40 protein-coding genes (1 of these 40 running past the window's edge) are annotated in these 42,991 nt (G+C 34.5%); 27 read left to right on the plus strand and 13 right to left on the minus strand.

Features of this window, described 5'->3' with window-relative positions; all coding sequences use genetic code 11:
* The 18 genes from QO182_RS09570 to QO182_RS09655 all read left to right on the plus strand — a co-directional run.
* A protein-coding gene (locus QO182_RS09570; RefSeq protein WP_371561229.1) for a TraG family conjugative transposon ATPase crosses the window boundary here: on the plus strand, window positions 1–13 show its end. Its footprint begins 2,492 nt before the window's first position; 13 of the gene's 2,505 nt are visible here — the last part of the coding sequence; its start codon lies beyond the left edge, outside the window; it ends in the stop codon at window positions 11–13.
* 24 nt (window positions 14–37) lie between these two features.
* Window positions 38–670, plus strand: coding sequence for a DUF4141 domain-containing protein (locus tag QO182_RS09575; protein ID WP_371561231.1), 633 nt, complete (start codon window positions 38–40; stop codon window positions 668–670).
* A gap of 2 nt (window positions 671–672) precedes the next feature.
* Window positions 673–1,668, plus strand: coding sequence for a conjugative transposon protein TraJ (gene traJ, locus QO182_RS09580; protein ID WP_371541035.1), 996 nt, complete (start codon window positions 673–675; stop codon window positions 1,666–1,668).
* 17 nt (window positions 1,669–1,685) lie between these two features.
* Window positions 1,686–2,309: a conjugative transposon protein TraK gene (gene traK, locus QO182_RS09585; RefSeq protein ID WP_007139561.1), complete on the plus strand. Its 624-nt coding sequence runs from the start codon at window positions 1,686–1,688 to the stop codon at window positions 2,307–2,309.
* A gap of 11 nt (window positions 2,310–2,320) precedes the next feature.
* Window positions 2,321–2,476 carry a hypothetical protein gene (locus QO182_RS09590; protein WP_371541034.1) on the plus strand — a complete coding sequence of 52 codons (156 nt, stop codon included), beginning with the start codon at window positions 2,321–2,323 and terminating at the stop codon, window positions 2,474–2,476.
* Between the two features lie 59 nt (window positions 2,477–2,535).
* Entirely contained in the window at window positions 2,536–3,795 is a 1,260-nt protein-coding gene (traM, locus tag QO182_RS09595; RefSeq protein ID WP_371541033.1) for a conjugative transposon protein TraM, read from the plus strand.
* Between the two features lie 25 nt (window positions 3,796–3,820).
* A complete protein-coding gene (gene traN, locus QO182_RS09600; protein WP_371541032.1) occupies window positions 3,821–4,756 on the plus strand; it encodes a conjugative transposon protein TraN in 936 nt (311 codons plus the stop codon).
* Between the two features lie 179 nt (window positions 4,757–4,935).
* Window positions 4,936–5,220 (plus strand): molybdenum ABC transporter permease, encoded by a 285-nt coding sequence (locus tag QO182_RS09605; protein ID WP_371541031.1) that lies wholly within the window; start codon window positions 4,936–4,938, stop codon window positions 5,218–5,220.
* 92 nt (window positions 5,221–5,312) lie between these two features.
* A complete protein-coding gene (locus tag QO182_RS09610; protein ID WP_371541030.1) occupies window positions 5,313–6,653 on the plus strand; it encodes a sigma-54-dependent transcriptional regulator in 1,341 nt (446 codons plus the stop codon).
* Between the two features lie 162 nt (window positions 6,654–6,815).
* Window positions 6,816–7,100 carry a hypothetical protein gene (locus QO182_RS09615; RefSeq protein ID WP_187018380.1) on the plus strand — a complete coding sequence of 95 codons (285 nt, stop codon included), beginning with the start codon at window positions 6,816–6,818 and terminating at the stop codon, window positions 7,098–7,100.
* A gap of 97 nt (window positions 7,101–7,197) precedes the next feature.
* Window positions 7,198–7,275 carry a K(+)-transporting ATPase subunit F gene (gene kdpF, locus QO182_RS09620; RefSeq protein ID WP_157510391.1) on the plus strand — a complete coding sequence of 26 codons (78 nt, stop codon included), beginning with the start codon at window positions 7,198–7,200 and terminating at the stop codon, window positions 7,273–7,275.
* Window positions 7,276–7,395: 120 nt separating this feature from the next.
* A complete protein-coding gene (kdpA, locus tag QO182_RS09625) occupies window positions 7,396–9,084 on the plus strand; it encodes a potassium-transporting ATPase subunit KdpA (RefSeq protein WP_371561234.1) in 1,689 nt (562 codons plus the stop codon).
* Window positions 9,085–9,097: 13 nt separating this feature from the next.
* On the plus strand, window positions 9,098–11,107 hold the full coding sequence (gene kdpB / locus QO182_RS09630; protein WP_371561236.1) for a potassium-transporting ATPase subunit KdpB: 2,010 nt from the start codon (window positions 9,098–9,100) through the stop codon (window positions 11,105–11,107).
* Between the two features lie 13 nt (window positions 11,108–11,120).
* Complete coding sequence (locus tag QO182_RS09635) at window positions 11,121–11,681, plus strand: K(+)-transporting ATPase subunit C (protein ID WP_026707083.1); 561 nt, start codon at window positions 11,121–11,123, stop codon at window positions 11,679–11,681.
* 66 nt (window positions 11,682–11,747) lie between these two features.
* A complete protein-coding gene (locus tag QO182_RS09640; RefSeq protein ID WP_371561238.1) occupies window positions 11,748–12,830 on the plus strand; it encodes a porin in 1,083 nt (360 codons plus the stop codon).
* 112 nt (window positions 12,831–12,942) lie between these two features.
* Window positions 12,943–13,506: a potassium-transporting ATPase subunit C gene (locus QO182_RS09645; RefSeq protein WP_371541024.1), complete on the plus strand. Its 564-nt coding sequence runs from the start codon at window positions 12,943–12,945 to the stop codon at window positions 13,504–13,506.
* A 134-nt stretch (window positions 13,507–13,640) separates the two neighbouring features.
* Complete coding sequence (locus tag QO182_RS09650) at window positions 13,641–14,768, plus strand: histidine kinase (RefSeq protein WP_026707080.1); 1,128 nt, start codon at window positions 13,641–13,643, stop codon at window positions 14,766–14,768.
* Window positions 14,768–16,483: an ATP-binding protein gene (locus QO182_RS09655; RefSeq protein WP_371561240.1), complete on the plus strand. Its 1,716-nt coding sequence runs from the start codon at window positions 14,768–14,770 to the stop codon at window positions 16,481–16,483. The genes QO182_RS09650 and QO182_RS09655 overlap by 1 nt, the downstream gene beginning before the upstream one ends.
* A 353-nt stretch (window positions 16,484–16,836) precedes the next feature.
* Here QO182_RS09655 and QO182_RS09660 read toward each other — a convergent pair whose 3' ends face one another.
* The 5 genes from QO182_RS09660 to mnmE form a co-directional block, all read right to left on the minus strand.
* Window positions 16,837–17,904 (minus strand): DUF932 domain-containing protein, encoded by a 1,068-nt coding sequence (locus QO182_RS09660; RefSeq protein ID WP_371561241.1) that lies wholly within the window; start codon window positions 17,902–17,904, stop codon window positions 16,837–16,839.
* Window positions 17,905–17,949: 45 nt separating this feature from the next.
* Window positions 17,950–18,342: a single-stranded DNA-binding protein gene (locus tag QO182_RS09665; RefSeq protein ID WP_371561243.1), complete on the minus strand. Its 393-nt coding sequence runs from the start codon at window positions 18,340–18,342 to the stop codon at window positions 17,950–17,952.
* Window positions 18,343–19,110: 768 nt separating this feature from the next.
* Window positions 19,111–20,253, minus strand: a complete 1,143-nt coding sequence (locus QO182_RS09670) for a tyrosine-type recombinase/integrase (protein WP_371561245.1) — start codon at window positions 20,251–20,253, stop codon at window positions 19,111–19,113.
* Entirely contained in the window at window positions 20,250–20,813 is a 564-nt protein-coding gene (locus QO182_RS09675; protein ID WP_371561247.1) for a helix-turn-helix domain-containing protein, read from the minus strand. Before QO182_RS09675 ends, QO182_RS09670 begins: the two co-directional genes overlap by 4 nt.
* Before the next feature lie 232 nt (window positions 20,814–21,045).
* A complete protein-coding gene (gene mnmE, locus QO182_RS09680; RefSeq protein ID WP_371541018.1) occupies window positions 21,046–22,446 on the minus strand; it encodes a tRNA uridine-5-carboxymethylaminomethyl(34) synthesis GTPase MnmE in 1,401 nt (466 codons plus the stop codon).
* 277 nt (window positions 22,447–22,723) lie between these two features.
* Here mnmE and QO182_RS09685 point away from each other — a divergent pair, with 277 nt between their 5' ends.
* From QO182_RS09685 to QO182_RS09695, 3 genes are all read left to right on the plus strand, one after another.
* A complete protein-coding gene (locus tag QO182_RS09685) occupies window positions 22,724–23,557 on the plus strand; it encodes a universal stress protein (protein ID WP_371541017.1) in 834 nt (277 codons plus the stop codon).
* Between the two features lie 214 nt (window positions 23,558–23,771).
* Window positions 23,772–24,608 (plus strand): universal stress protein, encoded by an 837-nt coding sequence (locus QO182_RS09690; protein WP_371561248.1) that lies wholly within the window; start codon window positions 23,772–23,774, stop codon window positions 24,606–24,608.
* 85 nt (window positions 24,609–24,693) lie between these two features.
* Window positions 24,694–26,466 (plus strand): DNA mismatch repair protein, encoded by a 1,773-nt coding sequence (locus QO182_RS09695; protein ID WP_371561250.1) that lies wholly within the window; start codon window positions 24,694–24,696, stop codon window positions 26,464–26,466.
* A gap of 422 nt (window positions 26,467–26,888) precedes the next feature.
* Here QO182_RS09695 and dnaN read toward each other — a convergent pair whose 3' ends face one another.
* The 5 genes from dnaN to QO182_RS09720 all read right to left on the minus strand — a co-directional run bounded on the left by dnaN (window position 26,889) and on the right by QO182_RS09720 (window position 31,738).
* Window positions 26,889–28,007, minus strand: coding sequence for a DNA polymerase III subunit beta (gene dnaN / locus QO182_RS09700; protein ID WP_091093412.1), 1,119 nt, complete (start codon window positions 28,005–28,007; stop codon window positions 26,889–26,891).
* Between the two features lie 109 nt (window positions 28,008–28,116).
* Entirely contained in the window at window positions 28,117–29,802 is a 1,686-nt protein-coding gene (gene gldG, locus QO182_RS09705) for a gliding motility-associated ABC transporter substrate-binding protein GldG (protein WP_371561252.1), read from the minus strand.
* Window positions 29,802–30,527, minus strand: a complete 726-nt coding sequence (gene gldF / locus QO182_RS09710; RefSeq protein WP_371541013.1) for a gliding motility-associated ABC transporter permease subunit GldF — start codon at window positions 30,525–30,527, stop codon at window positions 29,802–29,804. Before gldF ends, gldG begins: the two co-directional genes overlap by 1 nt.
* Window positions 30,528–30,584: 57 nt before the next feature.
* Window positions 30,585–30,881: a putative quinol monooxygenase gene (locus QO182_RS09715; protein WP_371561254.1), complete on the minus strand. Its 297-nt coding sequence runs from the start codon at window positions 30,879–30,881 to the stop codon at window positions 30,585–30,587.
* Window positions 30,882–30,907: 26 nt separating this feature from the next.
* Complete coding sequence (locus QO182_RS09720; protein ID WP_371541011.1) at window positions 30,908–31,738, minus strand: S-adenosyl-l-methionine hydroxide adenosyltransferase family protein; 831 nt, start codon at window positions 31,736–31,738, stop codon at window positions 30,908–30,910.
* Between the two features lie 195 nt (window positions 31,739–31,933).
* On the opposite strand from QO182_RS09720, the gene QO182_RS09725 reads away from it, so the two are divergent.
* Complete coding sequence (locus tag QO182_RS09725; RefSeq protein WP_371541010.1) at window positions 31,934–32,884, plus strand: PhoH family protein; 951 nt, start codon at window positions 31,934–31,936, stop codon at window positions 32,882–32,884.
* 150 nt (window positions 32,885–33,034) lie between these two features.
* On the plus strand, window positions 33,035–33,850 hold the full coding sequence (locus QO182_RS09730) for an SDR family NAD(P)-dependent oxidoreductase (protein ID WP_371541009.1): 816 nt from the start codon (window positions 33,035–33,037) through the stop codon (window positions 33,848–33,850).
* A gap of 79 nt (window positions 33,851–33,929) precedes the next feature.
* On the opposite strand, the gene QO182_RS09735 is transcribed toward QO182_RS09730, so the two are convergent.
* Entirely contained in the window at window positions 33,930–34,379 is a 450-nt protein-coding gene (locus tag QO182_RS09735) for an Rrf2 family transcriptional regulator (protein ID WP_371561256.1), read from the minus strand.
* 9 nt (window positions 34,380–34,388) lie between these two features.
* Window positions 34,389–35,588, minus strand: coding sequence for an NO-inducible flavohemoprotein (hmpA, locus tag QO182_RS09740; RefSeq protein WP_371541007.1), 1,200 nt, complete (start codon window positions 35,586–35,588; stop codon window positions 34,389–34,391).
* Between the two features lie 241 nt (window positions 35,589–35,829).
* Between hmpA and QO182_RS09745 the strand changes: the two genes are divergently transcribed.
* The 3 genes from QO182_RS09745 to QO182_RS09755 all read left to right on the plus strand — a co-directional run bounded on the left by QO182_RS09745 (window position 35,830) and on the right by QO182_RS09755 (window position 40,148).
* On the plus strand, window positions 35,830–36,690 hold the full coding sequence (locus QO182_RS09745) for a Cof-type HAD-IIB family hydrolase (RefSeq protein ID WP_371541006.1): 861 nt from the start codon (window positions 35,830–35,832) through the stop codon (window positions 36,688–36,690).
* A 63-nt stretch (window positions 36,691–36,753) separates the two neighbouring features.
* Window positions 36,754–39,102: a prolyl oligopeptidase family serine peptidase gene (locus QO182_RS09750; RefSeq protein WP_371561258.1), complete on the plus strand. Its 2,349-nt coding sequence runs from the start codon at window positions 36,754–36,756 to the stop codon at window positions 39,100–39,102.
* Window positions 39,103–39,194: 92 nt separating this feature from the next.
* The gene (locus tag QO182_RS09755) at window positions 39,195–40,148 is read left to right on the plus strand and encodes a phosphoribosylaminoimidazolesuccinocarboxamide synthase (RefSeq protein ID WP_371561267.1); all 954 of its coding nucleotides are present in this window, start codon (window positions 39,195–39,197) and stop codon (window positions 40,146–40,148) included.
* A gap of 149 nt (window positions 40,149–40,297) precedes the next feature.
* Here the strand turns inward: QO182_RS09755 and QO182_RS09760 are convergent, their stop codons facing one another.
* Window positions 40,298–41,386: a M42 family metallopeptidase gene (locus tag QO182_RS09760; RefSeq protein ID WP_371561259.1), complete on the minus strand. Its 1,089-nt coding sequence runs from the start codon at window positions 41,384–41,386 to the stop codon at window positions 40,298–40,300.
* Window positions 41,387–41,467: 81 nt separating this feature from the next.
* Here QO182_RS09760 and QO182_RS09765 point away from each other — a divergent pair, with 81 nt between their 5' ends.
* Window positions 41,468–42,145 carry a DUF4294 domain-containing protein gene (locus QO182_RS09765; protein ID WP_371561261.1) on the plus strand — a complete coding sequence of 226 codons (678 nt, stop codon included), beginning with the start codon at window positions 41,468–41,470 and terminating at the stop codon, window positions 42,143–42,145.
* Window positions 42,146–42,991: the final 846 nt, after the last annotated feature.

Below are 42,991 nucleotides of genomic sequence, written 5' to 3' on the forward strand. Positions count from 1 at the left end.
AGAAAACAATTAGTAAACATTTTAAAAACAACTAGAAATGAAAAATTTAAAAATTATGGTATGTATGGTGATACTATTTGCTGTCATGCCGACTGCTAAAGCACAGTGGGTGGTAACAGATCCTACAAATTTAGCTCAAGGAATAGTCAATTCAGCAAGACAGATTATACAGACTTCGACCACAGCGACCAACATGATTAACAACTTTAAAGAAGTCCAAAAAGTGTATAATCAAGGTAAAGAATATTATGATAAACTAAAGGCGGTAAACAATTTAGTTAAAGATGCTCGAAAAGTGCAACAGACTGTCTTACTTGTTGGTGATGTTTCTGAAATGTATGTAAACAATTTTGGGAAAATGTTGAACGATCCCAATTTCAATGAGCAGGAATTAACAGCAATTGCTAATGGGTATTCAATATTACTCAACGAAAGCACAGAACTTTTGAAAGAGTTAAAACAAATTGTAAACTCTTCCAGCTTGTCACTCAATGATAAAGAACGAATGGACATTATTGACCAAGTGTATGTAAAAGTAAAAGAGTACCACAATTTGGTTCGTTATTTTACGAATAAAAATATTTCAGTTAGTTATCTGCGAGCCAAGAAAGCCAATAACAGCCAAAGAGTATTGGATCTTTACGGAACCGCTAACCAGAAATACTGGTAATCATGGAATTTAGTAACCTTCATGAAGTACTGCGCTCGCTTTATGACGAGATGATGCCGTTATCAGCAGATATGGCAGCGGTTGCTAAGGGTTTGGCTGGATTGGGTGCATTGTTTTATGTAGCATTAAAAGTCTGGCAAGCCCTAAGTAGTGCCGAACCGATAGATGTCTTCCCCTTACTAAGACCTTTTGCTTTGGGTATTTGTATTACATTTTTCCCAACGATTGTTTTAGGAACACTTAACGGTGTATTGAGTCCAGTGGTGCAGGGAACGCACAGCATATTAGAAAGTCAAGTTTTAGATTTGAATGCTTTACAACAGCAGAAAGACCTATTGGAGAGAGAAGCGATGCTTCGTAATCCTGAAACTGCCTATTTAGCATCGGATGAAGAATTTGATAAAAAATTGGAGGAACTCGGATGGACCCCTTCCGACTTGGTCACCATGTCAAGCATGTTCGCGGAAAGGCAGATCTACAGTCTAAAGAAAATGTTTCGAGATGGATTTCGTGAATTTGTAGAAGTTATTTTTCAAGCGGCTGCATTAGTCATAGATACGATACGAACCTTCTTCTTAATAGTGCTTTCAATATTGGGCCCTATAGCATTTGCGATTTCAGTCTGGGATGGATTTCAGTCTACTTTAACGCAATGGCTGACTCGGTACATTAGTGTGTATCTCTGGTTACCCGTTTCAGATCTTTTTAGTGCGATGTTGTCCAAGATTCAATCCTTAATACTCCAAAAGGATATCGACAGTTTAACTGATCCCAATTTTATTCCCGATTCATCGAGTACTGTTTATATCATTTTTATGATTATTGGCATCATAGGGTATTTTACCATACCTACGGTGACTGGATGGATCATTCAGGCTGGTGGCGCAGGGAATTTTGTTCGAAATATAAATCAAACAAGTTCTAAAACAGGAAACATCGTGGGGGCAGGTACTAGCACTATTGCAAGAACCATTGGCGGTAAACTAATGAAGAAATAATTTTAAACTAAGATGAAATGGAATTTAAAACTTTAAGAAACATCGAAAACAGTTTTAGTCAAATTAGGCTTTATGCTCTTGTATTTGCAGTACTGTGTGTGGGTATATCTGGTTATGCTGTTTGGGAATCTTACCGGTTCGCTGAACTGCAACGTCAGAAGGTCTATGTATTAGATAATGGAAAATCACTTATGTTGGCTCTTGCTCAAGATGCTTCTATTAATCGCCCTGTAGAGGCTCGTGAGCATGTACGTCGATTTCACGAACTTTTCTTTACACTAGCTCCGGATAAAAACGCCATTGAGAATAATATGAAAAGAGCATTTAATCTTGCTGATAAAAGTGCTTTTGATTATTACAAAGACTTAGCAGAAAAAGGATATTACAATAGGATCATTTCAGGTAATGTTCAGCAACGACTTGAAGTTGATAGTGTGGTATGTGATTTTGAAACCTATCCGTATGCTGTGAAAACGTACTCTAAGCAGTTCATCATTCGATCCAGTAATGTGACAAAAAGAAATCTAGTCACTTCTTGCTACCTGGTTAATTCCGTTCGTTCAGATAACAATCCACAAGGCTTCAATATGGAGAAGTTTACGGTTTTGGAAAATAAGGATTTAGAAATTATAGAACGCTAAAAATTGTAACGATGAAACAGATTCGAACAAATATTGATCTATGGATCAATGAAGTTGAGGTGAAATGGAGGATGCTTCCATTACAAGTCCAGTATACATACATCATGGTTTGTTTTACCGCCTATCTAATAATCAGCATAGTTGGTATTCTTATCAGTTTGTTTTAATTCCTGTAGTGAGCAATCGCTAGAGGGATCATTAGTCCTAATTATAAAAAAGAAAAGACATGAAAGAAAATGAAAACAAGAAAAATGCGGTCTATGTTACAGATGGCAGTATAAATACAGCTTCTGATGGACTGGAAGTGAGTAGGGAGGGTAAAGCCGAAAAAATTAAAAAGGCAATAATCTTATCATTGATGGCGATCGTATTTTTGGGCTGCTTGTATTTGATCTTTAAACCAGTAGAAAATGTAAAAAATATTGAGATTATGGGGCTTAATGATTCTGTTCCTCAAGCGACAACTATTGATTTAGAGAATGACAAACAAAAAGCCTATGAACAGGAATTAGTAGAACAGAAAAATCTAGAAAAACAAAATGCCTTGACATCGCTATCTGATTACTGGAATGAAGGGAGTACAGCAGAATCGTTGCAAGATGTTCCTGAAAATGAAGCGAATACTAACGCTTCATTAAGTAGTTATCGTAATGCCCAAAACACATTGGGCAGTTTTTACAATAATGATAATTCTGAAACGCAGGAATTACGCAAACAATTGGAGGAACTAAAAAAAGAACTGGCAAAAAAGGAAGAACCACCAACTAATGTTGTTGATCATCAATTGGAGTTAATGGAGAAATCGTATCAGATGGCGGCTAAATATTTGCCGATCAATTTAGCTTCGCCTGAAAGCAAAGTAACTGGACCTTCTTCACCATCAAAGGAAATATTTGTTTCCATTATTCCAGAAAGACACAATGTTGTTTCTAACCTACAGCAAAGAGTTGAGGAACATCCATTAGTAGCGGCTAGCAATAGCACAGTCACCAGTACTAATCAACAACAACAAGCAAAGAATAGTATCCGTGCTGTTGTTCAAGAAACACAACTCGTCTCCGAAGAAAGTAGTGTTAGCTTGCGTTTATTGGAACCCGCAAGGATACAGTACAAAACGATTCCTGTCGGAACTGTAGTAACTGCAAATTCGAAGTTTCAACAAGGTAGGTTACAACTAAAAATTAGCTCCATTGAGTTGGAGGGAAATATTCTGCCCATTGAGCTCACTATTTATGGTTTGGACGGGCAACAAGGATTGGCAGTTCCATATTCTCCAGAACGTACCGCTATGACCGACATGGCAGCCAATATGGGACAAACTTCTGGTAGTAGTATCATGTTGTCAACTTCTGCAGGACAACAGATCGCAGGGGATTTAAGCCGAGGATTAGTCCAAGGTGTATCAAATTATTTCTCAAAAAAAATTAAGACTCCGAAAGTTACCCTAAAAGCAGGACTGCAAGTGCTGCTAGTATCAAAAAAATAATTGTTCAAAAAATAAATGGTAAAAAATGAAAACAGCTGTAAAAAATACTTTGGTGATCCTTATTTTAATGTTAGGATACACATCAATTACGCACGGGCAAGCGGCCTTGTGCACGAATGCAAAGAAAAATCTAACGATAATAGAGCCATACGATATAGAAGTAACATTCGATAAAACTTCGCATCTATTATTTCCCTCTGGTATACGTTACGTAGATTTAGGTAGTACTAACTTAGTTGCCAGTAAGGCTGATGATGCTGGCAATGTTTTACGTGTTAAAGCTTCAGTTCGTGATTTTGAAGAAGAAACCAATTTTTCAGTAATCACAGAAGACGGAACTTTTTATAGTTTTAATGTCTCCTACAATTCATGTCCTAGGGTTACTAATTACAGTTTAACTAAAACCCTCAAAAGTGATCGTGAATGGAATTCGAAACCAATTTTGTTTAAAGAACTTGGAACGAATTCGCCCAACATGGTCGACGAATTAATGGAGGAGATTTATAAGCAAGACAAGCACTTTATAAAACAAATTGGCACCAGAAAATTTGGAATAGAATTTCTACTGAAAGGCATTTATATTAACGATAATAAATTTTATTTTCATACACAAATTAGGAATTCAAGCTTCGTTTCATTTCCAATTGATTTCATCAATTTTAAAGTGATAGATAAAAAGAAAGCGAAACGCACGGTTGTACAAGAAGTAATTAAACATCCAATACGAGTTTATAAATCTATCGATGAGGTACAAGGAAAAACGGTTTCTAGAAATGTTTTTGTTTTGGATCAATTTACGATCGCTGATGACAAAGTACTTCGCATAGAACTCCATGAAAAAAATGGTAGCCGATTACAGATATTAGAAATTAAGAACTCAGATTTACTTAAATCTAAACTAATCCAGCAGGAGGATGTTAGGAAAGATAAAGAGAGATACATCGAAAGAGATGTCAAATAAAAAAACTGTATAGGATCAAAACGGTTTGATGAAGTGATTGTTTTACTATTTATAGTTTAACAATCACTTTCATTTTAGTTGATTAAAAATTTAATTTAACTACTTAAAAATGAGTCGTTTATTTTTTAAATATTAGTTTTTTTGTACATTTATATTGTTGAATTTTTAAATATTTGCATATGAATCCTGCATTGTTTTTAAGTATAGTTTCTCTCTTTATAGGTTTAAGCCTTCGGTACTGGATCAACAGACGAAAGTTTTACAGACGGAGTCCGATGGGAGTAGAGGGGTTTTCGAGTTATGAAAAAGCAGTAGTAATAACATTCTTTGAAAGAGTGACCAAATGGATTTCTATTGGATTTATTATTTTTGGACTACTTATGTTATGGAGTTATTCGAAAAATAATAAGGATAGAAAAGAGCAAACTGAAAAAAAAGGTAAAATCATAAATTCAGTACGATAAATTGTTTTGATCCAGACACTCTATTGCTTCACTATTATTTTTTATTGTAATTAAATAATAACTAGTTTTACATAAATAAAATTGCACATCTTTTGAAAAATATTTTAATAATTGATGACGAAGAAAAACTTCGTGGTTTACTCGCAAGGATAATAAAATCAGAGGGATTTGAAGTAGTTGAAGCTCCAGATTTGAAGTTGGGATTCAAAAAATTAGAGCAGAATGATATTGATGTTGTGCTATGTGATGTCAAACTTCCTGACGGTAATGGAGTAGATTTTCTTCAAAAGATAAAAACTAATTTCCCATTAACAGAAGTGATTTTGCTAACCGCTTATGGAAACATATCTGACGGCGTTCAAGCAATGAAAAATGGCGCTTTTGATTATATTGTCAAAGGGGATGACAATGATAAAATCATTCCGCTTTTATACAAGGCTTTAGAAAAAGTCCAACTTCAGAAGAAAGTGAAGCAGTTGGAAAAGCGCATTATGAATAAATATTCTTTTGACGCTATTATAGGAAAGTCTAAAGCTTTGTTACAAGTTATTGAATTGGCAAAAAAAGTCGCCATAACTGATTCCACCGTTTTATTAACTGGAGAGACAGGAACGGGTAAAGAAGTTTTTGCTCAAGCCATTCATGAAAATAGTACTCGTGTAGGAAAATCATTTGTGGCTCTGAACTGCAGTACTTTTAGTAAAGAATTATTAGAGAGCGAACTGTTTGGACACCGTCAAGGTGCTTTTACAGGAGCTGTAAAAGACAAAAAGGGTTTTATTGAAGAAGCAAACGGTGGTACTTTATTCTTGGACGAAATAGGAGAAATGCCTCTTGATTTGCAAGCAAAATTACTAAGAGTATTAGAAACCAATGAATATATCACCGTTGGTGATAGTACCCCTAAAAAATCCAATTTTAGATTAATTGCAGCTACTAATCGGAATTTAAAAACCGAAAGTGAGGCTCATCGTTTCCGTTCTGATTTATATTATAGGTTGAATATTTTCGAAATAAATTTGCCGCCTTTGCGTGCGCGTGTCAAGGACATACGTGCTCTTACTGTTTTTTTTGTTGAAAAATTTTCAGTTGCGACAAACAAGAAGGCACTAGAAATTGAGGACGATTTTTTGGAGCACTTAGAAAAATACTCTTGGTCAGGAAATGTGCGTGAGCTTAAAAACGTAATTGAAAGAGCAGTGATTTTAGCTTCTTCGAATTCTTTAACTGCCGCCGATTTACCCTATGAAATTGTAAATTATAAAGAGAATAGTGGTGATACTGTACTATCCGCTTTTGCTATCAATAGCATGGAAAAACTACACATCCAAAAAGTTTTAAATTACACCAATGGCAATAAAGCAGAAGCTGCAAGGTTGTTAGAAATTGGAATTGCTACTTTGTATCGAAAGGTAGAAGAGTATAGAATTTAATAAAACCTATCATTTTAATAAAAAGCCTATCATTTTGATAGGCTTTTTTTGTGCTCTAAAATTACGTTTTTGTGTTAATATGTTGATATGTAGTTGATTAATTAGTTTGTTCCTTTTTTGGAATGTCTTTTGGCATTGCACTAGAAAATAAATAACATTCAAATGAAAAATCAAATTACTAATGTATTCAAAAATGCAGAACGATTTGCTGAGATTACTAAAAAAGCACTAATCGCTGGCAATGTGCTAAGGGCAAAAAAATGCCTCAATATAGCTGAAAAACTATTTGTTACAGGTAGCACAGAAACAAGAGGTATTATTGCCAATGTGTATCTCTATTCTATTGCTTCCTTCTTAAAAGTGAAGCATTGCACCATTTCAAATTTATTTCCCGAAGTATTGAAAACAGAATATGCAAAGCAAATTCACCAACCAAATTACAATTAAATTATGATGACTGAAACAATTTTATTGCTCGGACTAGCCATTTTATTATTTGGCATTTGTTTTTTAACCATTGACTTTTTTGAAAAAATCTAAAATTATGATCGCACTTTTTATTGTCGCAATAGCCGTTTTTGGCTATATGGTTTACGTATTACTTAAGCCAGAAAAATTCTAAAATGATCAAGGTAAAAAATAGGCAAGTGCTGATAATTGTATCATAGTGGATTTTCGCTAGTACAGTTTTAGTTCTTACCTCTTTAAAAACCAAAATTTATTTAACCCTTAATACATAAAAATGAATACAGAAATATTTGGAATTATAGCGATGTTTTTGCTCACATTAGCACTCGCTATTCCATTAGGAAAATATATTTCCAAGGTTTACGGACTCGAGAAAACGTGGCTGGATTTTATATTCAATCCGGTTGAAAAAGTGCTTTTCAAATTGAGTGGTGTTAATCCCGAGCAAGAAATGAACTGGAAACAGCACATGAAAGCTTTACTAACGATTAATGTAGTATGGTTTTTCATAGGAATGATCATCATGATGACCATGGGAAGCTTACCCATGAATCCAGATGGAAATCCAAGTATGTCCGCCGATTTAGCTTTCAATACTGTGATTTCTTTTGTAGTGAATTGTAACCTGCAGCATTATTCAGGAGAAACAGGACTTAGTTATCTAGGACAGTTCTATCTAATGTTTTTACAGTTTGTAAGTGCCGCGACTGGAATGGCCGCTGCAGTAGTAGTTTTTAGAGCATTTCGAGATAGAACCACTACTGAATTAGGGAATTTTTATACTTATTTCATGAAATCATGTACACGTATCTTACTTCCGATTTCATTTGTAGTGGCAATTTTACTAGCTTTTCAAGGAATTCCAATGACTTTTGAGGGAAAAGATACTATAACTACTTTACAAGGCAGTTCACAAGATGTTTCTCGTGGTCCTGCTGCTGCCTTTGTAGCGATAAAACATGTAGGTACGAATGGAGGCGGATTTTTTGGAACCAATTCTGCACATCCTTTTGAAAATCCAACGTACTTCTCCAATATGGTCGAAATGATTGCTCAAATGTTGATTCCATTCGCAATGATATTCGCTTTCGGATATTTCATTAAAAGGAAGAAATTCTCGTGGATGATTTTTGGCGTGATGACTGTAGGATTCTTGGCATTAACGATTCCGAATGTTATCTCAGAGATGCAAGGAAATCCTATGATTCAAAAAATGGGAATTGATACCTCTCTGGGTGCTATGGAAGGAAAAGAATCAAGAATTGGTGCAGCAGCAACAGGATACTGGAGTATTGCAACTACAGTAATTTCAACAGGTTCGGTAAATTCAATGCACGACAGCACGATGCCTCTTTCGGGTATGAATGAATTACTAGCAATGATGATTAATAGCTTTTATGGTGGAGTGGGAGTCGGAATTTTGAACTTCTTCATTTTCATCATTTTGGCGGTCTTTATTAGTGGATTAATGGTTGGAAGGACACCTGAATTTTTCGGGAAGAAGGTTGAAGCTAGAGAAATGAAGATAGCGATGATTATTGCTTTGATTCACCCATTCTTAATATTAGTGGGTACTGCCTTAACGGCTGCTATGCCTCAATATGGCACAGCAACATTAAATAATCCTGGATTTCATGGACTTAGTGAAATGTTATACGAATTCACATCTGCATCCGCAAATAACGGAAGTGGGTTTGAAGGTTTGGGAGACAATACTTTCTGGTGGAATGTTTCTACTGGAATTGTACTGCTTCTTGCACGTTTTCTGCCAATCATAGGGCCTGTAGCCATTGCTGGACTCTTAGCACAAAAGAAATACATACCTGAAAATGATGGAACGCTCAAGACAGATACGGCCACATTTGGGGTAGTGACCTTAACTGTTATTGTAATTATAGCTGCCTTAGCTTTCTTTCCTGTACTAGCATTAGGACCTATAGCTGAATATTTTACTATCTACTAAAAAGAATTTAAAAATGAATAAAGATCAATCATTGTTTCAAAAGGAGATTGTGCAACAAGCATTAGTGCAGTCTTTTGTGAAATTAAATCCGAAGTTACTATTTAAAAATCCTGTAATGTTTACGGTAGAAATCGGGACAATCGTTATGCTATTTGTCTCTATTTGGACATTAACGGGTGAAACATCGCAAGGTAGTTTTGGGTATAATTTTGTTGTATTCCTAGTGCTTTTATTTACACTGTTGTTTGCCAATTTTGCAGAAGCGATTGCCGAAGCACGAGGAAAAGCTCAAGCTGACAGTTTACGAAAAACAAGAGAAGAAACACCAGCGACCTTACAAAGTGGAGAAAAGATTTCTTCTTCGCAACTGAAAAAAGGAGATTTGTTTGTTTGTGAAGCGGGTGATACCATTCCAACGGATGGGGAAATCATAGAAGGTCTCGCAACAATAGATGAAAGTGCCATAACAGGTGAATCGGCACCAGTCATCCGCGAGTCAGGCGGAGATAAAAGTTCAGTTACTGGTGGTACGAAAGTATTGTCAGACCGCATCGTTGTAGAAGTAACCAATGAGCCAGGGGAGAGTTTTTTAGATAAAATGATTGCTTTGGTAGAAGGTGCCTCACGACAAAAAACGCCAAACGAAATTGCCTTAACGATATTGCTTGCAGGATTTACGTTAGTTTTTATAATCGTTTGTATTACGCTAAAACCACTTGCTGATTATTCTAATGTAAATATTACGATAGCTTCATTTATCGCATTATTTGTTTGCTTGATACCAACTACCATTGGAGGGTTATTATCTGCGATTGGAATAGCAGGTATGGACAGAGCCTTAAGAGCCAATGTAATTACAAAAAGCGGTAGAGCGGTGGAGACTGCAGGAGATATTGATGTATTGTTACTGGATAAAACAGGAACAATCACCATTGGTAACAGGAAAGCAACTCAGTTCTATGCTGCTCCAGGTATTTCACAAGAGCAATTGGTTAAAGCAGCAGTTTTAAGTTCTATGTCGGATGATACTCCTGAAGGAAAATCAATTGTAGAATTAGCACAAATAGATCCTTTAACGCTGCAAGTGAATAATGCACAATTTATCAAGTTTACAGCGGAGACGAGAAGTTCAGGAATCAATTTTGACGGAACTCGAATTAGAAAGGGTGCAACTGATGCTATAAAAAGTATAGTCATAAATGCTGGAAATCCTTTTCCAACCGAGCTTTTAGATCAAGTAAAAATGATTGCTGAAAACGGAGGTACCCCTTTAGTAGTTTCTGAAAATGAAGTGGCACTTGGAGTGATTGAATTGCAAGATATTATCAAAACGGGAATGTTTGAACGATTTGAACGCCTTCGTAAAATGGGTATAAAAACGGTCATGGTGACGGGAGATAATCCTTTGACTGCAAAATTTATAGCCGAAAAAGCAGGGGTTGATGACTTTATTGCCGAAGCCAAACCAGAAGATAAGATGAATTACATCATAGAGGAACAATTAGCAGGAAGATTAGTTGCCATGATGGGAGATGGTACAAATGATGCACCGGCTTTAGCTCAGGCAGATGTTGGTGTTGCTATGAACAGTGGAACGCAAGCAGCAAAGGAAGCAGGAAATATGGTTGATTTAGACAATGACCCAACCAAGTTAATTGAGATTGTCGAAATTGGGAAACAGTTATTAATGACCCGCGGTACGCTTACTACTTTTAGTATTGCTAATGATGTTGCCAAATATTTTGCCATCATTCCAGCATTATTCATTACTGCAATTCCAGCGCTTCAAGGATTAAATATTATGCATTTACACAGTCCTGAAAGTGCCATACTTTCGGCAGTAATTTTCAATGCCATCATTATTCCGTTCTTGATTCCGTTAGCGTTAAAAGGAGTGAGCTACAAACCAATAGGCGCAAGTGCTTTGTTGAGAAGAAATCTGTTACTTTTTGGTGTAGGAGGAATTATTGTACCGTTCATAGGTATCAAATTGATTGACATTGTTGTTGCATTATTCATTTAAAAAAATAGAAATTATGAAAAATAATTTAATAATCGGAATCAGAATGACTGTTGTCCTGCTGGTACTTTTCATGGTAATTTATCCCTTATCGGTTTGGGCAGTTGCTCAATTAGCACCCAATAATGGTAAAGGTGAAGTGGTAGTATACAAACAAAACATAGGATACTCCAACATTGGTCAAAATTTTACGGCTGACAAATACTTTTGGGGAAGACCATCTGCTGTAGATTATAACGCCGCTGGCTCAGGAGCTAGTAATAAAGGAGCTTCTAACGAAGAATATTTAGCTGTAGTTCAAGGTCGTATTGATACTTTTTTATTAAAGAATCCTACGGTGAAAAAATTAGATATTCCAATTGATTTAGTGACCGCTAGTGCAAGCGGATTAGATCCTAACATATCTGTTGCAAGTGCTAAAGTGCAGATTACAAGAGTTCAAAAAACGAGGAAAATTAGTAGCGAAAAATTAAATTCTTTAATAGATGCAAATATAGAGCATCCCTTTCTAGGCATTTTTGGACCTACAAAAGTGAATGTTTTAAAACTAAATATTGCGCTTGATCAACTGAATTAAAATATAGAAAAATCAGGGAGATGAAACGCTGTCTCCTTTTTTTTTAATCAAACTAAATGAATTATAATGAATACTAAAATACTTACTCTCGCCTTATCACTTGTTTTATCGAGTGCTGCTTTTGCGCAAGAAGAGAAAAAAAATCCGCTAACATTTTCAGGATATGTTGAAACCTACTTTCAATACGATGCCAATAATCCTGAAACGAATACACGTCCAAGCTTTATTTACAGTCACAACCGAAACAATGAGGTCAATTTAAACCTGGGTTTACTAAAAGCCACTTATGATACCGAATTAGTTCGCGCCAATTTGGCTTTAGCAGCTGGTTCTTATATGAATGCAAATTATTCCGCTGAGCCTAGAGTTTTAAAAAATGTTTATGAAGCAAACGTAGGATTCAAAGTTTTAAAAAATCAAAATTTATGGATTACCGCTGGGATTTTACCTTCACATATCGGTTTTGAAAGTGCTGTTGGCGTAGACTGCATTACCTTAACTAGAAGTATAATGGCCGAGAATTCTCCCTATTTTGAGGCTGGAGCCAAAATCACTTATGTTTCTCCAAGTGGCCAATGGGAATTCTCCGGATTGTATTTAAATGGTTGGCAAAGAATTCAGCGCGTAGATGGAAATACCACTCCTGCTTTTGGGCATCAACTAATTTACAAGCCAACAAACAAAATAACCTTAAACAGCAGTTCTTTTATTGGAAATGATAAAGCAGACGATGTACGTCAAAGGCGTTATTTTCATGATTTTTACGGACAATTTGAGCTAACAAGTAAAGTGAAATTGATGGCAGGATTCGATTTAGGTTGCGAAGAGAATAGCTCTCAAGGCGATCAATACAACAAATGGTATGGAGCTTCAGCAATGACACAAATTGCGGTAACTGACAAATTAAATTTGGCAGTAAGAGCAGAATATTATCAAGATAAAAAAGGAGTAATTATCGTAACAGGAACTCCAGATGGGTTTGAGACCTATGGTGCATCCGTGAATTCAGATTATAGAATAGGTTCAAATTTAGTTTGGAGAGTAGAAGCGAAGAATTACTCTAGCAAAGACGTTATTTATGTTAAACGAGGAGGAGGAACTGCTAATGAAAGTTTAGTCCTGTCAACATCCTTAGCGGCGAAATTTTAAAACTTGATAATAGCCTTTACTTAATAAAAATGTGTCTACAATCCATTGCAAGAGACTTAAAAATAGAGTCTACAGGGTAATAGACTGTAACATTGTCTTAACCTTAATAATTATGATGAAAACAATAATTTTAAAACGAAGTAATACATTTTTGAGTATTCCATTTTTTGGATTAGCAAGTTTAGTCCTATTTGTGGGATGCCAGAAAAGCAATTCAGATCAATCAATACGAGATCCTAAATCTATTTATAAACTTGAAGTTACTACTCCCACAATAGACAAGCAATTCAGTGCTGATGTTTATTTTTGGAGTACAGCTTTGGGAGAAGAGTTTGATAAAGTAGGGGCAATAGATAGCAGTAAAGTAACACGGCATTCCGAATTGTTTTATCCCATTGCAGTAACAGAAAAACTCGTTTCTGAAAAAAAAATAACGGTGCACAGAAAAGGAAAATCACAATCTATCCTGACCGAATCTAAGTTTATGAGTCCAAACATTACTATAGATTGTGCCAAAAAGCAAGTGGCACGAATCGCAAAAGCTAGAAATATTTCGACAAAAATTATAGATTCTATCATTGTAGACCATACCGAAAAAAGATTAATAACATGTCTAGGGCCGAAAACTATTAACATTGTCATGCTGAATTCCGAATTAGACAAAATAACTAAATAATAGCAGTAGGTTTATTTATAAATCATTTAGTTATCAAAATCTTTGTTAAAGGGAAGTGTACAATCGAGAAGGCCATTCATTACTGAAATATAAAAAGGGTAGAAGCTCAAATCATTTGAAGCATCAAAGCGAATATGGAACAAGAAAGGGAGAATAACGCACAGCATTTTTTGGATTTGATTCAAAAATCCAGGAAAGGAAAGTTTAAAATCTATATTGGAATGAGCGCTGGAGTAGGCAAAACATATAGGATGCTACAAGAAGCTCATACTTTATTAAAAAAAGGGATTGATGTTAAAATAGGTTATATAGAGACACATGCTAGAAAAGAAACTCAGGAATTAATAACTGGTTTGCCTATAATACCAAGGCGAACAATTTTCTATAAAGGTAAAGAACTAGAGGAACTAGATGTTCAAGCTATAATTAATCTGAGGCCAGAGGTCGTAATTGTAGATGAACTAGCACACTCTAATATTCAGGGTAGTAAAAATGAAAAACGGTGGCAGGATGTTTTGGAAGTTTTAGAAGCTGGTATTAACGTTATTTCTGCTGTAAATATTCAACATATAGAGAGTTTAAATACGGTGGTAAAGGAAATTACGGGCGTGGAAGTACAAGAGCGCGTACCTGATAATGTTATAAGTATGGCAGATGAAGTAGTCAATATTGATCTAACCGCAGAGGAATTGATAAACAGATTGAAGGAAGGTAAAATTTATGCAGAAGACAAAATACAAATGGCTTTAACTAATTTTTTTAAATCAGATCAAATTCTTCAATTACGTGAATTAGCACTAAAAGAAGTAGCAAGTCAAGTAGTACGAAAAGTAGAGCATGAAAAGCCTAAAAACACCAATTTTAGACAAGATAAATTATTGGCCTGTATTAGCAGTAATGACAAAACGGCCAAAATTGTGATTAGAAAAACGGCGCGTTTAGCAAGTTATTACAACAGCAAGTGGATGGTTTTGTATGTGCAGACACCGAAAGAGAGTAGTGTTAGAATTCCGCTTGCTAAACAGCGCTATCTCATCAATAATTTAAAATTAGCAACTCAATTAGGCGCCGAAGTAATAAAAAAAGAAAACGGTAAAATTACCGATGCTATTCTCGAAGTAGTAGAGCAAAAACAGATTACAACGGTTTGCATCGGAAAACCACATTTCAATTTATTTAAAGTAATTTTGTCTTCAAGTATATTTAATAAATTATTAAATAAGTTGGCTTCATCAAATGTTGACCTTATAATTTTATCCTAATGAGAATTAAAACTAAATTAAACTTAAGTGTAGGCTTATTATTTTCATTAATAATTTTACTTTCAGTTGTTAGTGTCTATTATATCAATTCGATAAAACAAGATACTCAAAATATCCTTAAAGCCAATTATGATTCTTTAGAGTATTCTAGGAATATGTTAATGGCAATGGAGGACATTGGCGAGAATAATACGGATGCTACTGTGGTTTTTGGTCAAAATTTAGAGTTACAGCTTCGGAATATTACGGAGAAAAACGAAGCTAATATGACCAATAAGCTTAAAATAGCTTTTCAGTCATTAAAAGAGGGCAATGGATCAGTTGGAGCTAAAGCCGAGATGCATGATGTGATTTTACAGATCATGCATCTCAATACCGATGCAATAAAACTAAAAAGTGATATCGCTCAGAAGACCGCTGAAACAGCAAATTTTTATATCATGATACTGGGAACTTTATGTTTCCTGATAGCCTTTAATCTATTAGTAAATTTACCCAATAATATTGCTAATCCTATTAAGGAGTTAACAACAAGTATTCAAGAAATTGCCAACAAAAACTACTCTGAAAGGGTACATTTTTTACAACACAATGAATATGGAGACTTGGCTCGTTCCTTCAATGTCATGGCCGAAAAGTTACAGGAATACAACAACAGTAATTTGTATAGTTTATCTTTCGAAAAGAAAAGATTAGAAACATTAATTAATAAAATGCATGATCCTATTATAGGATTAGACACGAGCAATAGTATCTTATTCGTTAATGATGAAGCTCTGACTATATTTGGTTTAAAGCAAAGTGAGGTTGTAGGCAAAAATGTAGCCGCTTTGGCTGTAAATAATGATTTAATACGATTGCTAATCACCTTAGAAACTAATGAAAAGATATTACCAATAAAAATATTTGCAGATGATAGAGAAAGCTATTTCGAAAAAGAAGTGGTCGATATTACGATTACGCCAACGGGTGAGGAGAAAGAGATCGCTATTGGAAATGTAATTATCCTGAGAAACGTTACTTTCTTCAAAGAATTAGATTTTGCTAAAACCAACTTTATAGCGACAGTATCACATGAACTAAAAACGCCAATATCCTCTATAAAATTTAGTCTCCAGCTGCTAGAAAAAGAAGCAACTGGAGTAATTAACAAGGAACAAAAGCAACTCTTAGACAGTATAAAAGAGGATAGCCAAAGGCTACTTAAATTAACGGGAGAGCTACTTGATATTTCACAATTAGAAACTGGAAAGATAAATTTGAAAATTGAGAAAACAAGTCCTTATTTAATAGTACATCATGCGGTGGAGGCAGTGAAAATGCAAGCAGAAAATAAACAAATTGAAATTGTTATTGATGAGGAAGAAAATCTACCATTTATAACTGCAGATAGTGAAAAAACGGCTTGGGTCTTAATTAATTTTTTAACCAATGCCATTACTTATTCTAATATAGAGAGTGAAATTGTCGTGCAAATAAGTCAATCAGATAGTCAAGTTGTATTTCAAGTTATCGATACGGGAAAAGGAATTGATTCTCGATACAAGTATAAAGTGTTTGATAAGTATTTTCAAATTCCAGGAAGCAGTAAATCTGGAACAGGTTTGGGATTAGCAATAAGTAAAGAATTCATTGAAGCCCAAGGTGGTAAAATAGCAGTAGAAAGCGAACTAGGTTTAGGGAGTACATTTAGTATAATGATGAATGTAGATTAGTTATTTTAAACTGAATACTATAGTTAAACAGAAGTAAATAATCAAAGTCCAAAAGATTGTCCTAATACTTTAGGTTCAAATAAAAGTTCAACTAAAATAGATAGGATAATGGATATTCTATAATTTAACGCGAACCTTTTTAGGAAAAATAGAAGGAAGCGTTGCGCACTGATTACTTTTTTCTGAAGTGGTTCAACTAGTTTCTTCAAAAAGACTTTCCCGACCATTTGAGAGGGAAGGTCTTTTTGAAGTTCAAAATTTCAAGATATGTATTCCGTAAAACACAAAAACGATACTAATAAAAATAGACGGCCACCATCAAAGTGGGCCGTCTATAGTTTTTAAAAGGATTATTAATTAAAGCAATTCACACCCATTTTTTGAAAATTTGTACAGATTTCAAAAGCTTTTTGAGATTTTAATTGTGCAGTACCACCCAAAATAATAGATTGTAGTTTGGCTTCGCTATCCTTATAGCTACGTACATTTTGGTAGTAGCCTGTTACAGCGTTGTAATCTCCAAACAAAGTTCCTTTTGTCGTGTTCATTTGTTGTGAGTCACTTGTCATAGCATAGGCAAAAGCATCTTCGACGGTGTTTTTAAATACGGTGGATATTTCGTCATTATTTCCAGTTTTTAGATGTTGTAAGGTTTCTTTGTTAGGGCATAGTGCGAACTGTATCATTTTTTTAACCTCATGATCGTGTACTTTCACTTTTGCCCAATTATTAAGAATGCCCTCTAATTGATTGCTAAATTCGTTTGCTAATCCCATTACTTTGTGCGCATTTTCCAAACGTTGTTTTGCTCCTGAAGTATGGCGTATGCGTACCACATTACTCATATTACGAAGCGATGCGTTTAATGTATTTTGGCAAACAATCCTAATGGGTGTAAATGCTGCCGTAATACTTCCGCTACCATCGTGTGAAGTAGTGAGGAAAATATATTTTTCTGTAACATCATCACCATTGCCAACCCGAATATAGTCCGGTAATTTAGCCGTAATAAAAATACGTTCTCCATTTCCTAAAGCGCCTGCAGTCTCGTACAAAATACCATCAGTACCACCTACAATGGAATCGAAGAAACTAAATGCTTCACGATTTTGTACAATGTGATAGTCTTTACCGACTACACCCAAAACGATATTGTTATCCGTGCGGATAGTAGCAAAATAATTGGGTACGTTGACCTCGTTATTTCCTATCTCTAAATTTTCAGTAGGATCAATTATGTTTGATGTCTTGGTATAAAGAGGACTTTTTGTAACTTCATAATCAAGTCCTGCGTGCTTAATTGCTTGCGGGCTTGTTGGATAGTCTGTTACTATTTGACCCAAACCGTGCCAAGCTTTTTCTTGTACGCTAAAAAAGGAATAACGTCCTGTTCTTTCGTTGAAATTTAAATTGTGTGCCATGATATTAAAATTTTAAAAGTTAAAAAAATGATTAAGTATTTAGTGTTAAAATGGTAGGTCATCTGCAGGCTCCTCTATGATGATCTTTGTATTTTCTTGTTTTACGACGGCCTGTGCCTGTTCTATTTTTTTACTACCTCCATGTAATTTAATAGTCGAGGCGTGAAAATTTAAACTAGATCTTAGTTCTCCGTTAGTAGCAGTCCAGGCTCTTGTACTCACTCTCCCTGTTAGCTCTACTAAAGCCCCTTTAAGGCGTATCTTTGCTACATTTGGACTTATCCAGTAGGAGCAATCAAAATAGCTAGTTTGCTCTATGCGTTCGCCTTGCTTATTTCGATAACTATCATTCATAGCTACTGAAAAATTCACCACTTTTTTGTCCTGCGGTGTTGTGTGTACTTCCGCATCCCTTGTCAATCCTCCGATGATATTCATAATTTTTACTTTTTAGATTTATTTTTTAAATTAATTTATTCGGTAATGAAAGGAGGTGCTGTTTTGTTTCACTCTAATTCCAATATAAATAGTATTAAATTTCATTGTTGACATTTTTTTTATTCGTCCAAAGAGCCGGAGTATGCTATGTTTCGTTTCGAGAGCATAAAAGGTTAGTGTTTAGTAAAAACAAGGTTTTGTCAAATAAATACTACCCGAATGGGTGGAGATTTTTTGATAAACCCGTAGGGCTTAACCTTTTTTTTGCGTTAAAAACACTAGAATACCTTTGCTCTTGAAATAAGACAAAAGCATACTGGTTTTTGAATATTAATAGACTGGAAGCAAGGTTGTAAAGAGGATTGTATTGGATTATAAAGAAAAAAGTGACTCTTCAAATAAATACTGTGTAACGTTATCAATTCACTATTTATCCAAGATAATGGTATGGCTATATAAGCCATGTAAAAGGATCTTGAAAATTATGGGTAGGTAGCGGCTTAAATTTCAAGATTCTATTATTGATTATCCGACTAAGCTCTTTTATCCTGAAGCGTAGCGGAAGTATAAATGTGCTTTGAGGATTGTAGTTGAGTTTAAATTGAGGGAAGTATAGATTTGACTGTTTTGGAATATTATTTTCGTGCTTTCAAAAAATCCGTGTAACCAAACTTATAAGATTCACACCTGTCTTCGACTTTAAAGTGGTTAATAAAGCCACTTTAAAGTAAAAAACTAGAATTCATTTTCTTACTATAATTAAAAACTTTACTTAAATGAGATTTTATTAGTTGTTTCCCTTTTTTTCTCGTCGATGATTTTCGTATATATCTGTGTGGTCTTTATGTTTTTGTGTCCAAGCATTTTAGATACAGTAAAAATGTCCGTACCTGCCGCCATCTGTAATGTTGCATAGGTATGGCGAAAGCAGTGAAAAGTGATATGTTTCTCAATAGCTGCATCTTTAATCCAAACGGGTATCAAACGGTCAAAATCCCATTTTTTTAAATTTAAAAAGATTTTACCATGCTCCATTCTTTGTTCACCTAAGAATTCAAGCGCTTCCACAGAAATAGGTAGGGTAATTGGCCTATCAGTTTTCTGCTGTTTAAATCTTATATAATACCCTTCCTGTTTGCTGTATTGTACTTCTTCCCATGTAAGTTTTGATATGTCGGAATAGCGCATGCCTGTGAGCAGAGAAAAAAGACTGACACGTTTGACAATTTCTTTTTTACAAGGGGTTTTAAATAACCTTAAAGCTTCTTCCATGGTTAGAAAATTCCTTTGAGACTCTTGTTCCTTTATGCTTTCAATTGCAGCATTGACATCGGTCTGCAGTAATCCTTTTTTGTATGCTTTTCGAAGAGTAGCTTTGATCTTGTTAAAATAGGATAGGGCAGTGTTTTGAGCCAGAAACTGGTTTTTTTTTCTGAGACATTTTGCCTTCAAGATGTACGCCCTAAAGTCCTCAATAATTGTCACGTCAATGTCCTGCATTAATATATCCTCATTTTTTAAAAACATTTCAAAGTGAATAATTGCGTACTTCCAAATATCTGCATTATTGCCAGTCCGGCTTTCTGCCGTATGCTTTAGATAATGTATAAATGATTTTTCACCAACCTCCTTGAGATGAATGCGCTCAAGCTCAAATGGAGTATAGATCTGCTCCTTATTTACTTCATTAAACCTGTTGCCACGAATGATCTCGGCCTTGAACAAGTTCTCGGAATTCAAAGCTTTTTCAATAGCACTTTTTGGTTTAGGAACGAGGTATAAACTTAAATACTCTCTACGGTAAAGTTTATGAGTCTTAGGATTGCATACTGGAGGGAAAAAATCAAGATATAGTGTAATCTTACCACTTGGCAGTTTCCTCTTTCTTAGCGTAACATTTATATTTTTCATCTTCCCACAGCATTAAAAATTATATCAATATCCTGTTTGGCAACACAGGTGAATTTTCCAACGGAATATTTTACTATACCCTGCCGTTGAATCAATAGATAGAGCGCTCCTGAAGAAATATTATACTTCTGTTGAATTTCCGTTATAGTATAGCAATTGTCAAAACCAGGAAATTGCTGTCCAGTTTTCAAGGTTACATCCTGTACAGGAATTGCAAAAAAAGCTTCAAGATCGCATCTGCGGATAACAGTTCGTTTGCCAAACTTTGCAATGTCCAGCTGTCCATTGTTAACTAACCTGTAAAGCGTACTTCTGCTGATTCCAAAAAGAACGGTTGCTTGAGTAATTTTTAAAAACTCAAGTGGCTTTATTTTTTCCAAATCTATATTTAAAAGCTGAACGATCTCGTTATTGCTTTTTTCTACTTTTCCTTTGCGTACCAGTGATTTATAACCACGGCTGTTGCAAATGTGCGAACAATACCGTGTGCGCGTTGTTCTGGCTGTGAACTGTTTTTTGCAGTGCTCACAAATTCTGATAACCTCAATGTTAGAACTCATAATGTGACTGATTTTGTGTCCCGTTGTGTCTATGTGTGTCTCTATGTGTCATCATTTCGCCAAAAAAAAATCCAATACGGAAAATTATTTTCGTGGTACAATAATGGTACAAAAAGGAACAAACTATCTGCAAATAAAGCTAAATAAACAGAAAGAAGAATCCCAGTTAAAATGCCGTTTTATGACATTTTAACTGGGATTCTTTGTTTTATTTTATGATGTTTTGTGAAATCTATTTTCCGATACAGAAGTTAGCAAATATATTCCCCAATAATTCATCGTTCGTTACTTGGCCTGTAATCGTTCCAAAATGGTACAAGGCTTCCTTGATGTCGATGGCCATTAAATCGCTTGGTAAATTGGTTTCCAGTCCGTATTTTACTTTAGTTATTTCCTCCAACGCTTTTAGCAGGGAGTCGTAATGTCTTGTATTAGTTACAATCGTTTCGTTATTTCTTAATGCTCCAGTATTTACAAAGGACAGCAATTGATTCTTCAATTCTTCGACACCAATATTTTCTTTGGCACTTAAGAAAATTAGTTTAATGTTTAATGTTTCAAGTTCTTGGCGAATGCTTGTAATTTCTTGATCTGTTAGTAAATCCAATTTATTGATAACAACAACCAAAGGTTTTAAAGGAAATTGATTCTTTATTTTCTCAATTTCTATGATGTATTCAGAACTTTGAACTTTAAACTTTAAACTTTCAAAGAGATAAAGAACAACCTGTGACTGTTCGATTTTTTCGAAGGTTTTACGAATACCGATGCTTTCTACCACATCTTGCGTTTCACGAATTCCCGCCGTATCAATAAATCGAAATCCGATTCCGCCAATGACTAATTCGTCTTCAATCGTATCACGGGTTGTTCCGGCAATTTCCGAAACGATGGCACGTTCTTCGTTCAATAAAGCATTCAATAAAGTCGATTTTCCCACATTAGGTTCACCCACAATCGCCACGGGAATACCGTTTTTGATTACGTTTCCTACTGCAAAGGAATCGATAAGTCGTTTGAGTACAAACTCGATTCGGTTCAGCAATTCATGAAACTGGGTACGGTCTGCAAATTCCACATCTTCCTCGGCAAAGTCGAGTTCGAGTTCGATAAGCGAAGCAAAATTCAAAAGTTCTTCACGCAACTTAGCTATTTCATTAGAGAAACCACCACGCATTTGCTGCATGGCAATTTGGTGAGAGGCTTCATTATCTGACGAAATCAAATCAGCTACGGCTTCGGCTTGTGATAAATCGAGTTTTCCGTTTAAGAAAGCCCTAAGCGTAAATTCACCAGGATCAGCCATACGGCAACCTTTACGCAGTAATAGCTGTATAATCTGCTGTTGGATATAGGTAGAACCGTGACAAGATATTTCAATTGTATTTTCGCCGGTATAAGAGTTGGGCCCTTTAAAAAGAGACACTAATACTTCGTCCAGTGTTTTCTGGTCGTCCATAATGTGCCCCAGATGTAGAGTATGTGTTTTTTGCTTGGTTAAATCTTTGTCTTTAATGGATTTAAAAACATTATTACCAATAGTAATTGCTTCAGCGCCTGAAATTCTGATCACTGCAATAGCTCCAGCTCCAGAAGGTGTCGCTAAGGCTACTATCGAATCGTTGTATAACATAATTGTATTGTATAAGTTGCAAAGGTACTAAATCTAGTTAAGTATCTATTTATTTAAGGAACCGCGTTTTTGCTATTAAAATCGAATGTTTTTAGCCACGAATTCTCAAGAATAAATTAGCACTTCGAATAAAATATTTGGTCACATATTTTATTTTTTTTTGAGAAAAATTAAAAGTAAATGCCTTGATTTAAGGGTTGTTGCGGTATGTATCTGAGTTTTATTCCGTAATTTTATGATTGTACTTGTTGCCATTTTCAATTTAAACTTATAAAATATGAAACGTATTCTATTTCCAACCGATTTTTCTGAAGCTGCCACTAATGCTTTTGTTCACGCCTTAGCATTTGCAAAAATAATTCAAGGGGAACTTATTGTATTGCATTCTTACCCGTTACTACCTATTGATCAGCAATTTTTTCCTGAAAACTTTGCGATGGTTTATGATACTGTTGCGTTAACGGAGTTTGATATGTTTAAAGAGGAAATACCAAAACTTCGTGCGATCGCAGAAGCTTGTAATTTAGACAATATAAAAATGACGCATCGTTTAATGGAAGGCGAATTAATTGATAATATCAAAGAGGTTGTTGATGCTGATAAAATTGATTATGTAGTTATGGGTACCTCTGGGGTAACAGATTGGGATGCGGTTTTTGTAGGTTCTAATTCAGGAGATGTTATTATTAGGATAGCGGTTCCTGTGTTATGTATACCATTGGAAGCAAAATATAAAGCAATTAAAACAATTGGTTTTACAACACGTTATCGAGCCAAAGATAAAATAGCAATTAAAACAGTTTTAAGTTTCGCTAAAAATATAAATGCGGATGTAAAGTGTCTCTATGTAAAAACCAGTGATTCTGATGTTTCAAAAGAAACAATTGAGGAATGGAAAATTGAATTTAAGGATCATCCTATCGAATTTGTAGTTTTAGAAAGCGAGGAAATTAATACGGCGGTTTTAGATTTTATTGCTAGTAAAAATGTGGATGTGTTGACTATGTTAATCTATAAAAGAGGTTTTTTTAAAGGGCTTTTTCAGCCTAGTTATACAAAAAAGTCACATCCTGAATTTCATATCCCAATTTTAGCCATTCAAATTGATTAAAGATATAGGCGTAGTTAGGCAATAATTTCGGTTTTAAAATAGTAGATACCTTCGTAACGGTGAACTTATTGATAGTATAAACATAAAAAAAAAGCGGTCTAAATTATATAGAAATTTATTTGTTAAAATAAATGAAACTCACTGATATTTATCATATTATAATTGTATTTTTAAGTATAAATTTGATTATTGTATAACTTTTAAACTATTAAAAATGAAACGTATATTATTCCCAACCGATTTTTCTGAAGCCGCCACAAATGCATTTCTTCATGCGCTGGAATTTGCAAAAATAGTACAGGGCGAATTGGTGTTACTACACACCTTTGACTTGCCAGTATTTGACAATCAGTTTTTTCCTGAAAATTATATGGTTATCTATGAATCAGTAGAGTTATCACAATTTGAAATGTTTAAAGAAGAAATTCCAAAGCTTCGTGCTATAGCAGAACAGCACAATTTAGATAAAATTAGAATGACCCATCGTCTTATGGATGGAAATTTAATTTATAATATTAACAAATCGATCAAAGACGATAAAATTGATTATGTCGTTATGGGTACTGATGGTGCTTCTGGATGGTCTGAGTTTTTTTCTGGGACAAATACAGGTAACGTTTTAGGAGATGTTGATGTGCCAATGCTTTGTATTCCTGTTGATGCCAAATTTAAAAAAACAAAAACGATAGGTTTTACTACACGTTTTAGAACTAAAGATAAAAAAGCGCTTAAAAACACTTTGAAATTGGCAAAATTGGCCAATGCAGTTGTAAAATGCCTTTATGTGAAAACCAGTAAATCAGATGTTGATAAAGAGATAGTTAAGAAATGGGAACAGGATTTTGAGAATGAACCTATTGAATTTTTTATAATAAACAGCGATGAAGTTAAAGAGACTATTTTAGACTTTATCTTGTATCAAGAAATTGACATATTGACAATGGTGACCTATAAAAGATCGTTTTTTAAAGATTTGTTCCATTCTAGTCTAACTAAGAAATTTGCTAATAATTTTGATATTCCTATTTTGGCAATTCCTATGGAAGAGTAAATCTTTGACCTTGCTATATTGTTTCTTATTCTAATAGTATATTTATTACTGTACACCTATATTTGTATTTCAATTTAATCGAAATATGGAATCATACAGTACAAGGAGTAAAAGCTATTCGCAGGAATTAAGCAAAATCAATAAAAAATACAATACAATCAGTTTATTTAGACTGTTGTCTATTGTTCTTTTTTTAGGATCTCTTTATTTTTATATAAAAAACAGCGAAATTATTTTTATAGTTTCAGCTGTTTTCTTTTTTGCAGGCTTTATCGTTTTAATGCGAATTCATTCCAAGTTGCTTTTCGAAAAAAAGATAAACTCGGCTCTAGTAGAAATTAATGAAAATGAAATTTCGTATCTAGAGAAAAAGACGATTCCATTTGAAAACGGACAGGAGTTTAATGATTTTCATCATCCTTACGCGTATGATCTGGATATTTTTGGAGAGCATTCGTTATTTCAAAACTTAAATAGAACAGCCACTTTTATAGGAAAGAAAAAGTTAGCAAATCAACTACTTACTTTATCGCCAAATGAAGAAATTATAAGAAATCAAACGGCTGTAAAAGAGCTTTCGGAAAAGTTAGATTGGCGTCAGAATTTCTTGGCGTTAGCCAAAATAAGCGTGGATTCTAAAGCTAGTTATGAAGGATTAATGAAATGGAGTAAATTTGAAAGTGCACCATTATCTAAAGGTGCAATTGTACTTTCTTACCTTACGCCACTATTATTTCTGGGAATTCTTGCTTCGTATATAATTACTAATGAGACTTTTTTACTTTCGTACCTGTCTTATGCGTTTATATTGAATTTAGTAATCATGGGTGCTTTTTTTAAACGCATCCAAATAGAAATTGCTAATGCCGAAGATATCGATAAGGTAATCAGTCAATATGGTTTATTGCTTAAAAAAATAGAAGAGGAGTCTTTTCATTCTGAGAAGTTGGTAGATTTACAACAGAAACTGAAATTTAAAACAGAAAATGCAAGTCTTCATCTTAAAAAATTATCCGAGTTGTTTTCTAATATGGATACTATTGGGAATTTATTGACGGCTTCTTTGTTCAACGGTACCTTTCTTTTTAATTTTCATGTATTAAAAAAATTACTGAACTGGAAAAAAGAGCATGCTGCGGCAATGGAAGAATGGCTGGATGTAATAGGCGAATTCGAAATGTTAAATAGCCTGGCTAATTTTGCCTACAATAATACTGAGTTTGTTTACCCTACGTTAAACACTGAGTTTAAAATTGACTTCTCAGATCTGAGCCATCCTTTATTGAATGCCAAAACTAGAGTAGGGAATGAGGTACGTTTTCATCCTCAATCTTTTATGATCTTGACTGGTTCAAATATGTCAGGTAAAAGTACTTTTCTACGTAGTTTGGGAATAAACATGGTTTTATCAGGAATGGGATCAGTAGTTTGTGCTAATGAAGCTAACGTGCATCCTTTGCCTGTGTTAGTTTCGATGCGTTTGTCTGATTCCTTGTCTGACAGTGAATCTTACTTTTTTGCCGAAATAAAGCGCTTAAAACAGATTATGGATGAATTAGAAGGTAATGCTGCTTTTGTATTATTGGATGAAATCCTGAGAGGAACTAATTCTGATGATAAAAGAAACGGAACTATAGAAGTCGTTAAGAAAGTAATTGCTCATAAAGCGATTGGTGCGATTGCAACCCATGATATTGAAGTTTGCCTGACCACAAATGAATATCCAGATATTCTTACTAACAAATGCTTTGAAGTCGAAATTGTAAATGATGAATTGCATTTTGATTACAAACTTCGTGACGGTATCTGTAAAAATAAAAGTGCTACGTTCCTGATGAAAAAAATGGGGGTGATCTAGCAAGTGTAAGAAAGGTATTAAATTAGTGTTACCACGAATTCACTAAATCTATTTTTTGATTAATTCCTTTTCTCCTATACATAGAAACAACTATTTAAGTAATTGAGGTATCGCAAATTATTAGTAATGGCATCACCTTCATGCTGGTGATTAAACTCAAAGAATAGAGAAAAATAATTAGGGAATTCGTGGCAAAAAGAATGATGTAGTAAAACCCAAAAAAATCTATCAAGCATCTTGCACTCTCCAGATAGCTATTGGGACGGAGGGAGGATAAACAAAAAAAAACCGCATATCTTGGTTAGGAAATAGCGGTTTTTTTAAATATAAAAAATGGTTTGGTTAATAGCGTAATCGTTTCACAATGATAGGTATTATATTTGAATCTTAAAAATTAAATACAACAAAATCACAATTTATTGTTAACTATTCAGCATTACCGGCATAACCAGCATCGTTACAGTTTCACCTTCTTCTAATCCGTCAACAGGAGTAAGAATTCCAGCTCTGTTAGGTAATGACATTTCAAGCATGATCATATCTGATTGAAGATTTGTCAACATTTCCGTAAGAAAACGAGAGTTATATCCTATTTGCATATCGTCTCCTTGATAATCACAAGTCAATCTTTCCTCTGCTTTGTTAGAGTAATCAATATCTTCAGCCGAAACATTCAATTCAGCACCTGCAATTTTTAAACGAATTTGGTGTGTTGTTTTATTAGAGAAAATAGCAACACGGCGTACTGAACTCAAAAATTGAGAACGGTCAATCATTAATTTATTTGGATTCTCTTTTGGAATAACCGCTTCATAGTTTGGATATTTTCCATCTATTAAACGACACATTAAAATATAATTGTCAAAAGAAAAAGTAGCATTAGAATCGTTGTATTCAATTTTTACTTCAGCATCTGAAGTAGAAAGAATATTTTTTAGGATAGTCAAAGGTTTCTTTGGCATGATAAAATCAGCTACTTGAGATGCTTTGACATCTGTACGTGCATATTTTACCAATTTGTGTGCATCAGTTGCAACAAAGGTTAAACCTTCTGGAGAGAACTGAAAAAATACACCAGACATTACTGGACGTAAATCATCATTTCCAGCAGCAAATATAGTTTTGCTTATGGCTGTTGCCAATACATCAGCAGGAACTAAAGTTACAGAAGGCTCTTCTAGATTAACAGATTTTGGAAATTCATCACCTGGAGCATACGCCAATGCATATTTACCAGAGTTTGAACTGATTTCTATCGTGCTGTTTTCTTCAACAGTAAAAGTTAAAGGTTGTTCTGGAAAAGTTTTAAGGATCTCCAATAGCAGTTTTGCAGGTACAGCAACACTTCCTTTACTCGTGGAATCAATAGCTAAATTAGCAGACATGGTTGTCTCTAAATCACTTGCCGAAACCGTTAATTCGTTATTGTCTAATTCAAATAGGAAGTTGTCCAAAATGGGCAAAGTATTGCTACTGTTGATAACATTACCTAAAACCTGTAATTGTTTTAATAAGTACGAACTCGATACTATAAATTTCATCTGTTTTATTTTATTTTTTTTGGTATCTATTTTAGTTTGATTTTAAAATACAATACATTTTACAAATATATCGTAAACTATTCTAGTATTGAAACTTTTTTATTAACATCTATCGACTGTATTTTCTTTTTCTGAGGTACGTAAATAAAGCGCCAAATAACACTAAGATTAGGAGTGGTAGCCCGATAGTTATGACTTGCGTCTTAGTATAGTTTTCAAAAACTTTTTCTTTGTCTAATAACGGTAAATCCAGATCCTTGCTTCGAATGTTAATAAGTCCAGTATCGTCTAAAAGATAATTGACACAATTTAGCATGAAATCCTTATTGTCGTATAAATTTCCGGAACGTTGATCATATCCCAGTTCTACCGGTTGAAAGTTTTTATCTAGTTGGTTTTTTATCAAGTCTCCATCAGAAATAACAATCATTTTATTCTTCTTTCCTACGACTTGAAACGCGGTTTGTTCAAAAGGCAAAACTCTGTTTTCAAACATAGAATGAAAGGATCCTTCGAGTAACAGGGCAAGCGGAATATTTCCAGTTTTAATATAATGATTTGGGCTGGTTTCTTCGGCAACAATATCTAAATTTATTTCTACCGGAGCTCCTATCTTTTTTGAATATCGAGACGATTGCAGCAGTACAGTTTTCTTGATTCCGTTTTTCAGTGTATCGATTGGATTTGCAAAATCAAATTTAATTCCGCCTAAATTTTTTACGATAGGATGTGTGCTTTCTGGATAAACTAATGGAGCAAATTTCCAATTGAATTCTTGGTATTGGGTGGCGCTTCCTTGCTCTCCAGTCGCTAATTTTATAGGACTTCCTTGTTCGTCCTTCACGATATCTGGGTTAATACGGAAACCGTATTTAAAGAACATATCGTTCAAATTCAGATCCCTGGGGAAAGCTAATGTTGATCCTGATTCATTGTAAAGACTGTCCATCTCGATATTTACCTGATCTACTAACCAAAGTGTCTTTCCTCCGTTAATAATGAATTGGTCTAAGACCTGTTTTTCGGCATCAGAGAACATTTCGGTAGGTTTAGCTATAATTGCTAAATCGTATTTTTCTAATGCGTTTAAACTGCCTGTAGGATCTTTTGCAACCGAATCTAACGTAAAAGGGCCTATGTGATAACTTTCTCTTATTTGCAACAAGAATTTGGCCATCAATACATCCTGAAGCTCACCGTTACCTTTGATTACGGCAACCGTTTTTTGCTTGGCTGTTGTAATTTTATGTAAGGCATCCGAAATTGAATATTCGAGATGTTGCACGGAACCAATTACTTTTTCAGTAGTAGAAGCCCCCATTCTATTTTTTAATAATGGAATATTTACTTCTTTGTTTTGGTAAACTGCGATAGCCCATGGAAAAACCATTGCTTGCGATTGTTTTCCTTTGTCATCAACGGTTATGTTTATAGGTGTTAATCCCTTTCTATACAACTCTTTGATGTTATCCATACTGCTGTCTTCGTTTTCCAATGGATTGATGAATTCGAAAACTATATTTTTGTTATATGCTTGATATTCCTCCAATAGCTGCTGTGTTTCTTGCTGTAGTCTTTTAAACTCAGCTGGCAAGTCCCCTTGTAGGTATATTTTGATGTACAACGGTTCTTTTACTTCCTCAATTATTTTCAAAGAAGTATTAGAAAGAGTGTATCTTTTATCCTTTGTTAAATCAAAACGATGAAAAAACTGGCTCCCAATACTATTTACAATCAGCAAAATTGCGATTGTAATTAATACCGATTTCAGGTTGCTTTTTTTAATTGGTACCATTACAATTTAAAAGATTTAAGTTTATAAACAGTCAACGAAAGAAACAACACCGTTATACTGATAAAATAGAGCACGTCTCTGGTGTCGATTACGCCACGTCCCATACTTTTAAAGTGATCTTGCATTCCAAAAGCGGAGATTAATGTCGAGAAAGAAGAGCTAAGTGAGGCAATACCTTCAAAACCAAAATAGAAAAAGAAACATAAGAATACAGATACTATAAAAGCCACAATTTGATTATCGGATAGGGTAGAAGTAAAAACACCAATGGAAGAATACGCACTAATAAGGAACAAGAGACCTACATAAGATCCAATGGTACTGCCCATGTCGAGATTTCCCTCCGGCATTCCCAAACTAGAGATTACTTCGACATAGATGAACGTTGGAATAATAGCCATTACTATTAGCAATACTGCGCCAAGAAATTTTCCGTTCACAATTTGCCACTGGCTCAAGGGTTTTGTTAAAAGCAATTCAAGAGTTCCTTGCTTTTTCTCATCCGAAAAACTGCGCATGGTTACGGCAGGAATTAGGAAAATTAAAATCCAGGGTGCTAAAGTGAAAAAGGGAGTCATATCAGCAAAACCGGTATTCAGAATGTTGTAGTCACCGTCAAAGACCCAAAGAAATAATCCGTTGAGAATAAGAAAAAGAGCAATGACTAAATAACCTATTGGCGAACCAAAAAAGGATTTAATTTCTCGTAATAATATGGCTTTCATTTAAATTTTTTGTTTAAAGTTTCAGGTTTCCGGTTTCAAGTTTAAAGTTGAGTAACTTTAAACTAAAGAAACTAATTTATCAACGCTCCAGGCCTCAGGTTTATCGTTGAATAATTTTTTAGTAAAACTCCAAACTTCGTTAAACAATGCAGACTTTCTGTAGTTCTCCAAATCGTCTTCGGTTTCCCAATAGCTGTAAGTGAAAAAAATACTCTTATTGTTTTTATCTTGATACAATTCTAAAAAACGATTCCCATCAGCATTTCGGATTTTGTCTTTATTGGCCTCAAAATTTTCCAAGAATGCGGGAATGTTTTCTTCGTGAAAACTCAATTTTACTATTCGTACAAACATTTAGATTTTCTATTTATGTTACTCTTCTAATTCTTAAATTGGATCGAAACCACATCTCTGTAATTTAATCCTAACAAGCTATTTGCTGAGCCCACGTTAGAAGGGTTGCTTCTAAAAACAGCAATTTCGAGAAAACCAGCTTCATTAAAAATGGCTAATTTTTCTCCTTCATAATTCTTAATCGGATATTTTTCAGAACTGGCAATTGCAGAGTAATTCGGCAAAATGGTTTTGATGTTTTTAGTTTTCATGATAATCTCATAGGGTCTGCCTTTGGCCGCTTCTACAAACTGTCTTTTGCTAATGTTAGTCACCACATTACCAAAATGGTCAATATAGATAACATGTCCTTTCAATATATTATTATCGTCAGAAATAACAGCTTTTAATTCGGTTATCTGTTTGATGCTATTAATCTCTTTACCAATAACGTTTAATAATCCGCCCTTGGCGATATGACAGGCGACCATGACAAAAACGTCCATGCCAGTTGCTTCACTAGATAGTCGATCATGAATGTTGATAGCAACCATTCTTTGAGGAACAATTTTCTGCGAAAGCATACTAAGAATACCATTATCGGCAGCAATAAAGTAGGAATCGTTCCATTGCATGACAATATGTTGATTCTCTTTATTCAATTCCATATCTACTCCTATCAAGTGAACGGTACCTTTTGGAAAACTCGAATAGGCCGCACTAATAATGTAACTTGCTTCAACTGTGTTGAATGGGTCAATATGATGCGAAATGTCGATAATTGAAGCTTCAGGATGCTCAGATAATATTTTCCCTTTCAACGCACCAACAAAGTGGTCTTTCAAGCCGTAATCGGTAGTAAGGGTAATTATTGACATATATTTTTTATAAATATTGGTGGATTCTAAAACTAATTTTCATTAAATTTGAGAAATGCAAATCTAATAATAGTAAATTCAAAAAAGCAAAAAACGAAAAACAAATTCCAAATAATAAGACAAATAATACGGAGGTTTAAAACCAAAACGGATTAGATTTATTAATTGATTAATTTTAATATAAAACTACAACTTTTGAACGAAAGAATAATCGAGCTCATAGACATCGCTCCAAAAGATTTTTGGGGCGCTCAAGACACTCATCTTGAAATGATTAAAAAATATTATCCAAAGCTTAAGATTGTTGCTCGTGGAACTACTTTAAAAGCATTTGGAGAAAAAGAAATACTAGACGAGTTCGAAAAACGTTTTCAACGGTTAATGCTGCATTTTACACGCTACAATAATATAGATAATAATGTAATTGAACGTGTCATTTTAGGCGAGAGCCAGGACGATAAAAGAACTCTGGTTAACGATAAAATTCTGGTGCACGGTGTTGGTGGTAAAATCATTAAAGCCATGACGCCTAACCAGCAATTATTGGTTGATACGATAAATAAAAACGACATGGTTTTTGCGGTAGGGCCAGCAGGAACAGGCAAAACCTATACAGGCGTTGCGATGGCTGTAAAAGCATTAAAAGAAAAACAGGTAAAACGAATCATCCTTACTCGTCCGGCAGTAGAAGCTGGTGAAAATCTGGGTTTCCTTCCTGGAGACATGAAAGAAAAACTGGATCCATACATGCAGCCACTCTACGACGCATTGCGGGATATGTTGCCAAATGAAAAACTGGAAGATTATATTCTCAAGGGGATTATACAAATTGCTCCGCTTGCCTTTATGCGTGGACGAACGCTTGATCATGCTTTTGTGATTTTGGATGAGGCACAGAATACGACACATTCCCAAATGAAAATGTTTTTGACCCGTATGGGCAAAAGTGCAAAATTCATGGTAACCGGAGATCCCGGGCAAGTTGATTTACCTAGAAGAACCATTTCAGGTCTTAAAGAAGCTTTATTGGTTTTGAAGGATATTGAAGGAATTGGAATTATATATCTGGATGATAAAGACATTGTAAGACACAGATTAGTTAAAAAGGTGTTAGATGCTTATAAATACACAGAGAATCCAGACTAAAATAAAAATTGTATTTTTGACAGACAGTAAAATTACTACTATTTACGACCCCACTATGGGGTCGTACTTTTTAAATCAATAGTCAGTTTATTTGGTTGTAAGAAGATTCTAAGGAGTTGTTAGTTTATAATAGATTAAAAAAAATAAATATTGAAGAACGTACTCATAACGGGAGCTTCCGGAGGCATTGGAAAAGAAATAGCATTTCATTTTGCTGAAAATGGATGGAATGTCATAGCCACCATGATTCATCTGGACCATGGTAAAGAACTGCAAGGAGTAAAGAACATCAGCTGTTATTTGCTGGATGTTACTTCAACAGAAAGCATAACCCGCGCCAAGAAAAAAATAATTGAAGACTTTAAAAAAGTTGATGTTGTAATAAATAATGCAGGAGTAGGGTATCGCAGTTTTGTAGAACTAGCCGAAGATGCTGAAATCGATACTATTGTAGATGTTAACTGGCTTGGAGTGGTAAAAATATGCAGGGCATTTATTCCTGAATTTAGAGCTCAACAAAAGGGTCATTTTATAAATATTACTTCTATTGCGGGTTTAGTTAATTTGCCATTAGGGAGTTTTTACCATTCTACAAAACATGCCGTTGAAAGTTTTTCTGAATGTATGGCCTATGAACTAATTGATTTTAATATCAGCGTTTCTACGGTTCAATTTGGAAATACACCTTCTAGTTTTCAAAAAAATGTAGTTAAATCGGGTCGTTCTTCTTTGCCTTCGTATAATAATTTAATGGAGAAAATAAGTAATATATTGGAAAATAAAACCAATAAAAACACAGATTTAAAGCCGCAAATTATTCGGGAACTATTAAAAATTGCCGAAAATCCGCCTAAAAATTTTAAAAGATTTACGATTGGTTTTGATGCCAATAGTCTGATTTTCCTTAGATCTGGAATCGGCTACCGTTTATTTGGCAGGATAATTAGACAATCTATTTTTAAATAAACGTAAGCTGTTTTCAATAATAAATGACTTAAAGATGCGGGAAATAAAAGCGGCGATTAAGCAACTAATAAGTATGTTATTAAGAGTTATTTTGCGCATTTGGATTATCTCCAAAAATGGAATTCCAATCATTGAATTCAAGATCTGTCAAATTTGATTCGTTTAAACTCTCAATAAACAGGAGATAAGCTTTGTTGAATAACGATTTTAATTTGCAATTATGGGATTTAAAAATACAGGGTTTAGCATCGCAATTAATAATAGGAGATTCATCTTGTTCTAATAAATGGATTAGATCTCCCAAAGGAATTTGTTTCGCTTTTTCGGAAATTGTGATTCCCCCGCTTTTCCCTCTTTTTGTTAGTACTAATTGATTTGCCGCTAAAAATTGAACCACTTTAACGAGATGGTTTCGTGAGATTTTGAAAGCATTGGCTAAATCGTCCAAAGAGCTTTGCGAGCTGTCTTTTTTTTGATTCAAATACATCAAAACACGCATACTAAAATCGGTAAAATGGTTTAATTTCATACTGTTTTTTTAATTTAAAGCTAATAATTGGGGACCGAACTCTTCGTAAAAGATAGCGTCTTTTGTAACACCAAGTTCAATTAAAGATTGATATTGTTTTTTGATAAACAATTCAGGTCCGCAAATATAATATTTTGCATCGTTAATAATTATTTCTTCTTTATATTGATGCAGTTCTGCTCTTCCTTCGATAGCATTAGTTTCATGATCAGGTAGTGTTTCGTAAAAAACAAAAGAAGTTAACCAGTTACCCTTACGGTTCAGATCCTCGATTGCGTCTTTAAAGGCGTGTACATTTTCATTGCGACAGCTATGTATCCAAATCGTTTTATTTTTTTGAAGAGAATGGCTATTAGCCTCAACCATACTCATCAAAGGAGTTACGCCAACACCACCACTAATCAGGACTAATGGATTTACCGATTCAGGATCAGCGTAGAAAAGTCCTGCAGGGGCGGTAACATCAATCGTTTCTCCGACTTTTTTAGTATGTAGCACATTCGAAACAAATCCATCAGGAGTAGAACGTCCTTTTTCGCTTTTAACTGATATACGATAGTATTCTTCGTTAAAACTACTGGATAAGCTATATTGCCTGGGTTGTTCATGCCCTAATTCAGGTATAAATGTTTTAACAGAAATATATTGTCCCGGAAAAAAAGTGGCAATAGCGTTTCCGTCTTTAGGTTTTAGATAGAAAGATTTAATCTCATCACTTTCGATTACTATTTTATCAATTACAAACGTTCTCCAGCCAATCCAACCTCCTTTTAAATCTGCTGTTTTTTGATACATTTCGGCTTCGATAGAAATCATTATTTGAGCCAATTCTGAATACGCACAGGTCCATGCATCTACTAATTCATCAGTTGCTGCTTCTCCTAGAACTTCTTTTATAGATTCGATTAAGTTATGTCCTACGATATCGTATTGCTCAGGGAGTATGTGTAAGCTAACATGTTTATTCCCAATGGACTTTAAAACATTTATTAAGACTGTTGGGTCGTCAATATTTTCGGCATATGCCAATACAGCTCCAGTTAATGCATTCTGTTGTTTTCCATTGGCTTGGTTAGCCATATTAAAAATGTTTTTTAGTTCTGGATTGTTTGTCAACATTCTTTGATAAAAATAAGTCACCAAGGCATTACCACTTGACTTTAACACAGGAACGGTAGCTTTTACTAGTTCTTTTTGTGTAGTATTCATGATTTTTTTATTTTAAATTTTTACAAAGGTAGCATAAAACACTTATTGTTGTATTTTAAATACAACAATAAAAAAGTAGGCTAATTTTGTTTTAAAAAGCGAAGGGAAAGTTGTCTAAAAATTATGGGGGAAGGAGTAAGGATTCATTTTTTTTAAAGTATTAGAACCCCATCATAATTATATGCAAATATTTTGTGAAGTATTGAATTAGTGTTGGAAGTTTCTTTAAAATTCGATATTTTTGAAAAGATTACAAATGAATATGAAAATTAGAATGTTAGAAGAGAAAATAAAAGTAGTAATAAGTGATTTAGATGGAACACTATTAAATAGAGAACACCGAATATCAGAATATACCAAAACAGTTTTTGCAGAACTTCACAATCAAGGATACCTTATTATTGTTGCTACAGGTCGTCATCATCTCGATGCCATGCCTATTGTTGAAGGCTTGGGTTTTCCGGTATACTTAGTAACATCAAACGGGGCACGCATTCACTCCCCAAAAAAAGAGCTCCTTTTTTCTCATAACATCAGTAGTGAAGCGATAAAATCTGTTTTATCCCTTGACATCAGTGAAGACTTTACCACTGTTGTATTTAAGGAGGATGTTTGGTTTACTAATAAACACAATGAAGCTTTAAACAGTTTTCAGACAGAATTGAATTATTTGCCTGAGCTTGTGAATTATGCTACCATGGAAGATTTAAGTGCCATAAAAATGTTTTTTACCCATGAGCGTCATTCAAAACTCATAGAACTAAGGGATAAAATAATAGAAAAGCATTCAGATGATTTTAGTCACGCTTTTAGTTTACCACTTTGTTTAGAATTTATGGACAAGACGGTCGATAAAAGTGTGGCTATTGCCAAGATTCTAGAAATAGAAAATCTAGATTTTCATGAGACTATTTCTTTTGGCGATGGTTATAACGATGAAAATATGTTAAATGCTACAGCCAAAGGATTACTGATGGGAAATGCTCCTGATAGTTTAAAAAGTAAGCTTTCTCACCTTGAAGTAATTTCAGCTAATTATGATAATGGCGTAGCTACTTATTTATCTGAAAAACTATTGAAACGAACTATTTTAAGTATCTAAGGTCATGATATTTTTTTAAATACGTTTCAAAGTGTATTTTTGTTTGGAAAAAACCACACAAAAATGATCAGAACTATTTTTATCGTAGTATTTATATTTTTCTCTTTTACGTCTCAAAGTCAAGTACTTCAGCTCGAAGACATCATGAAAGGAGATACCTTTATAGGAGAGCAGCCCTTTTCTGGAAGATGGTCTTTAGACAACAAAAAAGTCTATTTTGAATGGAATCCCAATAATGAGTTGGGAGCAAGTACTTATTTTTGGGAAAAAGGAATGTCAAAACCTCTATTAGTTGCAGCGCCTGAAGCTGCATTCTCTAAATTAGATTTTAAAGGTAAACCGAATGCAGATATAGTATATTATATTGATAAAGGGGCTTTGTATTCGTATTCAATCCAAAATAAAACTAAGAAAAAACTATTGCAACAATCTAATCCAATTTCTAATTTACAATTAGGAACAGATGCGGGAATGTTGTTTTTTGAGCAAAATGAAAACATCCTTAAATTTGACACGAAACAAGGAACAGTTGTCCAACTCACTAATTTTAAACAAGGGAAAGAAAAGGAAAAAGAAGACGAGAAAGACAGTTTTTTAAAAACCCAGCAAAAAGAATTGTTTCAATTTGTTCGTGATCAAGAAGCAAAGAAAAATTGGAATAAGGCAAGAGCTGATGAAAATAAATCCGACTTCCCTAAAGCGTATTATTACGGAAAAAATTCTTTTGAAAGTCTGAAGATGGATCCAAAAGGGAATTACGCCACTTTTAGACTGGTAGATGCTATTGAAAGTAAAAGCGAAATAATGGAAAATTTCATTACAAAAGACGGCTATAATCAGTCTGTAGACACAAAAAGAAAAGTGTCGGTAGCAAATTTAAACAAATCAAAATTCGGAATTTATTCGGTGGCGCAAGATTCAGTCTATTTTGTGAATTTTTCGTCATTAAGTCACATTCAAGACAAACCAGCCTATTACAATGACTACGAGAATTTAAAAAAGAAAGAAAAGGAAGATAAGTTGCTTTTTGTTCAAGAACCTACCTACAGTCAAGATGGAACTTATGTCATTACAGAGATTAGAAGTCTGGACAATAAAGACCGCTGGATTGTGCAATTGAATTTAGAGAAAGCTACTTTTAAAGAGATTGATTATCAGCACGATGAATCTTGGATTGGTGGTCCGGGTATTCCATCTTATGCTTACAGTTCAGGAACTTTAGATTTTTTGGGGGATAACGAAACTATTTATTTCCAGTCAGAAGAAACAGGGTATTCACATTTATACACTTATAACTCAAAGACAAATAAGAAAAATCAACTCACAAAGGGAAATTGGGAAGTACGAGAAGTAACGCTTTCTAAGGATAAAAAATCTTTTTATTTAACTACAAATACAACACATCCAGGAAATCGTGGATTTTATAAGTTGGGAGTTTTTGGTGGTGAATTACAACCATTTCTTACTAAAGATGGAGCGCATGAAGTGACACTTTCTCCTGATGAAAATACATTGCTTGTTCGTTATTCTTCTAAAAATAAACCTTGGGAGTTTTATACGGCACTAAATAAAAAAGAGGCTATTTTAACCCCTATAACACATTCTACTTCCAAAGAGTTTGAGGCTTATTCTTGGCGCACTCCTGAAGTAATTACTTTCAAGGCTCAGGATGGTACTAATGTTAATGCGAGACTGTACAAACCTGAAGCAGACAAATCAAATAAAGCCGCAATTCTCTTTGTTCATGGTGCTGGTTATTTGCAAAACGCCCATAATTATTGGAGTAGCTACCATAGAGAATACATGTTTCATAATTTATTAACGGACTTAGGATACACCGTTTTAGATATCGATTATAGAGGGAGTGATGGCTACGGACGTGATTTCAGAACAGGTATTTACCGTTTTATGGGCGGAAAAGATTTATCAGATCAAATTGACGGTAAAAAGTACTTAGTGGAAAACTTAGGAATTAACCCTGAAAAAGTAGGTATGTATGGTGGATCATATGGCGGTTTTATTACCCTAATGGCCATGTTGACAGAACCAAATGAATTTAAGTCGGGAGCAGCACTTCGTTCGGTAACAGATTGGGCGCATTACAATCATGGATATACGGGTAACATTCTTAATTTCCCGGAGACAGATCCTGATGCCTACAAGAAAAGTTCGCCAATTTATTTTGCGGATAATCTACAAGGAAACTTGTTGATGCTTCATGGAATGGTAGACAATAATGTGGAGTACAAAGACGTGGTGCGTTTGTCACAACGTTTTATAGAACTGGGAAAGAAAAACTGGAGTCTATCATCATTTCCTGTTGAAGCTCATGGCTTTAAAGAAACCTATTCATGGGTTGATGAGTATAGCCGAATATTGAATTTATTTAATACTACGCTTCTTGAAAAATAGTGTGTTTTATCCTCTTAATAATGTTTCAACAATTTTGTGTATCTCTGTGAAACAACCTATTTTTGCAAAACAACAACGCAACACTAATCATGATGAGTAATACAATTACAACCACTAATTTTAATTTCCCAAATCAAAAATCGGTTTACCGAGGTAAAGTTAGGGAAGTGTACAATATCAATGACGATCTTTTAGTAATGGTAGCTACAGACAGGCTTTCAGCTTTTGATGTAGTTTTGCCAAAGGGAATCCCTTACAAAGGACAGATTCTAAATCAAATTGCTACTAAATTCATGGAATTAACACAAGACATTGTTCCGAATTGGTTGATTGCGACTCCAGATCCTAGTGTAGCTGTAGGTCATTTATGTGTGCCTTTTAAAGTAGAAATGGTTATTCGTGGATACCTATCGGGTCATGCAGCTCGCGAATATACGCTTGGTAAAAGAGAAATTTGTGGTGTAGCGATGCCAGAAGGATTAAAAGAGAACGATAAGTTCCCTACGCCAATTATAACACCAACTACAAAAGCGGATAACGGAGAACACGATGCCGATATATCAAGAGAGGACATTCTTTCAAAAGGAATCGTTTCTGAAGAGGATTATTTAGTATTAGAAAAATATACGAGAGCTTTATTTCAAAGAGGAACTGAAATTGCTGCAAGCCGTGGGTTAATCTTGGTGGACACCAAATATGAATTTGGTAAAACTAAAGACGGAGTTATTGTTCTTATAGACGAAATCCATACGCCGGATTCTTCTCGCTATTTTTATTCAGAAGGATATCAAGAAAGACAAGATAAAGGAGAAGAGCAAAAACAATTGTCAAAAGAATTTGTACGTCGTTGGTTAATTCAGAATGATTTTCAAGGTTTAGAGGGACAGCAAATTCCTGATATGACAGAGGAATATATTGAAACTGTATCCGAAAGATATATTGAATTATATGAAAAAATCCTTGGTGAAAAATTTGTGAAGGCTGACATTTCAAATATCAATGAGCGAATTGAAAAAAACGTTCTGACATATTTAGAAAACAGATAATAAAGCAAAAACATCGATATAAAAGAAAACCGCAACCCTTGATGGAATTGCGGTTTTTTTTAGCCCTGATAGAAGCGATATCCTTTTTCTAGTTTCGTTTAGAAACCAGAAAAAGATATAGCGGATAGCGGGATTAGCTCCTGAAAATATTATTTAAAATAAGAAAATGTTTCGTTGTTCTCTAACTTCAATATAGTTTCATATATTAATTTGATGACATTTTCAACATCATCGCGGTGCACCATTTCGACAGTCGTATGCATGTAACGCAAAGGAAGTGAGATCAAAGCCGAAGCCACGCCACCATTGCTGTATGCAAAAGCATCTGTATCAGTTCCGGTAACGCGAGAAGAGGCTAGACGTTGGAAAGGAATTTTCTTTTCCTCGGCAGTATCCAGAATTAATTCTCTCAGGTTATTTTGAACTGCGGGTGCATAAGTAACAACAGGTCCTTTCCCTATTTTTGTCTCTCCTTCAACCTTCTTTTCAATCATTGGAGTCGTAGAGTCATGACATACGTCAGTAACAATAGCTACGTTTGGTTTGATGGTTTTAGTGATCATTTCAGCTCCACGAAGACCCACTTCTTCTTGTACAGAGTTAGTAATGTACAATCCGAACGGCAATTTTACTTTGTTTTCATGTAGTAAACGTGCTACTTCGGCAATCATAAAACCACCCATGCGGTTGTCAATGGCGCGACAAACGAATTTATTCTCGTTTAGAATCATGAATTCGTCAGGATAAGTGATCACGCATCCTACATGAACCCCCATTTTATCAACCTCTTCTTTTGTTTCACAACCTATGTCGATGAACAAATTACTAATTTTTGGAGTTTCTTCTTTTTCGCCTTTTCGGGTGTGGATAGCTGGCCATCCAAAAACACCTTTTACAATTCCTTTTTTAGTATGAATGTTAACTCGTTTTGAAGGGGCAATCTGGTGGTCTGAACCTCCATTACGAATGACATATATTAAACCATCGTCAGTGATATAATTAACATACCATGAAATTTCATCGGCATGCCCTTCAATCACTACCTTATAAGGAGCATCAGGATTAATAATTCCCACTGCTGTTCCATAAGTGTCCGTTATAAATGTATCAACATAAGGTTTTAAGTACTCCATCCATAATTTCTGTCCTTCAGCTTCAAATCCTGTAGGGGAGGCGTTGTTTAAATATTGCTCTAAAAATGTAATAGAGGATTTCTTTAATATCGATTTAGTGCTCATAAAATATATTTTTTGCTAAATTATAGAATTGGCATTACACTTGCGTATATAATGTATAATTTTACGCTAAATTTTTTCTTTATGCAGTTTATTAGATTTTCTATTTTATTTCTTTTTCTAACAGTAGTGGCACATGGTCAGGTTATTTCTAGAGACACTACAAAAATGGGTTACGTTTTACGGGATACAGATGAAGTGCTGAATGACACTATTCAATTGGAAGAGATTATTGTATCAAAAGAAAAGTTGGATCCCGATGCTAGGAAACAATTTCTGATTTTGCAAAGTAGAGTTTATAGAACCTACCCTTATGCCAAATTGGCTTCTGAAAGATTAACACTTTTGAATAAAGGAATGGAAAGACTTTCTACTAATAAAGAAAAGAAGAAGTATTTCAAGATAGTAGAAAGTTATCTTAATGACGAATTTGAGGCAAAACTTAAAAAATTGTCACGCAGTCAAGGGAGGATATTGGTAAAGTTAATCCATCGTCAAACGGGAACTACAACTTTCGACCTGGTAAAAACACTAAAAAGTGGATGGAAAGCCTTTTGGTCTAATACTGCAGCTAGCATGTTTGATATTAATTTGAAAACAGAATATGCTCCTTTTGAATCTAATGAAGACTTTTTGATAGAAACTATACTAGCAAGAGCCTTCGAATCGGGAAGATTACAAAATCAAATGCCGGCACATCCTGTAGATATTGATAAGCTGAATGATTTCTGGGAATCAAAAGCACAGCAACTAAAACGATAAATACTATTTGGGCGTTTCCCATTATAAAAAAAAGAGGCTATACCTATAAATAAGGATTAGCCTCTTTTTTTTTTATAATCGGTCGGGCTATTCGCTACAAGTCCTCGTCTCGTCCCAAAAGACGAGACTGTGGGCTTTTCGCTGCTATCCCTAACGCAAACAAAAGAAGATTAGAGATACGTGGTTAGAAGTTAGAAGTGAAAAGCACAACTTAAAAAAAGAAAGATTGGCGGTCTTTGAAAGTAAGGATATCTAAGGAATTCCTTGTATAGGCTCAAAAGGAAAAGAGTTGTCATTATTATATTGTAGTAAAGGAATAGTAAAAAAGCCGCGATCGTATTGAATTCACCACAAACCTTGTCCACAAAGCCCCCTCTCCTTCGGAGAGGGCCGGGGAGAGAAAAAAACTTTCGTCTTCAAAGAGCATATTTCCAGCGAGTTAAACCCACGGCTAAGAAACGCGTAAAAAAAAGGCGATAAAAAAGCTTGAAGTAGTGTATAAAGGAGTTACTTTTGCACCCGCAACAACGGCAAAGTTCATTAAAAGATTGGCAAGTAATTAAGGGGTTTAGGACTGGGAATTATTTCTAAAAATAAATCAAAAAAAGCTTGTGAGATTCGAATTAGCTCATTACTTTTGCACCCCGCAAAACATGCAAAGTTCCTTGATAGACTGGTAAGAAAAGATAAAGGAATGGAGATTTAAATCTTGAAAAAAACTTTAAATTTTTCTTGCGAGAAAGAAAAAAAATTGTATTTTTGCACCCGATTCGAGAAACACGCTAAGTGTTGCGGCGAAACGAGAAACAAGAAAAGAACACGTTCCTAGACATATTGAATTGACAG

The organism is Flavobacterium sp. Arc2, from assembly GCF_041431385.1.
GTDB lineage: Bacteria > Bacteroidota > Bacteroidia > Flavobacteriales > Flavobacteriaceae > Flavobacterium.

What these genes read in the sequence shown, in the direction of transcription:
- QO182_RS09575 (WP_371561231.1), top strand. Translation starts at nt 38, where the DNA reads ATGAAAAATTTAAAAATTATGGTATGTATGGTGATACTATTTGCTGTC.
- traJ (WP_371541035.1), top strand. Translation starts at nt 673, where the DNA reads ATGGAATTTAGTAACCTTCATGAAGTACTGCGCTCGCTTTATGACGAG.
- traK (WP_007139561.1), top strand. Translation starts at nt 1,686, where the DNA reads ATGGAATTTAAAACTTTAAGAAACATCGAAAACAGTTTTAGTCAAATT.
- QO182_RS09590 (WP_371541034.1), top strand. Translation starts at nt 2,321, where the DNA reads ATGAAACAGATTCGAACAAATATTGATCTATGGATCAATGAAGTTGAG.
- traM (WP_371541033.1), top strand. Translation starts at nt 2,536, where the DNA reads ATGAAAGAAAATGAAAACAAGAAAAATGCGGTCTATGTTACAGATGGC.
- traN (WP_371541032.1), top strand. Translation starts at nt 3,821, where the DNA reads ATGAAAACAGCTGTAAAAAATACTTTGGTGATCCTTATTTTAATGTTA.
- QO182_RS09605 (WP_371541031.1), top strand. Translation starts at nt 4,936, where the DNA reads ATGAATCCTGCATTGTTTTTAAGTATAGTTTCTCTCTTTATAGGTTTA.
- QO182_RS09615 (WP_187018380.1), top strand. Translation starts at nt 6,816, where the DNA reads ATGAAAAATCAAATTACTAATGTATTCAAAAATGCAGAACGATTTGCT.
- kdpF (WP_157510391.1), top strand. Translation starts at nt 7,198, where the DNA reads ATGATCGCACTTTTTATTGTCGCAATAGCCGTTTTTGGCTATATGGTT.
- kdpA (WP_371561234.1), top strand. Translation starts at nt 7,396, where the DNA reads ATGAATACAGAAATATTTGGAATTATAGCGATGTTTTTGCTCACATTA.
- kdpB (WP_371561236.1), top strand. Translation starts at nt 9,098, where the DNA reads ATGAATAAAGATCAATCATTGTTTCAAAAGGAGATTGTGCAACAAGCA.
- QO182_RS09635 (WP_026707083.1), top strand. Translation starts at nt 11,121, where the DNA reads ATGAAAAATAATTTAATAATCGGAATCAGAATGACTGTTGTCCTGCTG.
- QO182_RS09640 (WP_371561238.1), top strand. Translation starts at nt 11,748, where the DNA reads ATGAATACTAAAATACTTACTCTCGCCTTATCACTTGTTTTATCGAGT.
- QO182_RS09645 (WP_371541024.1), top strand. Translation starts at nt 12,943, where the DNA reads ATGATGAAAACAATAATTTTAAAACGAAGTAATACATTTTTGAGTATT.
- QO182_RS09650 (WP_026707080.1), top strand. Translation starts at nt 13,641, where the DNA reads ATGGAACAAGAAAGGGAGAATAACGCACAGCATTTTTTGGATTTGATT.
- QO182_RS09655 (WP_371561240.1), top strand. Translation starts at nt 14,768, where the DNA reads ATGAGAATTAAAACTAAATTAAACTTAAGTGTAGGCTTATTATTTTCA.
- QO182_RS09660 (WP_371561241.1), bottom strand. Translation starts at nt 17,904, where the DNA reads ATGGCACACAATTTAAATTTCAACGAAAGAACAGGACGTTATTCCTTT.
- QO182_RS09665 (WP_371561243.1), bottom strand. Translation starts at nt 18,342, where the DNA reads ATGAATATCATCGGAGGATTGACAAGGGATGCGGAAGTACACACAACA.
- QO182_RS09670 (WP_371561245.1), bottom strand. Translation starts at nt 20,253, where the DNA reads ATGAAAAATATAAATGTTACGCTAAGAAAGAGGAAACTGCCAAGTGGT.
- QO182_RS09675 (WP_371561247.1), bottom strand. Translation starts at nt 20,813, where the DNA reads ATGAGTTCTAACATTGAGGTTATCAGAATTTGTGAGCACTGCAAAAAA.
- mnmE (WP_371541018.1), bottom strand. Translation starts at nt 22,446, where the DNA reads ATGTTATACAACGATTCGATAGTAGCCTTAGCGACACCTTCTGGAGCT.
- QO182_RS09685 (WP_371541017.1), top strand. Translation starts at nt 22,724, where the DNA reads ATGAAACGTATTCTATTTCCAACCGATTTTTCTGAAGCTGCCACTAAT.
- QO182_RS09690 (WP_371561248.1), top strand. Translation starts at nt 23,772, where the DNA reads ATGAAACGTATATTATTCCCAACCGATTTTTCTGAAGCCGCCACAAAT.
- QO182_RS09695 (WP_371561250.1), top strand. Translation starts at nt 24,694, where the DNA reads ATGGAATCATACAGTACAAGGAGTAAAAGCTATTCGCAGGAATTAAGC.
- dnaN (WP_091093412.1), bottom strand. Translation starts at nt 28,007, where the DNA reads ATGAAATTTATAGTATCGAGTTCGTACTTATTAAAACAATTACAGGTT.
- gldG (WP_371561252.1), bottom strand. Translation starts at nt 29,802, where the DNA reads ATGGTACCAATTAAAAAAAGCAACCTGAAATCGGTATTAATTACAATC.
- gldF (WP_371541013.1), bottom strand. Translation starts at nt 30,527, where the DNA reads ATGAAAGCCATATTATTACGAGAAATTAAATCCTTTTTTGGTTCGCCA.
- QO182_RS09715 (WP_371561254.1), bottom strand. Translation starts at nt 30,881, where the DNA reads ATGTTTGTACGAATAGTAAAATTGAGTTTTCACGAAGAAAACATTCCC.
- QO182_RS09720 (WP_371541011.1), bottom strand. Translation starts at nt 31,738, where the DNA reads ATGTCAATAATTACCCTTACTACCGATTACGGCTTGAAAGACCACTTT.
- QO182_RS09735 (WP_371561256.1), bottom strand. Translation starts at nt 34,379, where the DNA reads ATGAAATTAAACCATTTTACCGATTTTAGTATGCGTGTTTTGATGTAT.
- hmpA (WP_371541007.1), bottom strand. Translation starts at nt 35,588, where the DNA reads ATGAATACTACACAAAAAGAACTAGTAAAAGCTACCGTTCCTGTGTTA.
- QO182_RS09750 (WP_371561258.1), top strand. Translation starts at nt 36,754, where the DNA reads ATGATCAGAACTATTTTTATCGTAGTATTTATATTTTTCTCTTTTACG.
- QO182_RS09755 (WP_371561267.1), top strand. Translation starts at nt 39,195, where the DNA reads ATGAGTAATACAATTACAACCACTAATTTTAATTTCCCAAATCAAAAA.
- QO182_RS09760 (WP_371561259.1), bottom strand. Translation starts at nt 41,386, where the DNA reads ATGAGCACTAAATCGATATTAAAGAAATCCTCTATTACATTTTTAGAG.
- QO182_RS09765 (WP_371561261.1), top strand. Translation starts at nt 41,468, where the DNA reads ATGCAGTTTATTAGATTTTCTATTTTATTTCTTTTTCTAACAGTAGTG.